Source organism: Selenomonadales bacterium (genome assembly GCA_018335585.1).
Lineage (GTDB): Bacteria > Bacillota > UBA994 > UBA994 > UBA994 > UBA994.
On record JAGXRZ010000044.1, the window covers coordinates 1 to 57,671 of the forward strand.

The 57,671-nt window shown below is 52.8% G+C and carries 59 protein-coding genes (1 of these 59 running past the window's edge); 6 read left to right on the top strand and 53 right to left on the bottom strand.

Annotated features, from left to right (window positions below):
* Positions 1-293: 293 nt before the first annotated feature.
* From KGZ66_08275 to KGZ66_08345, 15 genes are all read right to left on the bottom strand, one after another.
* A complete protein-coding gene (locus tag KGZ66_08275) occupies positions 294-1,136 on the bottom strand; it encodes a M23 family metallopeptidase (GenBank protein ID MBS3985589.1) in 843 nt (280 codons plus the stop codon).
* Positions 1,137-1,355: 219 nt separating this feature from the next.
* Positions 1,356-2,030 (bottom strand): SdpI family protein, encoded by a 675-nt coding sequence (locus tag KGZ66_08280; GenBank protein MBS3985590.1) that lies wholly within the window; start codon positions 2,028-2,030, stop codon positions 1,356-1,358.
* A gap of 191 nt (positions 2,031-2,221) precedes the next feature.
* The gene (locus tag KGZ66_08285) at positions 2,222-2,689 is read right to left on the bottom strand and encodes a hypothetical protein (GenBank protein MBS3985591.1); all 468 of its coding nucleotides are present in this window, start codon (positions 2,687-2,689) and stop codon (positions 2,222-2,224) included.
* 882 nt (positions 2,690-3,571) lie between these two features.
* On the bottom strand, positions 3,572-4,048 hold the full coding sequence (locus KGZ66_08290) for a hypothetical protein (GenBank protein MBS3985592.1): 477 nt from the start codon (positions 4,046-4,048) through the stop codon (positions 3,572-3,574).
* Positions 4,020-5,210 carry a DUF2974 domain-containing protein gene (locus tag KGZ66_08295; GenBank protein MBS3985593.1) on the bottom strand — a complete coding sequence of 397 codons (1,191 nt, stop codon included), beginning with the start codon at positions 5,208-5,210 and terminating at the stop codon, positions 4,020-4,022. Before KGZ66_08295 ends, KGZ66_08290 begins: the two co-directional genes overlap by 29 nt.
* Position 5,211: 1 nt before the next feature.
* Positions 5,212-6,141: a membrane protein insertase YidC gene (locus tag KGZ66_08300; GenBank protein ID MBS3985594.1), complete on the bottom strand. Its 930-nt coding sequence runs from the start codon at positions 6,139-6,141 to the stop codon at positions 5,212-5,214.
* A gap of 219 nt (positions 6,142-6,360) precedes the next feature.
* Positions 6,361-7,233 (bottom strand): DegV family protein, encoded by an 873-nt coding sequence (locus KGZ66_08305; GenBank protein MBS3985595.1) that lies wholly within the window; start codon positions 7,231-7,233, stop codon positions 6,361-6,363.
* 142 nt (positions 7,234-7,375) lie between these two features.
* On the bottom strand, positions 7,376-8,746 hold the full coding sequence (locus KGZ66_08310) for a radical SAM protein (GenBank protein ID MBS3985596.1): 1,371 nt from the start codon (positions 8,744-8,746) through the stop codon (positions 7,376-7,378).
* 280 nt (positions 8,747-9,026) lie between these two features.
* Positions 9,027-9,608, bottom strand: a complete 582-nt coding sequence (locus tag KGZ66_08315; protein ID MBS3985597.1) for a TetR/AcrR family transcriptional regulator — start codon at positions 9,606-9,608, stop codon at positions 9,027-9,029.
* A 329-nt stretch (positions 9,609-9,937) separates the two neighbouring features.
* Complete coding sequence (locus KGZ66_08320) at positions 9,938-11,515, bottom strand: recombinase family protein (GenBank protein ID MBS3985598.1); 1,578 nt, start codon at positions 11,513-11,515, stop codon at positions 9,938-9,940.
* 1 nt (position 11,516) lies between these two features.
* Positions 11,517-12,812 (bottom strand): recombinase family protein, encoded by a 1,296-nt coding sequence (locus KGZ66_08325; GenBank protein ID MBS3985599.1) that lies wholly within the window; start codon positions 12,810-12,812, stop codon positions 11,517-11,519.
* Positions 12,813-12,869: 57 nt separating this feature from the next.
* The gene (locus tag KGZ66_08330) at positions 12,870-13,025 is read right to left on the bottom strand and encodes a hypothetical protein (GenBank protein ID MBS3985600.1); all 156 of its coding nucleotides are present in this window, start codon (positions 13,023-13,025) and stop codon (positions 12,870-12,872) included.
* Positions 13,018-13,425 (bottom strand): RNA polymerase subunit sigma-70, encoded by a 408-nt coding sequence (locus KGZ66_08335; protein MBS3985601.1) that lies wholly within the window; start codon positions 13,423-13,425, stop codon positions 13,018-13,020. Before KGZ66_08335 ends, KGZ66_08330 begins: the two co-directional genes overlap by 8 nt.
* 150 nt (positions 13,426-13,575) lie before the next feature.
* A complete protein-coding gene (locus KGZ66_08340) occupies positions 13,576-14,496 on the bottom strand; it encodes an N-acetylmuramoyl-L-alanine amidase (protein ID MBS3985602.1) in 921 nt (306 codons plus the stop codon).
* Positions 14,493-14,903, bottom strand: coding sequence for a phage holin family protein (locus KGZ66_08345; GenBank protein MBS3985603.1), 411 nt, complete (start codon positions 14,901-14,903; stop codon positions 14,493-14,495). Before KGZ66_08345 ends, KGZ66_08340 begins: the two co-directional genes overlap by 4 nt.
* A gap of 192 nt (positions 14,904-15,095) precedes the next feature.
* Between KGZ66_08345 and KGZ66_08350 the strand changes: the two genes are divergently transcribed.
* Positions 15,096-15,590, top strand: a complete 495-nt coding sequence (locus tag KGZ66_08350) for a hypothetical protein (protein MBS3985604.1) — start codon at positions 15,096-15,098, stop codon at positions 15,588-15,590.
* 711 nt (positions 15,591-16,301) lie between these two features.
* Here the strand turns inward: KGZ66_08350 and KGZ66_08355 are convergent.
* The 38 genes from KGZ66_08355 to KGZ66_08540 form a co-directional block, all read right to left on the bottom strand.
* The gene (locus KGZ66_08355; protein MBS3985605.1) at positions 16,302-18,770 is read right to left on the bottom strand and encodes a hypothetical protein; all 2,469 of its coding nucleotides are present in this window, start codon (positions 18,768-18,770) and stop codon (positions 16,302-16,304) included.
* Positions 18,767-19,396 (bottom strand): hypothetical protein, encoded by a 630-nt coding sequence (locus KGZ66_08360; GenBank protein ID MBS3985606.1) that lies wholly within the window; start codon positions 19,394-19,396, stop codon positions 18,767-18,769. The genes KGZ66_08355 and KGZ66_08360 overlap by 4 nt, the downstream gene beginning before the upstream one ends.
* 1 nt (position 19,397) lies before the next feature.
* Positions 19,398-19,583 carry a hypothetical protein gene (locus KGZ66_08365; protein MBS3985607.1) on the bottom strand — a complete coding sequence of 62 codons (186 nt, stop codon included), beginning with the start codon at positions 19,581-19,583 and terminating at the stop codon, positions 19,398-19,400.
* A gap of 16 nt (positions 19,584-19,599) precedes the next feature.
* Positions 19,600-21,054, bottom strand: coding sequence for a phage tail protein (locus KGZ66_08370; protein ID MBS3985608.1), 1,455 nt, complete (start codon positions 21,052-21,054; stop codon positions 19,600-19,602).
* Between the two features lies 1 nt (position 21,055).
* A complete protein-coding gene (locus KGZ66_08375; GenBank protein MBS3985609.1) occupies positions 21,056-21,871 on the bottom strand; it encodes a hypothetical protein in 816 nt (271 codons plus the stop codon).
* 177 nt (positions 21,872-22,048) lie between these two features.
* Positions 22,049-22,810, bottom strand: coding sequence for a phage tail family protein (locus tag KGZ66_08380; protein ID MBS3985610.1), 762 nt, complete (start codon positions 22,808-22,810; stop codon positions 22,049-22,051).
* Between the two features lie 2 nt (positions 22,811-22,812).
* On the bottom strand, positions 22,813-24,795 hold the full coding sequence (locus KGZ66_08385) for a hypothetical protein (protein ID MBS3985611.1): 1,983 nt from the start codon (positions 24,793-24,795) through the stop codon (positions 22,813-22,815).
* A gap of 247 nt (positions 24,796-25,042) precedes the next feature.
* Positions 25,043-25,381, bottom strand: a complete 339-nt coding sequence (locus tag KGZ66_08390; GenBank protein ID MBS3985612.1) for a hypothetical protein — start codon at positions 25,379-25,381, stop codon at positions 25,043-25,045.
* Between the two features lie 11 nt (positions 25,382-25,392).
* A complete protein-coding gene (locus KGZ66_08395; protein ID MBS3985613.1) occupies positions 25,393-25,956 on the bottom strand; it encodes a phage tail protein in 564 nt (187 codons plus the stop codon).
* An 11-nt stretch (positions 25,957-25,967) separates the two neighbouring features.
* A complete protein-coding gene (locus KGZ66_08400) occupies positions 25,968-26,279 on the bottom strand; it encodes a hypothetical protein (protein MBS3985614.1) in 312 nt (103 codons plus the stop codon).
* Entirely contained in the window at positions 26,269-26,649 is a 381-nt protein-coding gene (locus KGZ66_08405) for an HK97 gp10 family phage protein (protein MBS3985615.1), read from the bottom strand. The genes KGZ66_08400 and KGZ66_08405 overlap by 11 nt, the downstream gene beginning before the upstream one ends.
* A 19-nt stretch (positions 26,650-26,668) precedes the next feature.
* Entirely contained in the window at positions 26,669-26,986 is a 318-nt protein-coding gene (locus KGZ66_08410; GenBank protein ID MBS3985616.1) for a phage head closure protein, read from the bottom strand.
* A gap of 5 nt (positions 26,987-26,991) precedes the next feature.
* Complete coding sequence (locus KGZ66_08415; protein MBS3985617.1) at positions 26,992-27,276, bottom strand: head-tail connector protein; 285 nt, start codon at positions 27,274-27,276, stop codon at positions 26,992-26,994.
* Between the two features lie 35 nt (positions 27,277-27,311).
* Entirely contained in the window at positions 27,312-28,505 is a 1,194-nt protein-coding gene (locus KGZ66_08420; protein MBS3985618.1) for a phage major capsid protein, read from the bottom strand.
* 21 nt (positions 28,506-28,526) lie between these two features.
* Positions 28,527-29,216 (bottom strand): Clp protease ClpP, encoded by a 690-nt coding sequence (locus KGZ66_08425; GenBank protein ID MBS3985619.1) that lies wholly within the window; start codon positions 29,214-29,216, stop codon positions 28,527-28,529.
* Positions 29,213-30,466, bottom strand: coding sequence for a phage portal protein (locus tag KGZ66_08430; protein MBS3985620.1), 1,254 nt, complete (start codon positions 30,464-30,466; stop codon positions 29,213-29,215). Before KGZ66_08430 ends, KGZ66_08425 begins: the two co-directional genes overlap by 4 nt.
* Before the next feature lie 69 nt (positions 30,467-30,535).
* Positions 30,536-30,964: a HEAT repeat domain-containing protein gene (locus tag KGZ66_08435; protein MBS3985621.1), complete on the bottom strand. Its 429-nt coding sequence runs from the start codon at positions 30,962-30,964 to the stop codon at positions 30,536-30,538.
* Positions 30,965-31,089: 125 nt separating this feature from the next.
* On the bottom strand, positions 31,090-32,691 hold the full coding sequence (locus KGZ66_08440; GenBank protein MBS3985622.1) for a terminase large subunit: 1,602 nt from the start codon (positions 32,689-32,691) through the stop codon (positions 31,090-31,092).
* An 82-nt stretch (positions 32,692-32,773) separates the two neighbouring features.
* Positions 32,774-32,968, bottom strand: a complete 195-nt coding sequence (locus KGZ66_08445) for a DUF5049 domain-containing protein (protein MBS3985623.1) — start codon at positions 32,966-32,968, stop codon at positions 32,774-32,776.
* Positions 32,955-33,419, bottom strand: coding sequence for a gamma-glutamylcyclotransferase (locus tag KGZ66_08450; protein MBS3985624.1), 465 nt, complete (start codon positions 33,417-33,419; stop codon positions 32,955-32,957). The genes KGZ66_08445 and KGZ66_08450 overlap by 14 nt, the downstream gene beginning before the upstream one ends.
* A gap of 42 nt (positions 33,420-33,461) precedes the next feature.
* Entirely contained in the window at positions 33,462-34,361 is a 900-nt protein-coding gene (locus KGZ66_08455) for an amidoligase family protein (protein ID MBS3985625.1), read from the bottom strand.
* Between the two features lie 125 nt (positions 34,362-34,486).
* Entirely contained in the window at positions 34,487-34,711 is a 225-nt protein-coding gene (locus KGZ66_08460) for a DUF4314 domain-containing protein (GenBank protein MBS3985626.1), read from the bottom strand.
* Positions 34,704-35,372 carry a virulence protein gene (locus KGZ66_08465; GenBank protein ID MBS3985627.1) on the bottom strand — a complete coding sequence of 223 codons (669 nt, stop codon included), beginning with the start codon at positions 35,370-35,372 and terminating at the stop codon, positions 34,704-34,706. Before KGZ66_08465 ends, KGZ66_08460 begins: the two co-directional genes overlap by 8 nt.
* Before the next feature lie 86 nt (positions 35,373-35,458).
* Positions 35,459-36,700, bottom strand: coding sequence for a site-specific DNA-methyltransferase (locus KGZ66_08470; GenBank protein MBS3985628.1), 1,242 nt, complete (start codon positions 36,698-36,700; stop codon positions 35,459-35,461).
* Positions 36,701-36,880: 180 nt separating this feature from the next.
* Entirely contained in the window at positions 36,881-37,456 is a 576-nt protein-coding gene (locus tag KGZ66_08475; protein ID MBS3985629.1) for a terminase, read from the bottom strand.
* Positions 37,457-37,561: 105 nt separating this feature from the next.
* On the bottom strand, positions 37,562-37,942 hold the full coding sequence (locus tag KGZ66_08480; GenBank protein ID MBS3985630.1) for an HNH endonuclease: 381 nt from the start codon (positions 37,940-37,942) through the stop codon (positions 37,562-37,564).
* A gap of 122 nt (positions 37,943-38,064) precedes the next feature.
* Positions 38,065-38,520 carry a hypothetical protein gene (locus tag KGZ66_08485; GenBank protein MBS3985631.1) on the bottom strand — a complete coding sequence of 152 codons (456 nt, stop codon included), beginning with the start codon at positions 38,518-38,520 and terminating at the stop codon, positions 38,065-38,067.
* Positions 38,517-39,875, bottom strand: coding sequence for a DEAD/DEAH box helicase (locus KGZ66_08490; GenBank protein MBS3985632.1), 1,359 nt, complete (start codon positions 39,873-39,875; stop codon positions 38,517-38,519). The genes KGZ66_08485 and KGZ66_08490 overlap by 4 nt, the downstream gene beginning before the upstream one ends.
* The gene (locus tag KGZ66_08495) at positions 39,856-40,137 is read right to left on the bottom strand and encodes a VRR-NUC domain-containing protein (GenBank protein MBS3985633.1); all 282 of its coding nucleotides are present in this window, start codon (positions 40,135-40,137) and stop codon (positions 39,856-39,858) included. The genes KGZ66_08490 and KGZ66_08495 overlap by 20 nt, the downstream gene beginning before the upstream one ends.
* Positions 40,138-40,361: 224 nt before the next feature.
* The gene (locus KGZ66_08500; GenBank protein ID MBS3985634.1) at positions 40,362-42,695 is read right to left on the bottom strand and encodes a hypothetical protein; all 2,334 of its coding nucleotides are present in this window, start codon (positions 42,693-42,695) and stop codon (positions 40,362-40,364) included.
* Complete coding sequence (locus KGZ66_08505; GenBank protein MBS3985635.1) at positions 42,676-43,116, bottom strand: DUF4406 domain-containing protein; 441 nt, start codon at positions 43,114-43,116, stop codon at positions 42,676-42,678. The genes KGZ66_08500 and KGZ66_08505 overlap by 20 nt, the downstream gene beginning before the upstream one ends.
* On the bottom strand, positions 43,103-43,885 hold the full coding sequence (locus KGZ66_08510) for a phage antirepressor KilAC domain-containing protein (protein ID MBS3985636.1): 783 nt from the start codon (positions 43,883-43,885) through the stop codon (positions 43,103-43,105). The genes KGZ66_08505 and KGZ66_08510 overlap by 14 nt, the downstream gene beginning before the upstream one ends.
* Positions 43,886-43,978: 93 nt before the next feature.
* Entirely contained in the window at positions 43,979-45,913 is a 1,935-nt protein-coding gene (locus KGZ66_08515; protein ID MBS3985637.1) for a DNA polymerase, read from the bottom strand.
* Positions 45,914-45,975: 62 nt separating this feature from the next.
* Positions 45,976-46,557 (bottom strand): DUF2815 family protein, encoded by a 582-nt coding sequence (locus KGZ66_08520; GenBank protein ID MBS3985638.1) that lies wholly within the window; start codon positions 46,555-46,557, stop codon positions 45,976-45,978.
* Positions 46,558-46,559: 2 nt separating this feature from the next.
* A complete protein-coding gene (locus KGZ66_08525) occupies positions 46,560-47,696 on the bottom strand; it encodes a DUF2800 domain-containing protein (GenBank protein ID MBS3985639.1) in 1,137 nt (378 codons plus the stop codon).
* Entirely contained in the window at positions 47,693-48,013 is a 321-nt protein-coding gene (locus KGZ66_08530) for an rRNA biogenesis protein rrp5 (protein ID MBS3985640.1), read from the bottom strand. The genes KGZ66_08525 and KGZ66_08530 overlap by 4 nt, the downstream gene beginning before the upstream one ends.
* Positions 48,000-48,200 carry a hypothetical protein gene (locus KGZ66_08535; protein MBS3985641.1) on the bottom strand — a complete coding sequence of 67 codons (201 nt, stop codon included), beginning with the start codon at positions 48,198-48,200 and terminating at the stop codon, positions 48,000-48,002. The genes KGZ66_08530 and KGZ66_08535 overlap by 14 nt, the downstream gene beginning before the upstream one ends.
* A gap of 78 nt (positions 48,201-48,278) precedes the next feature.
* Positions 48,279-48,671 (bottom strand): hypothetical protein, encoded by a 393-nt coding sequence (locus KGZ66_08540; GenBank protein ID MBS3985642.1) that lies wholly within the window; start codon positions 48,669-48,671, stop codon positions 48,279-48,281.
* Positions 48,672-49,326: 655 nt separating this feature from the next.
* Between KGZ66_08540 and KGZ66_08545 the strand changes: the two genes are divergently transcribed.
* From KGZ66_08545 to KGZ66_08565, 5 genes are all read left to right on the top strand, one after another.
* Positions 49,327-49,539 carry a helix-turn-helix transcriptional regulator gene (locus KGZ66_08545; GenBank protein ID MBS3985643.1) on the top strand — a complete coding sequence of 71 codons (213 nt, stop codon included), beginning with the start codon at positions 49,327-49,329 and terminating at the stop codon, positions 49,537-49,539.
* 34 nt (positions 49,540-49,573) lie between these two features.
* The gene (locus tag KGZ66_08550; protein ID MBS3985644.1) at positions 49,574-51,016 is read left to right on the top strand and encodes a hypothetical protein; all 1,443 of its coding nucleotides are present in this window, start codon (positions 49,574-49,576) and stop codon (positions 51,014-51,016) included.
* A gap of 194 nt (positions 51,017-51,210) precedes the next feature.
* Positions 51,211-52,890 carry a DUF2326 domain-containing protein gene (locus KGZ66_08555; protein ID MBS3985645.1) on the top strand — a complete coding sequence of 560 codons (1,680 nt, stop codon included), beginning with the start codon at positions 51,211-51,213 and terminating at the stop codon, positions 52,888-52,890.
* Between the two features lie 14 nt (positions 52,891-52,904).
* The gene (locus KGZ66_08560; GenBank protein ID MBS3985646.1) at positions 52,905-55,256 is read left to right on the top strand and encodes a site-specific DNA-methyltransferase; all 2,352 of its coding nucleotides are present in this window, start codon (positions 52,905-52,907) and stop codon (positions 55,254-55,256) included.
* Positions 55,253-57,671: the 5' portion of a DEAD/DEAH box helicase family protein gene (locus KGZ66_08565; protein MBS3985647.1), read on the top strand. 95 nt of this gene lie beyond the right edge of the window; the window shows 2,419 of its 2,514 coding nt (coding positions 1-2,419); its start codon is at positions 55,253-55,255; its stop codon lies off the right edge, out of view. Before KGZ66_08560 ends, KGZ66_08565 begins: the two co-directional genes overlap by 4 nt.

Genomic DNA, 57,671 nt, shown 5'->3' on the forward strand with positions numbered 1-57,671 from the left:
GGTGGAGCAGAATACTATGACGCCCAGGAGAAATCTACGATGCTTGATTTCCTGAAGACACTTCAGTGATTGACATTATCTAAACTTGAATCATAACATTCCCCTGTGCGCCGAGTCCCTTGCACTTCACTTTGCATAATGTAGGGCTTTTGATAAGCGGTAAACCTTGGGGGTTCGGGGGCAAAGCCCCCGATATGCCTAACTCTAGCAGTGGCCACCCGAACCAGTAGTTTCGGCCACGCTTCACGGCAATCCTCGGTCAACTTACGCCGTCTGCTGCGGGACAAATTGCGTTAGCAGTAACACTTTGTCATTGCATGAATGTGAATGTGTGGCTCAGTTGTTTGACCGCTATTACCTACTTTACCTAAAACGTCTCCCTGGCGCACTCGCTGTCCTGCATCAACAAGGATCGAATCTTGCTGTAGGTGTGCAATGACGATATGTACCCCTTCTGAAGTCTTAAGTACAATACAATTTCCTGCTGGATTTTGGGTATCCCTTACCCCCACATCCATGTCCGGCAGTCCACCTACTGTGGAAACAACTACCCCGTCTATAGGGGCAATGACTGCTGAACCCCATGATGGGTATGCACTAGGTGTGGCACCTTTCGCTTGCGCAGTCCAGTTGCTAGTGGGTAAACGTGTAAGATCAAGCCCAAATTGCTGCTCTATGACAGAACGGTGATGGTTGATAATGTTAAGAGGCCCTCCATGGGCAACATACCAAGTACCGTCGCTGACTGGGAGTGCCAGAGCTACGCCTGAAGGGATTGGCCACGAAACTATTGCGATACCCACAAGAAGGAGGCCCACCCCCAGCAAAGCAAACCCCCAAGTGACAGGGCGCAAAGGTATCAACTGTGTTAGAGAAGAAATACCTCGAAGAGCAGCATAGCTACTTAACAGCCCTGCAAGACCGATAACAAGAACAGTTATAACCCTTATCATCAAACCAGTTCGCCACCATGGGTAGGCCACATTGGAGACCAAACAGACCCCTAACAGATATAAGGCCTGCGCTGCAAGCGATGGGCGGTTTGATGGTGAACGGCGCATCACAACCTGTACTGCCCCAGCAAGGAAGAAAGCAGCAACTCCTAGCGGAACTGCCATAGCAATGAATGACCTCATTACGACCACCCCCTGTTCAACTGGTGATCCTAGACCCGAGTCCATCGTTTAAATAATGCATTCCTAGTCACAATTGTCTGGAGAAATTCTGCGCACAGTTTCAGACAATGTTGACTCCCTGTGTGTAAGGAGCTCCGGCTAATAATATGAGCGGGATTGAAAGACGACACGGCAAACGGAATGAGGCTTATGGAGTCCTGCCTAGTTATAGAGTGGGAGTCAGCCGTTGGGCTGTCTGTTTATGACCACCTGATACTTCTCGTACGACTTGCATAACAGGTACGCGAATAGAATGAGCGTCACTGAAAAGCTCAGGACCAGCCTGACAAGTTCAGGGATCGGAGGAATGGCGAGGATTAGATAATTGCAGCCGCCTACTATAAGGAATGGAAGCCTGGATAACCGGTGGGTGTAGACCCACACCTCTTCAGACTTTAGTGTCCAACTAGTTCTCAAGCCAACTAACCAGTTAGGTTTTGCCTTGTGAATAACCATGCCATACAGAGTAAATATTGGCACAAGTGTCCCCACTGCTCTCTTACCCAGATCCCACTCAAGAGCGTAGATATTCGTGGCGCCAGGCGTCACGTACATTATACCTAGCAGCATCAGTGCCCAATGGAGATATAGGAATAGCATTGCGGCACTGCTTATGATTGAGACTACGCCCCCAAATTTCTTGCCCGCAAACCAGGCAACCAGGGTTAGATATGAGAAAAGAAAACCTACGAACAGCCACCCGCCTCTAGACCCTCCCCATCTGTTTATGTTGCCCAGCAAATCCATATGTCCTGGGACTTGCGCGGGCATGAAATAGAGTAGAGACAAAACGAAAATTGTCGGCGCAAGGACAAAATACAGGTCAACAGAGTGTTGGCTAAAAAACTTCTTCATAACGTCCTCACCCCCTCCCCGTTGGCTTAGATTGGAAAGCACTGTAAACATGATAAACGTATTCGCCGTATTAATGTTTTTTCCTTCACCTCTATTCAGATTGCTTGGGAAACAGACCTGTAATACCGGCAGACAACATGACAGCACCCACAAGAATTCCGTAGCCATTCTTGTGGGTGCTTTTTTGTGCTTTAACCTTCAATCTCCGTGCCGTCTTTAAAGCTGAACATCAGCCTGCCATCTGGCATCACCCTTACCGTCTCGACCGCCACTGTCCACAGCTTCTCGTCGAATTCCTCCAAAACCAGCGGGCGCCTCTCTATCCCCTGGATAAAACCCTCAAGCACCAGGAACTTAGTCTGTCGCTCACGCCTCAGCCCCTCAAGCTCGGCAACCCGCTCCGTGGCCTTGCGGTGCCGCTCCAGATAGCTGTTGTTTCGTTCATTGAACTCATCCTGGTTGACCACTGAGCGGGCACTCTCGTAGATTGCCTTCCTGGCCAGTTCGGCGACCACCTCAATTTCCTGCCCCAGTTCCACAAGCTCAGCATCAATCTCCGAGCAGTCGCAAAGCAAGCTCTGAGCGAGTCGGCAGTTAGCGAGCAACTCCTCTCGGTCGCTCATCAGCGTGTTAAACGCATTGAGGAATCGCTGCTTCAACTCATCCTCTGACTTTCCTGTATCGCCCTTGTTACGCAAGGGATGGGTTATCTTCTGGTTACTTTCTTAAGCACTAATGCAATTCCAATAACGAGTAATATGAAACTCACATAATAGAAAGGAGTGTGTGTAAAGCGTAACCTAGCCCTGCCGAACTGCCCGTAAAGGATTGCAAAAGTCGAGTAAGCAATAAGAAGCCACCCTATATACTTCTTAATATTAGCTATACCTCCCTCCACCTTGCCTCTTATTTTTTTGGGACGGCCCGCTACTCCCGGCGGGGTACAACTGAGGTCGTTCACTCCTACTACTTTCTAGTAGGCGGAGGAAGTATAGCTTGTGGGTCGTTGTTGATGGTCATACCCGGGTTGTTCGCAGCGGTGTTTGCAGAGGTACTTACGGCTCATTAGGTCGCAAAGCGTGAATTACCGGGTTGCTAAGCTATGCAGAGTACTAGCAGTCAGCAAGAGCAGCTTCTACGCATGGATGAGTCGCCCAAAGAGCAAGCGTGAGCAGGCAACGAGAAGAAATTTCGAGGGAAATATACGTCTTCCGACTTCGGCGGATCCCATCGATCAACAATGGCGTCCTTCTCACAACTGACAGTCACTAGCCTATCTCTAACCAGACATATGGGCTGGTAGAGCAGCACCAGTGCCAACAGCAGAGTTGCCGTAATTCTCCTGAACACACTTCACACCTCTTATCCATTATCTTCCTACTTGTTCCCTCTAATTATAACTGATGGATTGGCGTGTCACAAGGACATTATAATAGCACGATGCTACTGGGGACGCCCCTTATACAAGTCGCAGGCAGCTTTCATCAGCTCAAGGGCCTCCTCGGGTCGGCTCTGCTGCTCTATCAATTCAGCACCAAAACTCAGTACATCGGCAGCGTCCCTGTAGCGGGCAAGCATGATGGAATGATTGTCTGCTGTGAACCCTTAGTAACCGCTCCAATCTTAAACTGAAACAGTAGCCTGCCGTCTGACATTATCTTTACCCTATCAACCGCCACTGCCCATAGCCTCTCGTCGAACTCCTCCAGAACCAGAGAGCGCGTCTCTATCCCCTGGATAAACCCTCCGCGCATTAGGATCTTACTCTGGTGTTCACGTCCCAGCCTCTCGATCTTGGCGACCCGCTCCGTGGCTTTGTGGTGCCTTTCCAGATAACTGCTGTTTCGTTCATTGCACTCATCCCGGCTCACTACTACGAACGCATTGTATTCTGTCGTGCTCTGTCCCCTTCTCCTTTCGTACTCATGCCATCCCTCGAGGTTTTTACCTAGTCTTGACCGCATACACAGCGGCTGCCACCAGCCGTTCTCATGTTCTTTTCTTAGCCACCCGAGCATGCTCCGTTCGGGCAGATAGTCTATTCCGTGAGGCAACCCTACGCAGCGAGTTGACTTCATTAATTATTGATTTGCCATATACTCTTCGGCTCTCTCTCCACAGCTTCATGACGATATCTGTAAGTCTCCGTCTTGTCTCGCGGTCAATGCCCAGATAGTAGCCCTTCATTGTGCTTATCGTGGCCGGGCCGTCCATCAACATGTCATCAAAGGCATCAGCACCTGTTGCCCTCATCATGCCAAAAAGCGCATCCACGAACTGCTTCCTTTCGTCCATTGATAGGCTATCAAGCCACCCTTCTAGGATGCTGTCCAGGTTACGACTATGCATGCTCAGCTTCCCAGCACGCACAAAACGGGTTCCAACAACCTCCCACATGAAGGCGTCGTGCTGCCAGATACCGAGTCCTTTGCTATCTACAATTACGGGACTCTCCCCGCACTCCAACAGCATCCCAACAAGAGCAGCTTTGGGAACTAGGGTGTGCATTCGGCTTGCCATGTCTTGATAACCTGTACTCTGGATGACGTTCATGTGGAATCCTGGCCCATCATTATTATAGACATTCATGATTCTTGCCCTGATCTTACTATCAGAATGTGTTGCGGCATAGACAGCGATGTTTCCGCCCTTGGAGTGACCGCCTAAGTGCAACCTCCCCTTGAGGTCAGCTGCAGTGTCATTTACATAAATCACAGCCTGCCTATGCGCTGGCACTTCTTCCTCAAAGCTCATCCGTAGGTTCTCTTCCCACCCTGCAACACTATTACCTGTACCTCTAAAAGCGATGTAGTGTTCATCACCAGTGAGCGAGAAAGTAACAGCAGAGAACTGGCTTGCAGGCTGGCGATCATGCGAACTGACGTATCCTAGCAGTTCAACATCGCGATAACGAGTTGTCTTCGCGGCACACATCAGCAGTTCGGCAACCTTTTCTGGGTAATAATAGCTTGCGTAGACCGACGGGGGTTCCTCGCTGGCAATGATTTGGCTTGCCAAATCGGACAGCGTCATCCCACTGCACATCTGTCCACGGGTAGCAACTCCGTCCAAGTTCAGATATGCGAGTTGAGACAGTATCAGATTATCGACTTCGTTGAAACAATCACACGAGAAGCTCATGTCTCCTCGCCACTTCAGATAATCAATTATGTTCGCCATATCAGTTCCTCTCTTGAGCCGATGTGCAAATCCGCTTCGTAGTTTTGCATTTTCGCTGCTTTTTTTTATCCGGAGCTCTTTTGGATACAAAAGCATTCAAGGTCATGTTTTGCAGCATTTGGGCCATGTTCCCAGCCGTCCAGTAGAGCCCGAGTCCGGCCGGGACACTAAAGGCCACCATCCCTGTTACCGCTGCTGCTATCAAACTCATCGTTCCTGGAGCGAATCCTTGAGTCGTGTCTTCCGTTGCCCCAGTGGTCTGTCTTAGAGGATATCTTACTGACACATAGGTTGTGACCACTGCTGCCAATGGTATCAATAATAGTAGCAGATTCTGCGTTCTCATCGGGGCTTCCATGAACTCCAGGTAGCGATATGTGGGGATGGCACCCAAGTTGACCCCAAAAAAATCCATGTTGATGAGATCTCCTGACCTAAGCAAGTCACCAGCTACGGCGACTCGGTCAGGGAACTTGCTGAAGTAACCTATAATGCTCAGATCTCTCATGTTTGCCACTCTGTTTGTGACTGGAATCATCTCATACAGTCGCAGGATATCATCCGGAGACTTGCCAACCATGTATTTCAGTGGCTGTGAGATCACATAATAAAGCGCGAAGAACATGGGCATCTGAATCAACATCGGGAAAAGACTCCCGGCCGGATTTACGTTATGTTCTTTGTACAGCTTCATGGTCTCAAGGCCAAGCTTCTCCTTGTCATGAGCATATGACTTCTGTATCTTCTTTAATCTGGGCTGGACTTCGCTTATTTTGGCTGAGGCATAGTACTGCTTCAGGGTCAGGGGCGTCAACAACAGCCTCAAGAATACTGTCAGCAATATAATGGCGACTCCATAATTCCCGAATGCCAGATGAGTGTAAATGAATCTCAGCATGTAACCAATTGGGAATGCAATAGCATCAAGCATTACTAAAGCCCCTCCCCCCTTACATCTTCTATCTACCAAATCGGCATATCACAAACCGACATGGGAGTTTCCTGCAACCCTAGATAAGGCGCTTCTGCCATGACGATTTAATCTCGCACATTTGGCTGGCACGTGACGGAAACCTCTCTGCTCTTTCCGTTCATCTCAGGCTGCGATCATTGATACTAGCGGACCCAGAACGAAACTGGGGCCATTGGCCTATAGCCCTCTTTCTCTTCCCATGAATGCAAGGCAGAGCAATCCCGGTCCTGTGTGTGCGCCAATCACGGGTCCTAGGTAGCTTATCAATACTTCCTTCACTCTCAACTCACCCATGACCAGGCTCTTCAGACGCTCAGCATCTTCAAGGCAGTCTCCGTGGGAGATAAGAATAGTCTGTTCTTCCGGGTTGACTATTCTGTCCTTGAGTTCCGTCATCAAACCACAGATTGCTTTCTGTCGGCCACGAACTTTCGTTGCTAAAGCGAGTCTGCCCCCTTTGTCAATAGTCAGAATGGGTTTAATGCTCAAAACCGCACCCAGAGACGCGCTTGTTGCCGACAGCCTGCCTCCTCTTCTTAGGTGCTCTAAGCTGTCAACCGTGAACCATGTGTTGATTCTTTGCTTGTTGGCTTCTATCCAAGCAACTATATCTTCCTTTGATCTGCCTTGCTCTAACATTTCACAAGCATAGCGAACCAGAAGACCTTGCCCAACCGTTGCGCTCTTCGTATCTAGAACTGAAATGTCAGCCCCAGGGTGATCCCGTAGTATCTCGTTTCGTGCCAAGACCGCGCCGCCGTATGACCCGCTCAATGCTGAAGAAAAGCCGACGTATATTATGGAGTGCCCTTCTGCTATGTATCTCCGGAAGTAATCCTCATACACGAAGGGGGTGACTTGGGCGGTCGTGGCCATCGCCCCCTTGCGCAACTCATCATAGAACTTCTGATAAGGAAGTGCTCGGCCACAATCGTCTGTGTATTCTTGTCCCTTGAGCGTAAAATGGAATGGGATTGTGGGCACCCTGTTCCGCCTCAGGTATTCTGATGCAAGGTCACAAGTCGAGTCCGTAATTATTATGGGTTTCATTGGTCTTGCCTCCTCAATATTGCTTTGGGACTAAGTCCGTTTACTGCAGTGAATGAGCCGGTGTCGTCACAACACAATCGCGAATTACTGTGACTCCACCTGCAGCAGAGACGGGTTCATAACGGTCTGGCCTACCTATAATCTAATCTGTGCGTTTGGGTCTCTGACTTGACGATTCAACCCATAGTCTCTCCGCCGCCACTGCCCAAGCGACAGACGCAGGCCTGCACTTCTCGCAGAGATGACCGACATCTTCAGGATGTAAGGTTTCAGTTGACCTTGCTCCTGAGGCAGTCACCATGTCTCGGAGCCTGTCTGGATTATCCAGCAGTGGACATGGTCTCAGCATGTTCCCATTGAAGGGCTGATTCTCTTTGTACTGCATGAACAAGGGATTTCTCAGTGCTGTAACCAGGGCTGTGTCGTGAATGTTGGAATCAGAGTAGTGTATGAATGCGCATGGTTCAATGTCGCCATTTGCATTTATATGTAGATATCTCCGTCCGCCCCCGATGCATCCATCAGCATATTCGCCGTCGTTCCAGAAGTCCATCGTGAAGATCGCTTTGCTCTTTCGGAACCTGCGGACTTGTTGGTACATGAACTCTCGCTGCTCGGCATTTGCCATTAGTTCTGGTGATGCATCCATGCCCACTGGCATATATGTGAAGAACCAAGCGAACTTCGCGCCATTAGAGATCATCTTGTCAAAGAACGCCTCACTCCCAACCTTATCTGTGTTATTACTTGTGTAGCAGCATGATATCCCAAAGGGCAGCTTCTTGATCTTTAGAACTTCCATAGCATTTTCGACTGCCAAATAGGTGCCTTCCCCGCGGCGAGAATCCGTCTCATACTCAAAGCCCTCGACGCTAATCGCAGGAACAAAATTCTTAACCCTCAGCATTTCATCTGCAAATGTCTCATCGATCAGCGTTCCGTTAGTGAACGCAAGGAACACGCAGTCACTATGTCTTTCACACAACCTCACGATGTCGTCTTTGCGGAGCAGGGGCTCACCCCCAGAATATATGTACATGTAAATGCCCAGAGCCTTTCCTTGCTGAATCACACTGTCCAGTGTATGATAACTCAAGCTCATATCAGGCCCATATTCTGCGGCCCAACATCCACTGCATCTCATGTTGCACGCCGAGGTCGGGTCCATTAGTATCGCCCAAGGGACGTTGCATCCATGCTCTTCGCGGGCCTTTTCCTGCCTATTGCCACCGATGATGACTGCGTTCACAATGAAGTTTTCAAAGAGCCTCTTCCTCACATCAGTATCGATATCTGTCCACAGGCTTTTGGTCAACAGAGACCAGTTGCTACCCTCATCAGAGAGTACCTCCCTCACAACTGACACTTTGCCTTTCAGTACCCCCTCCTTGTCGAACCTGTCAACCCAGTTCAAAACCCTAGGAATGTTCTTGTTAGGCTCCGACCCTAAGTGCGATAGTACTCTCTTAAGTCCATAACCTTTTGCGCTCTCGATAAAACCCTTCGTGCCCATCCTCTTCACTCTCCCCAAACATTCTGTCTCAACGCGAATGTGACCAAGCAAACCCCTTGCATCCAAGCAATATTCTAGGAGCTTCTCCTTGCTCAGGCATTTGTGACTGCAGCAAACGGTAGCATTGCTTGACGCCTATCTCATATTCATGCCTCTCATAGTCGTTATGCCGACACTCGAGACTCCCTAATCTACCTGCATGCGATTTCAATCGGTCGTCCGTCCGATTATAGAGTGCTCCCCCCTCCATACGCACGCATGGTGTTGTAGCACCACCCTTCTAGGCTATGATTAGTTCCATAGGACGCAGAACCTCTGGTAGCGACGGGCCATCCGGGTCGGTCATCGCCAACATAGCCGCGCCAAGTATTGATCCCAACAGCATTCTCGCTACCGATTTCGGATCGTAGAACCCCAGCCTGCTGCCTTCAGAGACGTCGCGGAGAACGTGTCTCTCCACCAAGGATGCCAAATCCTCTGTTAGATTGCGAAGCTGATTCTCGATCGGTGCCGACCACAGCGACAGACTCGTAAAGTCAAAGAAGAGCTTGATCAGCCCTGGGGTGTCTGCGAGCAGGCGATCGAAATATAAGATGACCCCAGACAGTCTGTCTTGAGGAGTTGCCCCCCTCTCCAATTGTGCCTCTATCTCCACGAGATACTCCGTCATCATACGTTTAATCACTGCGGAGAGCAATCCTTCTTTGCTCTTGTAGTGATAGGTGATCTGACTAAGAGCAACCCCAGCTTCATCGGCAATATCCCGCATGGATACATTCGCGTAACCCCGTGAGGCGATGCACCCGTATGCAGACTGGAGTATTTGTTCGAGCTGGTTAGACTTTCGCGGAGCATGACTCATGAAACACATCTCCCTTCCATGTTCGTACGGTCGTACGTTCTGTTCGTATTTTACTCTTTGTTTCATGCACTGTCAAGGACTCTGGCGGTCTTCTCCATGCCCTCTTCACGCCTAGCGCCTCTCCATATACGAGCGCTTTCGAAGCAGTAATTGGGTTACTGGACCTCACTCAGCATGTGGGAGCTCAGGGGTCTTCTTTCTAAGAGAGTCCTTGTAGGCTGTTTCGCCATTGAGTGCTTGGGTCTGCTGTGGAGTATTGCCTCGCCGATGCGCGATATCGCTGCCCACAGGCAATCTCATAGGACGCAGCTTCTGTCTACGGTCCTTGGTTAGCTCTCGACTTTCGTTCCGCCCTTAAAGCTATAGACCAGTTTCCCTTCGATTGATGCAGTCACCACCTCGACCGCCACGGCCCATAGCTTCTCGTCGAATTCCTCCAGAACCAGCGGGCGTGTTTCTAGCCCCTTAATAAAACCTTCAAGCATCATGAACTTACTCTGTCGCTCACGTCTCAGCGCCTCAAGTTCGGCCACTCGCTCCGTGGCCTTGCGGTGCCTTTCCAGATAGCTGTTGTTTCGTTCATTAAACTCCTCTTGGCTAACTACTACACGAGCATTCTCATAGATTGCCTTCTTGGCCAGTTCGGTTACCACCTCAATTTCCTGACTCAGTTCCGCAAGCTCAGCATCAATTTCTGAGCAGTCGCAAAGGTAGTGTTGGGCAAGTCGGCAGCTAGCGAGCAGCTCCTCTCGGTCGCTCATCAGAGTGTTAAACGCATTCAGGAATCGCTGCTTTACCTCGTCTTCGGTGACGTGTGGAGTTTTACACCTTTTTTCGCCCTTGTACTTCTCATTGCAGCGCCAGATTGTGCGGCGGTACTTTGTATTGGAGCCCCAGACCTTTGAGCCGAAAAAGCCGCCACAATCGCCGCAGACGATCCTCGCAGAGAAAGGGCTGTGGCAGCTAGTGGGCCTGCCAAGCTTCTTACGACGCTCTATTTCTAGCTGAACCGCGTCGAACTCTTCTGGCTCAATAATGGCTTGGTGGCTGTTCTTTACATAGTACTGCGGCACCTCGCCCTCGTTGACCTTCCTCTTTTTCGTCAGAAAATCTACAGTGAAGCCCTTCTGTAAGAGGGCCTCACCCTTATATTTCTCATTGGACAGGATGCTCTTTACCGTGGCCACTTGCCATGTCTCTTTCCCTGCCGGTGAGGGGATACCCTGGCTGGCAAGCTCCTTGGCAATCGCTGAGGGCGTTTTTCCCTCAATAAATAGCCGGAAAATCATTCGCACAACTTCAGCTTCAGACTCTACAATCCTCGGTAGACCGTCCTCTCCCTTCTCGTAACCGAGGAACTGGCCGTATGGAACACTGATCTTCCCGTCCGCCATGCGCTTACGCTGCCCCCAAGTGACGTTCTCGGATATGGAGCGGCTCTCTTCCTGAGCGAGGCTAGACATGATCGTTATCAGAAGCTCACCTTTGCTGTCCAGAGTATAGATGTTCTCCTTTTCAAAATAGACCTCCACGCCCTTTTCCTTAAGCTTTCGTACAGTGACCAGGCTGTCTACGGTGTTCCGAGCAAAGCGGCTGACGGACTTGGTGATGATTAAGTCAATCTGTCCAGCCAAGGCATCGGCGACCATCTGCTTAAAGCCCTCGCGTTTGTTAGTGTTGGTCGCGCTGATTCCCTCGTCAGTGTAGACCCTGACAAACTGCCAATCCTCACGTTCCTTGATGTACTTAGTGTAGTAATCCACCTGTGCTTCGTAACTGGTCAACTGCTCTTCACTGCCTGTAGAAACCCTGGCATAAGCAGCAATCCTGCGCTTGGCTGACGGTGAGCCATCATGTAGAGAGCGCTGGCCAATGGTGGCCGGTATAACCCTTACGCTTGATGCCATCTTACTCCCTCCCTTTAGCTCTAGCGCGAGCCTCATGGCGCATCTCATTTGTCCAGCTCTCGCGCCGCGACCTATCCTGCCAGACCTTTTCACTGATTCTACCGTCACGGAAAGCAAAGACCAGCTGGTTGAATATAGGCACGCGGATTTCTGCGACTTCCTCTCCAAAAGCATCTCCGTCAAAGCTTTCAAGGCCTAGAGCCTCTGCAGCAGCTGCCCGTAGTACGGCTTCCGGTATCTGTTTGGTGTGACAGGCTGCCTTGCCCATTAGCAAGAATGTAGAGCACTGCCAGACTGGGTTTCCCTTATTGACTCTCCGTTTGTACTTCTTCCCGCAGTTTCCGCACAGGATGATGCTACTGAAGGGATAGCTCTTGCCAGTGGAATCATTCGCACCGGAAACTCTACGCCGCTGCTCCCTGACCACCTGCGCCGCCTCGAAGGTCTCTGAATCAATGATGGCCGGATGTGTGTCGTCCGCCTGATACATCGGCAGGGCGCCTTTGTTCCAAACCAGCTTTTTCGTCAGATGATCTGCTACATACTTTTTCTGCAGCAGTGCGCTTCCGGTATACTTTTCGTTTCTGAGGATTTCCATCACCCGCTGGCTTTTCCATTTACCACTGCGTACTTTGGGAACATTCATGGTTCTTAGTTTTCGTGCTATGGCGCTGCCTCCCATGCCTCTCAGATAGTCCTCAAAAATCAGGCGCACGGCGGCCGCTTCCTCTGGGTTAATCTCCACCTTCCCCCTGACGATGTGGTAGCCAAACAGAAACCGCAGGTTGGCTAGTTCTCCATTTTCGAACCGTTTTCGGATGCGCCATTTGCAGTTTTCACTGGCCGAAAGGCTCTCTTCCTGTGCGTATGATGCCAGGATGGTGAGCATTAGTTCGCCGTCTCCGCTGAGCGAGTGGATGTTCTGCTCCTCGAAATACACATCCACTCCCAGCAGTCTCAACTCCCGCACAGTCTCAAGAAGTGTAACGGTATTCCTGGCAAAGCGTGAAATAGACTTCGTAATAATCATGTCAACTTGACCTTTTCTACAGTCTGCAAGCATGCGCTGGAACTCGACCCGGCTGTCCTTCGTCCCCGTCACCGCTTCGTCCGCATAGACTCCGGCGTACTCCCAGTCAGGTCGCCGCTGAATCAGTTCGCTGTAATAGCTGACCTGAGCGGCGAGGGACTGAAGCATGGCTTCCTTTCCGCTAGATACCCGCGCATATGCGGCGACTCTCTGCTTCTGGGGAAACAAGGGGGAACTATGCGGCTTTCGTATTATTATCCTCTCCATGAGCGACCTCCTTTCGCTATCACATATTCGCTCTAAACCACTGTGTTATCAAGCACTTTAGCGATATATGCTAGAGGAAGAAAGGCCATATTTCTGGGCTACTACCGCATCTATGCTTGCCAGTTCAGCTTCGGAGATAATACCCTCAGCAAGCCATTGCCTGAGTACCACTACCGCTGTCTTGTAGTGAATGATAGCCTCTTCCCTACTCATGGCGCACCGCCTTGGATTTGCCGTAGCAGGCCCGGGAGCAGTACTTGCGTTTCTTGTTTCCGTAGCTTACAGACGCGACACCGCAATAATCACACGTGAAGGGATAGAACGCTTTCCGCGAGACCGCTTCCGGGTGGGCATTCCACCAAATCATACGGCATTTGTCGGAGCAGAAGCGCTTTTGCTTCGCTCCGGCGGTGTGGATGAGCAGCGCTTTGCACTGGCGACAGAGGGTGCCTGGAGTTTGACTGGCAAGTTCCCTGCCAACACCTCCGAGGTTGTTGCGGCGACAGAACGATTTCACCGTGTTCTCAGCTATGCCAAGTGCCGTGGCTATCTTTGCATAGCTATGGCCCATGCTGCGCAGCTGTGTGATTGTCTCTTTCTGCTGGTTTGTCATTTGGTTACCCCCTTCAGGACAGGCCCATAGGTGCCTTCGCCTTAAGCCACCGCAGGAGGTAAAATCGGACGGTTTGGGTGCATCAAAAAGATAGGCCCCACAGTACAGACTATGAATCCGTACTATGGGGCCTATCTATAATTCAACCGGCTACTTTGGAATCCTCAGCTTCTGCCCGGGTACGATGATATCCGAGGTCAAAGCATTTAGCTCCTTTATTTCGGGGTACCGCGCCCCGTTACCTAACTTGATCGCCGCTATTCTCCACAGCGAGTCGCCCTTTACCACTGAGTAGATCTCGTATTCGGTGACGCCGGTGCCACCATAGACCATACTCCCTGTGTTGTCGTAAACGGCGTAGCCGGGATTAGTGTCAACTAAGCGCTTGGCATTGTCTAGCACCCTGAACGCTCCTATTTGGGAGCTAACATCATCCCAACTTTTGCGAACCCGGTAAAGCGCGTCGATCGGAGCGGGAATGGGAGCGTCAGTTGCGCCTGCTGCCAACGCGGTCTTTACGGCAGCGCGGAAAGAGTCCATGTTTTCACCGTGGCGCGGGAACCAGTGCATTACGTCGGCATGATTACTGGCGATGCCCAGACGGTGGCCTTCTGAATGGCTTATGATGTCCTGCTCTGAGAGACCATACTGCCTGCAGAGATACACGCATAGCTCCACCGCCTCGCTATAGACCTTGCGGAAGTAAACGGCGTCGTCTAGGCCGTCCTCGCAAATCTCAAAGGAGATATGCGTGTCGTTGCCGGTTCCGTTCACACCTCGCCCGCAGTGCCAGCCGCGATGGTTCCAAGGCAACGTCTGATATGTAGCTATGGAGCCATCCGCCAGTTTGCCGATAAAGGCGTGGACGCAGACCTGCCTGCCATCCGGCCTGTCCTGATTCCAATGGTTGTTGTACCGGTTCCTCCCCAGCAGACCGTCGTCCGGCCCCACGTAGCGCCTGAGCCACGGGTTGTTGGCCCCCGTGGAGTGAACCATAATACCCTGCGGAGCGATGTTTCTGCCCGCCTTGAAGCAAGCGTTGTTTATGAATAAGAGCTGGCGCAGGTTCAACTGGTGCCCCCTTTAGACTCGTGCAACCGCGCCAGGACATCTTTTAGCTTGTCGGGCACAGGAAGACCGATAGCGGCTGCGTTCTCCAGAATAGAAATACCTTCGTTGCTCAGGTAAAAGAAGATCACCGCAGTCCTTATCGCCTGGGCCTGCCCGAGCACCTGTCTATCGATGATATGCCCAAGGCCCACCAGCGTGAAGATGAGTACCTTTTTGACGATGCCTTTCGCACCAATTTTACTGGACAGAGTTTTGTCCGTAACCGCACACATCACACCGGTCAGATAGTCGACGACAACAAAGGCGATGAGGGCGTAGAGAAAGCCGTCCAACCCGCCCAAATACCAGCCCAGAAAACCGCCTATGGCGGCAAACGTAGCTTTCGCCAATTCTATGGTAGATTTCAATGACAACTCCTCCGTTTAACTTCGATTTATGCGCATGCCAGGGATATGCCTTCGACCCCTCCGAGTTCCAAAAACCAAAGGTATCCTGCACTGTCCAACTCCCAGATATTTACTTGTGCTCTTTCATAGGGTATAATAGGTCGTAAGTCACACCATGAGGCGGAGATAGCCAGTCAGGGAAGGAAGGTCGATATGGGCAAGAGGAGACGACTACTCTGGGTGTTAGCGACAGCGGTAGCACTTACGGTCCTTGTTTCTATAGTGGTCAGAATCACTTCGGCAAGGGACTATACGGGCGTTGCTGTGGACAATCTGCCCGTTGAAGAGCAGATTAAGGTGGCACGCAGTGTCAGCCTTTCTGCCGTCGTTAACTGGGGAGAGGGAGGAAACATGTACTCTCGGGAGGTCGCTGAGGCCTTTTTGCTTGGTCACCCTTATCCTGATTACCTTGACGCCAGGTATGGCAAGCCGGAGTTATTCGGCAGATCAAAAGAGCGAAACGAGATTGCATTTCTTGTACAGACCACCATTGACCATGACAGAGACCGCGCTTCTGGCATCCCCGTTTCGCAGGATGTGGTTTATCAGCGGATGATTGAGATTTACACCGGATCCGGCATCTACACCATAGTGCTGAATGTCGACCAACGTGGGCGCATCTTAGATTCATGGAGCAGCTTTAGATAAGCAAAGGCAGAGGCCAGACAAATGTCTGACCTCTGCCTTCGTCGTTATGCCAGTGATGTGCGAATCGTGCTGGTGTTTGGCCTGTTAAACGGCAGCCCTGTGTCGACAAAGCCCCAGGTACTGCCAGCCTGGTCAGCCCATTGCCACTGCCCTGACCGTAAGACTGCAGTAACTTGCCAATACGTGCACCAACTCTGTCCCATTGAAGTTGCGACACCGGCTCGGACTGCTATGGTGGAGCCAATAGGGAGGGTCTCAATGATGCCCCCACTCCTGTTCCTTAACACCGCCCCGCGATTTTGAATGGTGTAAGTCCTTAACGTCATTCCATTCCACGCTTGTTCGGACAGAAAGAACTGGTCCTCAACTGGGACAAAGCCTGCTGGCCACTGAGATGCACTGTTGACAAAGCCCCACTGGAGGACACCGGAGGAGTTGCGTACCAACACACAAAAATCGTAGGGCCAGTTTGGGTCCCAGGTGTTTGGGCGCAACCAAGACCACTGCAGCCTGAAGTAGTCGTTAGTCCCAAGTGTCCCAATCTGCACATTATCGAGTTGACCGAAGGATCCCGACCACACTGGGACAGCGGCACCTCTATTTACGCAGAATCGATTGATAACATGGCCGTCTAAGGGTAAACCTGGAGTTGCTCCTGCTGGACAAGACATTTGTTCATTCCTCCTCATTTTTATTGGGTCGCTAGATCGCTCAAACAACATCGAACACTCTTGGGTCCTGTAACCCCAACGCCCAGAATGCCACCCCCTTTAAGCCCCAGCGATGCTTCGCCAGATTCTTAAGCACCGCGAAGTGTTCCGCATCAGAGTAGTGCGCCACACTGAAACCAAGCGCATCCCCCAGATACACGTCCGTCAGCCAGACCCCTCGGTCACGGAGTTTAATCGTTACTGACCTGTCGTCTTCAAATGCAGCGAACGGTGACGTGTGGAAGTAGTCACAATCAAGAGGGATACTCGTTGTCCGAGTATCCCTCTCTTCGTTTGGCCCGGTATATTCGAAATATCCCCATGGATCAAGCCAGGTCACGCCAGTGCGCGCTATACGTCCATGGGTAACGGTCTGCCCATCTGGCAGTGTTACATCTATCGCCTCCTGCGGCACGTAGACATAAGGGCTACCTGCGTCCAGCAGGCTGCACTCGCAAGCGGCATTGCTGGTGCGTATACCAAACCCACCGCTGGCAGGTAAGGACAAGGAGACGCTGAAAACCATAGTGGAGCCCACCCAACACCGCAACTCGCTGCCGCGCGTTCTAATCTGCAGGGTATATAGTGCATGCAGGGCGACACTTTGCGCCACGTCAGGCTGGAGCCTTGCCCATGTCCCGCCAGTCCTTTGCCACAGCTCCGCCGTATGCGTGCTGCGACGTAAAAGGAACAGATAGAGGTCGTTTACTCCCTGAGCTTTGAACACGATGCCCATGGTGCCGTTCCCCTGGGTCATGCGCAGCCTAACCCTGATGTTTAGGTCACCAAACCCGTAATAGGTCAGGTGTGCCTGAGCGTCTGGGGATAGGGCGTCAGATTGGACCATCACCCGGCGCTTTGGGTCCTGATCTATACTCCAAACACCGCCGTTCTGGACATAATACCCCCCGGTATCGGCGCGGAAGTCGTCATACCAGACCCAGGCATGCTCCGGGGTATGGCGCAAAACCTCCGGTGTCAGAATGAAGTTCGCTGGCAAGACCCAGTTGCCGCTGACATCTTTGAACCGGCGTGGTGTGAGCGTGTACGTTCCGCCGCCCCCGTCCATGCGCATAGTGAAACTGCTGCAGATACGAAAACCCCAGAACTGCGTACCCCTTTGACTGCCCGAGCCGTGGACTTCTAAAACATTCTCCCCTGGTTGCATAGCGTGATTGCCCAGGCTAATCCAGTGAGTTCGTCTGTGCAACGGGTACCAGTCGGGGAAAGGGCCAACCTGCAAGGCGACGCCGTTTAGCGCAAGCTGCAGTTGCTGACTGTTGAACCAAGGCGCGTTCACCCTGACCACAAGCTCATAGGTTCCCCCTGCTGGGACTTCAAACGCATAGGTGGCCAGCCCCTCCGCCTCTAAAACTGGTGGAGTGCCCACAAGCCGTGGCGCCCTCGGTGAAATCCACGGGGCGCCGATGGACATCGCCCCAGAGATTTCGTCGTAGCTCACTCCATCGCGGTCAACGATCACCCCTGAGAAGTCATAAACGGGGGACTTCTCGTAGGCTACGAGATAGTTCCGCTTCGTGTTTCCCACGGCCCCCGCGACCCTCACAGCTGGGGACAGGGTGTTCGTCGTGTCAGCGCCCTCTAACTTATCGTAGACATGGAGGAGCAAATATGGACTCTGACTCTCTTGATCATGGTAGCCCGCAAACGGTATCAACGGCTGCGCGGCGTGATGATTAAAGTGCCCCTGCTGCCAGCCAAGGAAAGCCAAGAATGTACCACTGGCCCCGCGGTATCCTGTGGGCGCCCGGTCGATTCGCCAGTTGAAGCCAAAGCCCACGATGCCAAAATAGATCTTCTCCCGCGGAATCCTGGTCACCGCGTAGTCATACACCTGCTCCAGCCACCACATCGGGCTGATTGGTCCGGGAGCGCTACCTGCCCACGCAAAGGCATAGCTCATGATGGCGCAGGAATCAAAGTACGGCTCCATGCGGCGATAATCGCACCACCGTTCCCAGAACGGGACTCCGTCCCCCGTCATGGGTGGCAGGTCCCAGTGGACAAAGCGCTGCGCAGGCCTCGACTTGATGCTCTCATAGATACGCTTGGCCAGGGAGACTACCCCGTCGAGGTTATCGTTGGGGCCAACTTCTAGATCAATATCTACCCCCGCGGCGTAAGGGTGAGCGTCCAAGATGCGGTGCAGTTCGCTGATGAACTTGTCCTGCGCCCCGTTTGCGTTGTTTACTATGGCCCTGAAGCGGGAAAGGATGCCGTCATTGCGAACGGTCAGCAGGTATCTCGTGTTGGGCCATCGTGTTACCCTATCTAAATCCGCGTGTGGCACGGTTCCGACGATGCGCCCTGTGTCATCGGGGATAAGAAAATCGAACAGGCCCATTTGGGTAAACTTATCGCCGTAGTCAAGCCACTCTTGCATGGCACGTGCTGTTTTCAGGAAGGTCCAGGACATGAAACCATTTCCCTGTTGTCTTAAATTAATCACAGCCGCTTCCCCCCGCCTGCCAGTTCCCATTCTTGCATTTCTATCAGGACTCTTGCTGCTGGCTGGGGTCTGTCTGGCGCTCCTTCAGTTAACAGATCAACGTTGAAGCGTGAATTGCCTGCAGCGATTTGGTGATGAACCCCGGCGTAGTGTCTGGTCGGTACACCGTTATGGGTGACCCTGTGTCTACTCGCCAAGAACTCGACCACATCCCCTCTGGCCAAGGCATTGTCATACACAAGCTGCCTGGTTCGGTAGCCGTGTGAAAGCCCCATCCCAGCAGGGATAGAAGTCCTGGCCATTACGGTGAAATCTATGGCCGTGGTCACCACTGGGGTCCCCATCGGCACACTCCAATAAGCACCTCTATTAGGGATGATCAGGGTTTGTCGGCCGCGGATTAGGGCGTTAAAGTGCTTAGGTGCTGCTGGTTGCCCATCCTCGCGGAGCTTCATCAGCATTTCCCGCGTGGCCGGAACGTGGCCTGTAAGCTGCGCACCGTCCTGCAGCATCAAATCCGTGAGGGTCACAGTGCCAGTTGCGTTTTGCACTACCGCCCGGACATCAATTCTCGTTACGCTCTTTTCTTTTTCCTGCGGCGCGATGACCTTGAAGACTCTCTCCATGCTACTGCTCAAAGGAGAAACGTATTTCTGAAGCATGACCGCTCCATAGAGTGGGCAGGACTCCACCTTGGAGCATTACGTCAGTCATATGGACTACGCCTAGAGCATCTTCCATGCACAGCCGCACGTCTATTCTGGCCACTCTCTTGCTCGCCGGGATTGGCAATACTACGTCTTGCCAGGACACGTTTACCACCCCCAAACTAGACTAGTGATATGAAATGCGTTTCGCTGGTTCCGTCTGTGTAATGCAGTACAACCTCGACCCCCACCTTGCCTCCCCCACCTAAGAGGATGTTTTCTGTCTGCGCCCGCAAACTGACCACATAATTCTCCCTGTGTGCTGGCCAGACAGTCTGTGCCAGGGTCTTAGATACACCAAGGGCGCCCACCGCCCGGAAAGAGGCTGGCCCAGAGAAACCTTGGGTATTGTCCACTGTCCAGCCATCGTTGACCCAATAGGCGAACCCATCATCCGCACGCGAGTTTAGCAGGTGGTTAAAGACCATGAGCTGGGCGATGTCTCGTGCCTGGACGCTTTCCTCTGCTTCAAAAACATCCAGTGCGCGGGCCACCTGGCTGAGAGCCTGCGAGAGATCTGCCCGAACCGTCGACAGTTCAATGTCGCTCTCCCACGGCTTCTCTACACTGTAACGCATCCGCACCACGCGGGTCTTAATAGATATCCCCGCGGTTTCATCATGAACCGTTACAACATCCCCTACACGAACTCGGTCTTCCTCATAGCCCGGGAGCATGGATAAGTCCACGATCCCGCAGATGTAACTGGTCTGAGGCGTGTTCAGTGTGGCAAAGACTGCTTCTGCATACTCCTTGAGCTGATGCGGGTCAGTAAATGATTCGGCAAGTAAAACGGCCGACGGCGGTGGGTTATGCGGGCTTGGCACCTCCAGATAGGGGACACCGCCATTCACCAGGGCAATGGTCAGTCCCCGGTGTCCGCGGGGGTACAGCCTATGCACAGTCTCAACAATGCTTATCTCCGATTCAGCCGTGCGCAGGTTTTTGCCTCTCAGGAAGAATACGCCCGTATCTGCACCACCTGCCGCTACCACTGATACGGTACGACGCACTGTATCCCAGACAATCTCTGCATTAAAGGTGCGTTCCAGCTCGCGCAAACACTCCAGGCGGTTACTGCCGCCATTCCAGCGTAAGCTTCGCCGTGCTGTGACCGACACCGTGCCTACCGTCCAGCCTGAACCGGGCAGCAGCCAGGCCAGGATATCTGAGGCCAGCACATTCACCCATTCCTGCGCCGGGAGCGTGGGGAGCTTGCTCAGGTCGTACCAGAGCGCCCACGCTTCAACCTCGACATACCGGTGCCCCTCTGCATACTCCCTGTGGTTCAATATCATGGCCCGATAAATCTTACCCGCCAAATCCAAGGTGGCGTCGACAACAAACTCCTCCGGCACCGGATGGGGCAGAACAAACGTCAGCCTATCTTCCCCCGCCAACGTCTCATGGAGAAAGATATCGTGGGCCTTAGAGAGCAAAGCTACAGGGCGTAATTGGCCGTCGACCACCACAGGCAGGGCGTGCCCCACGTGGGTGAACCACGCTGGGGCCTGCCATGGTATGGGCAGCATGTTATACCGCTCACCAGCGTTGTAGCCTCTGCCTGTGTTGTACATCTTACACACTCCTCAGAAACACAGCTGGCCTGGAACCGGTGATGTATGGTGCTCCGGTGGGGAATGGACTGGGGAACCCATCTCCGTAAGGCCTGGCCAGCCGATATCCCGTGCAGGCCGAGATCCCTAAATCCTCGCTTCCCAGCGCAAGCATACCTGCAGGAGATAGGCCCTGCAGGCCCGGTGCCGCATCTTGCAGACGAGCCAGCCAGTATAAACCCGGCACGAGCATCAGGTTAATTGTCAGTGCCCGGATACCGACGGTGCCCGTTGTCACAACCCCCGCATCGAGTATAAGCTCTCCCGGATACACCGCGCCGGTATCCGCATAGATACCAAGCCTCGCGTTTCCTGCGGATAAGGACGTGACATTAATGGCGATGCGATCAAAGGCCTGGGCCACCGGCACATAAAACGGCAGCATGTCCTGATTGTTGGCGGAGGTGGCAAGCCCTGCGAGCGATGATGCGGTGATGCCCGCATGGTACAGCCCCGCCCGCCGATAACGCAACAGATCAAGTGCATCAAGGCTCAGCTTGTCGGCCGCAGACATGAAGCCAGCTGCTTCCGGGGTCGCCAACGCGTGGACGGCGCCACCCGCACCTGCGTGTTCCAACAACGGCGAGCTCGCTATCGTGTAGGTGAAGTCAGCCGTTATGACCGCATCACTGGCCTGCTGCAGAGAAAACACTACCATCCCCTGTGCCGCATAGAGGACATATTCCGCAAGCGGCACGATATCGCCGCCGCGCCTGACAACCGGTGCCGGGGTCTCCAGCCAGTTCCTCAGTGTCCCTTCATAGATCCGACGGTGCATGGCAGGTTCCGCCTGATCGGACACGGCCTGTAACTCATGGTCGGTGGCCGCCGATGTATGCATGCTAAGCACCGTCTCAACCTTGTTTATAGCGTCCTGAATGCCGGATATATCCGCACTGTAAATCTCACGACTGGGTATCTTTTTAAAGGGCGTTACCGCCATAAGAACACCTCCTTACAGCCATCTGTTGCGGCAGTGCACTTCCAGCCTGGACCACGAGGCACCCCCTGTTGCGGCCACAACGAGCGAATTGAATCCGGGTGCCAATTGCGGGAAGATGGGCTTCTCGAGCAGATGCAGGACACGAGTCCGCGTCTGCCCGGACACTCGCACAGCAGTTTTAGCCGCACAGTCAATTTCCAACCAGTCACCTGTGGCCAATGCACCCATGTAACTTACTGTTTGGGTGCCAACTTGCATAGTCAGCCGCTGTGTGCCGCCAAGGGATGTGCCCTGCAATCTGAATAACGGCTCAGCCGGGGCAGAGCCGCGTTGGTTGTGAGCATAGGATGACGTAGTTACCGTTACTATGTCGGGGACAACGGCGTAGGAGAACGGGTCAGCACACACCAAGTCCAGAGCAATGGTCCCTTGCTGAGAAACTATCTCCGCAGCCATACCCCAACCAGCGTAAGCGGCCATGTAATACTTCTCTGGTACGCTGTCCAGAATCAGCTGCTGCTCACCCCGCAGCGGATTTAGCCAGGCGCGCACACGCTCCGCGCGCTCGTGCAGCTCTGTTATACTCTCGGCCTCCAGCCAGCATTCGAGGCTCAGGTGGCGCTCTCCTAAATCAGGCAGCATCCGCAGCGCACCGTGGCGACCCGACAGGGTGATTATTTTATCCCGCGTGCCTGGCAGGATCGATAGCGGCGATTTAAGCAGTCGGACATGGTACGTGGAGGAGTGTTCTCCGGCGAAAGTAAAACCGCCCATGTTTACTTTCCTCCCCTGGCCCTGGTGTTGGTCTGGATATGGCGATGCAGCTGACGGCTAATGGCGTCGATATCTGTGTCACTACGGACGGTCATGTTCTGTACATTTACCAGCGGGGCATTGTAGATTGACGGCCCCGCGCCAGTTGCTGCCCCCGCAGCCATAGCTGCGCCTGCCATGACCGGCTGGGCACCTCCGATTGAGGGTGCGCGAATCTGTAAATCTTCGAGCTTGCCATACTCGTCCTGGATAACCTTAACCCCCGCCCTGATGTTGTCGACCAGAGACGGGCTCTGCCTGGCAAAGGGATTCAGTTTGTTAAGCGTACCCCGAATGCCATCCACAATGCCCGTGACCGTTTCGCGGGCGCGGCGAATCGGCCCGGCTATAGCTTCCACAATACCGCCCATCATCTCACGGACTCGCGCTACCATGTCCTCCAGCCGCCCTATCGTATTGTCTCGTATCGCCTGGATTACTTCACCGGCGCGATCTCTGGCCCAGGCCAGTCGCTCCCGGATTCCCTCAGCGATGCCGGAAAATATGGTTCTAACACTCTGTCCAAAGGCCGTTATCCGTGCCCCCGCGTCAGCGACAAATCCTGCCACAGCCGCCTTCACATCGTCAAAGTTACGGATCAGCCACACAATGCCCGCTACCAACGCAGCGATGATGGCAATGACGGCAATAACCTTGGCTAAAAGCAGAACCTTCATGGCGATGAATGCGCCGACGGACACTTTCGCCAGAGCCGCGGCTGCAGTCAAGGCACCGAGTGCGGTGGTAATGGCACCGATGGCGCCAATCACCTTGCCTATGATAATTAAAAGCGGCGCCAGGGCTGCTACCGCGGCCAGAACCGTGATAATAATCTTGGCGGTGCCTTCGTCTAGTCCCCGAAACCAGGCAGCAAGTTCTTCCACTCGTTTGGCCAGGTCTTGGATCATGGGCAATAACACCTTGCCGAACGTCACTCCGACTACTGCCCCGGTCATGGCCAGCTGTGCCTTGGCTGTGTCTAACACGTCGTTAAATTCGTTTAAACCGTCCAGCGTATCTTGGCTGAGAATCAACCCCGCCGCAGCCGCTTCATCGCCAAGCTTTTTAAGCGAATCCGCACCGCCGAGGATCAGCGGGTTGAGGTCTTGGGCGGATTTTCCCATCAGGGCCATGGCCATTATGTTTCGTTCTGTTTCGTTCTCCACGCCTCCGAGAGCGGCAATCACGTCATGGAATACCGCTTCGTTGTCGCGCAGCTTGCCAGTCTCATCAGTGATAGCCACGCCCAACCGCTCGAACGTGGCAATTGCTTGCTTGTTCCCATCTTGTGCCGCGCCCATGGTACGCGTTAACTTAGTCAGGCTGCCTGTGAGTGTTTCTAGCGGCACATCGATGAGGTCAGAGGCGTAGCGGAATCTTTGCAGGGTGTCAGTCGTTAGCCCAGTTTGTTTGGCCAGGGTGTTAAAATCATCTGCGGCAGCCGCCGATTTTACGGTTAACCCGACGAGACCGGTAAGGGCGGCAGCGGCAGCGCCGCTGACGGGCGCGAGCTTCTTACCCAGGGCTTCCGTGTCCTTCCCGAACTTACTGATGCCCTCTCCCGCTTGCTTGAAGCGGTTGTTTACCTCTATCAGCTGTTTCTCTAGCCCTTTCAGTTCGGCTTGCGCCGCTATGACTTCCCGTGTTATAGCCCTGTACTGGTCTTCGCCAATCTTGCCCTCGCGAAAGGCCTGCTCGGCCTGCCGCTGCGCCTCCCGGAGGGTGTCCAAACGTTCAGCAGAGGTTTTGACAGCGTCTGCCAGCAGTTTCTTTCTTTGCGTCAGGAGTTCGACGTTGCGGGGGTCAAGCTTTAAGAGTCTTTCGACCTGGCGCAGTTCAGAAGAAATGTCCTTCGCGCTTTTATCTACGCCTTTGAGGGCCTCGCCAAGCTTAGTCGTGTCCCCGCCAATTTCGATGGTGATTCCACGTATTCGTTTGCTTGTCACAGATTCACCCCCCGCTCCTAAAATCTATCAAAATCCTGCTGGCTGGCTGGCCGCGCTCTGACCGGATCCGCGTGCCTGGAACTCGCTTGTGGCACATTCGCGTCATTATAGGTCCCGATGTAATCAATGAGCATCCCCACAGTGAGCGTCTCAAAGTCCTGCAGAGTCAATCCTCGCTGCAGCGCCCCCACCATGATGGTTTCCGTGGTAAGCGCAGGTGTAGCTCCGGCCTCGTGGCTCCCGCCCTCTACTTTTTTTTTGTCCCCATAAGGCTGGCTGCCAAGAGGTCGACTGTCTCGCGCAGGACTTCGTCCAGCGGGAACTCGCTAAACTGGTCAAGCCATATTTCAGGCTCCGGGATAGACGGGTCCGCAGTTTTGGCCATCACCCAGACCAGGTTATAGAACAACTCGAGGTCGAGCGCGTCGTAATTTTCCAGTTCACCCGTCGTGACGTTGATCGCTTTCTCCAGCTTGAGCAGATCTTTCAACGCATCGCGCTGGAACTGGGCCTTGTAGCGCAGCAAATAAGCGGCGGTGCTCTTAAAACGCACCGCCCGCCCGTCAATTATGATTGTTTTCTCCATGCTGATTACCCCTATGGTGTCGGGGGCACGAAGGTATACACATCAGTGAAGAAGTCGCTATAGCCAGTTTTGCCAGCTTCCAGTTTGGCTTTAACAAAGCCGGTGCCCGGCGCGGGGCTGGCAATCAGGTTCAGCGTTTCGGTCCCAACTTCCACCGCGGCTGCTGTCGTTGTACTCGTCAGCGCAGGCCGACGTACGTGCACATAGTACAATACGTGCCGGGTTGCGTTAACATCGCCGTTAAACTCGAACAGCAGAGCGATCTGCTTGGGACGGGCGTTAACATCCTCAAACAGACCCTCGTTCTGGTCGAGCCTGTCACCCAGCACGGCAATGCGGAAGGCGTCTGGCATTAGCGCCATTTCCAGCGAGCCTTCATAGCCCTGATTGGACTCGACACTAAAGTACAGACCGTCGTCCGCGTAAAATTCCGCCTTCTCACCTTTAGGCTCAAGCGTAATACTAACACCGCCAGGTACGGGCACGGGGGTCGCATACGTGAGTGTCCCGCCAGTTTCGGTTGCCACGGCGTAGTGTACATTCTTCAAGCCGTACTTCACTTTGTTGGCCGACATGAGGCACCTCCCTAGATCTGAATTTCATAAACAACTTGGTAGAGCTTTTCGCTGGGTATCCACGTCTCCCGCTTGTCGTAGAATATTTCATTCGCGGTCAAAGCCGCTTCAACCAAAGCTTCCCTTGCGACGTCTTTGCGCAGGGAGTACAGCTCCACCTGGTAATTAGTGCGGGGATAATAGACCCTATTGTCCGCCGCGAAGTTGTCGCTACCTTCAGCAAAATATGTGAGATAGGGCAACTCAGGCGGGGCTGCCCCAAAGTGTGAATACGCCACCGGCAAGCCGGTGGCACTGAGGATTTCGTATAGTCTAGCCGCCACGCCTGATCACCTCCTCTACCGCGGCAAAGTAATCAGCCGCTACCTTATCTCCAACAGGGTCGATGTGCGGCTGTGCCTGTGTCCTGCCGCCGTCCCTGGTGGCGTGGCCGTGCTCTAACAGGTGGGTGAGCCGAGGGCGTGCCTTGTTGTGCAAAATAAACCGCATCGGGCCTCTGTAAGTTTGCTCTACTCTCACGCTCCAGCCGCGCCTATATCTGCCTGTGCGCTTTGGGCTTGCGCTGAGGAGCTCGGCTGCACCTTCACGCGCGACGCGTTCGCCAGCAGTGTTCATACCCTCCACGATGTCGGCGGTGTATGTGGCTAGTCGAGCCATGATCTCCTTGCTCAACTGGTCGACCTTGATTGTCAATTGACTTCCCCCTCACCCTCTACACGCGTTCTACACACATCAATGTTAGCTCCCGCTTTCTGCCGTCCACATCAAGTACTGAATGGATATCAAACGTCCTGGCACCTTCCAGCAAGCGCATGGCTGGGACAATACCTGGGCGGTGGCGAATGCGGACGCGGTGTGTCACCTCGGCGTTGACCTTGGCCGCATCGAAAAACTCCCGGCCGGAAATGGCCTCAATTTGCGCGTAGACTGTAGCGGTATCGCTCCATGTTTCGCTCACTACGCCGAGGCTGTCCTGGGTCAAAGTCGGGGTTTGCAGTGTGATCCGATGCCTCAGCTTACCTATGGCCATAAGCCTCACCAGCTTTCTTTCCGGTAAGCAAAGAGCAGCCTCTTGATGGTATCTACAAGTACCGGAGTCAGAAGGGCCTCGCGCTGCTCGTAGAACTGGGCGGTGGCATAAAGGATTGCCTGCCGGACAACCTCCGGCACTTCCGCAAAGTCGGACAGCGGCTGGCGGAGGATACCTGCGACGATATCCTCCGCTGCAGCCATAAAGCTGCCGATGAGCGCGTCCTCAGTCTCACCGTCCACCCTGAGCCACGTTTTTGCCTCTTCTAGTGTGACGACCACTGCGCTCATCTCCCTTCCCTCTAACTGCCCACCTTGAGGACAAACTACGCCTTCTGCTGCAATATCTTGATGGACTCGGGGAGCACCAGTTTGCCGTCCACGCGCTGGGTAGCGATAAAGCCTACTTGTCCCGTGGCTGCATACAACTCGTTCAGCCGTTTGAACACCCGACCCTGGCGGTCGGCTACCCAGTAGTAGCTGAAATCGCCGAACACTATACTCTTTGCACCCGCCTCGATAACCGGCATATAGGCCGAGGTGTAAAGGGGACGGTTGATGATGGTGTCGGGCGTTGCTTCTTTGATGGAGGGTTGCCATAGATACTGGCCATTGTTGTCCTTGAGCTTGCGGATGGCCTTTACCGTCGAGTCGTTCATGATAAAGGCGGCTTTCTTGCGGTAAGGGGACTTGAGGCTGTAGAACACGTCAAGGATTTCGTCGAGGGTAATGGCTGCGGCGGCGGCCGTGGTCACGCCGACTTGTCCGCCGCCCGTGGCGGCAAGGATGCCGGTGGGTTTTCCAGCGCCATCGCCCACGAAGAATGCTTCCTCTTCCTTGGCACCAATGCGGCGGGCGAACTCCCTGGCAATATAGGTTTCCAGATTGAATACACTGTCGTTTAGCAGTTCCTCACTGACCTTGATCATGGTGGCCAGCTTGAAAGCGCCGATGGACACCTGTCCGAAAGTGTCATCGCTCTCGGGGATGGCACCCTCTTCATCAACCCAGGATGCGGTGCCTTTAGACGCCACCACGGGAATCTTGCGGTCACCGCTGGAAGTGGTAATGACATTGGCCAGCCGCCTAAAAATGTTTTCTTCCTCGAGGGCTTTAATCAGGGTGCGCTCAAACTCGTCGGGCACCAGGTAGCCGCCTTCGGTATCTTCTCCTACGCGCAGCGAGTTCTGAATATCGCCGCTGCGCTTACCGCGCATGGCACTCCAAAAGGCCCTCTGATACTCGGCTGTGGCCCGGCCGTTCTTTGCCTCGCCGTAAGAGGACGGTCGGCTGGTGATGGGTGCGTTGGTGGGATGGGATAGCTCTGCGTCAAGGACAGCCTGGCGCTCCAAACGGTCAATTTCTCTACCCAGGGCTACCACGTCAGCTTCCATCTTCTCGTAAGTTGATGTGTCCTCAGCAGACAGCAGCCCGTCGCCTCCCCGTTTGGTGTCAAGGAAGGCCTTTGTTGCTTCCCATGCCTTTGCACGTTTTTCGCGCAGTTCTAGAATTTTGCTCATTCTCATTTCCTCCTTGATATTTTAGTGGGGAATTAAAGAGAGCCGCTTATCCAGCGACTCAATGGGGGTGCCCGTTTTTGGTTTTGCTTTGGGGATTTTCCCAAGCAGGGAGTTGGCCACAGCCATGCGACTGAAGATCAGGCTTTCTTCTGAATCCGGGGCCTCCTCATCTGTTGTGAACAGGATTTTGTCGGCAAAGCCAAGCTCCACAGCCTTCTTGGCGTTCATCCAGGTTTCTGCATCCATGAGCTGCGAAAGTTTCACTCGTGACAGCCCGGATTTCAGCTCATAGGCGTTGATGATACTCTCCTTGACCTCATCGAGTAGCGCCTTGGCGCGAAGCATCTCTTCGCTGTCGCCGATGGCGATGGTTGAGGGGTTGTGGATCATGAGCATGGACACGGGAGACATGTGCACCTCGCTTCCGGCCATAGCGATGACCGAGGCGGCGCTGGCGGCGATGCCATCAATCCTGACGGTGACCTGTCCGGCATAGTCCATGAGCATGTTGTAGATCTGCGCCGCCGCAAAAACATCGCCACCGGGAGAGTTAATCCACACCGTGATGTTGCCCGAACCTGACATTAGTTCACCCTTGAACAACTTGGGCGTAACCTCGTCGCCCCACCAGGATTCCTCGGCGATAGGTCCGTTGAGATAGAGGGTGCGCCCCTCCGCTGAGTTAAGCACCCAGTTCCAGAATTTCCTCATGTACTGACCTCCTTCGGTTGATGAGTGGCAAAGACACCCGCATCAGCCAGCTTTGTCATGTTGCCGTTGACCAGATATAGGTCTCCGCCATCCTCGTTGGGAATGCGATTCATGTCCTCAAGTTCGCGGATATCGTTCGCCGACAGCCACCCGTTCTGCCGCCCCGTGGCGTAACCGTTCATGCGTCCCTGATAGTCTCCTCGCAACAGCCCGTCCACATTAAACCTGATAAAGTACCTGAGCTTTTCCGAAGGCAAGAGAAGCGCCTGCTGCAAAGCCTGTTCCCACCGCATTACCCACGGATTGAGGGTGTACTTGACGAACTCCAGCGACTGCTGCTCAATGTTCGAGAAGCTGGACTTCTCCAGATCTCCGACCATGTGAGGCGGTACGCGGAAGATGCGGGCAATCTCATTAAGTTGGAACTTCCGCGTCTCCAGAAACTGCGCCTGTTCCGGTGGAATGCCGATGGACTGAAACTTCATCCCTTCTTCCAGTACCGCGATGCGGTGGGCATTGCCGCTACCCTGGTAGACTGCGTTCCAGCTTTCCCGCACTCTTTTGGGGTCCTTGACCACGCCGGGATGCTCCAGCACTCCACCGGGATTAGCCCCGTTAGAGAAAAAGGATGCTCCGTATTCCTCTGTTGCCATAGCCAGCCCGATAGCATTTTTGGCAATGCCGATGGGCGAGTAGCCGATCAGTCCGTCAAAGCCAAGACCCGGGATATGCAGTACCTCGTCCCTGCGCAGAACTACCGTTCCACTGTCTGGATTTGTCCGGCTTTCCTCGGCATCGCGGCGGTAGGTATAGGTCAGTTCGCCGCTTGCAGACCGCGACACATCCATCTTGTTCGGGAGCAAAGGGTAGAGGGCCAATACCTGCCCACGCCCGTCCCGAATGATTTGTGCGTAGGCGTTACCCCAAAGCAAAAGATGACTCATCAGTGTTTCTCTGAACACAAATGATGTCATCTCCGGGTTTGGTTCGTTATGGATTAGGTAGTATAGCCGATGCTCGACCGCTTTCTCCTTGCCGCCATCGGTCCTGTAGCGGTAAACCCGCAGCGGCAGCCCGGCGATGGCCTCAGACAGTATCCTTACGCAGGCATACACAGCCGTAGCCTGCATGGCGGTTCGCTCGTTGACTGTTTTACCCGCTGTGGTGCCGCCGAACAGAAACGAAAAGGCACTGCTCATGCGGTTTTGCGGCTTATCCCTTGAGCGGAATAGCCGAGAAAATATGCTCATTTACCTTTCACCTCCGAAAAAGGGCATGAAAAAGGCACCGCCGGAGCGATGCTCAGTAATGTTACTGTATTACTTTTTCTTTGGCAAAGAAGGAATTACATTAGATAACCACTTGTCCAGTTGATCCCCTTTGTCTCCCTCATATGTATCGTAAATTTCAGGGTACATCTCGGAGAACTTCCGTTTGAAGTCCTCAAGTGTAAAGCCTTCTTCGAGCTTGTCCCTAACAATTACCAGCTTCTTGTTAATCTCCTTAACCAAGTTACCCTTTGGTTTTTTCCCAAGATAAATTGGCTTTCCGGCATATGTGATTTTGCGGGCCTGGGCGGCTCTAAAGGCAGCCTCCTTAACTTTGAAGACAGGGTCGTGTATCGCTAGACGAGCTAAGATGTCTTTAGACGGTTGGTCATCCATTACGGCAAGTCCTTCAACAGCCTGCAATCTCTCACGCCAGTTGCTTTTGTTATTGGCCATCCTTTTGAGTCTTTCAATATCCACCTAAATCCCCCCTGTTCACCCGCATGGGTGCTTTTGCTAAATTATAGCACGTAGATGTGGATTGCAGTGGGAGAAATCCCTCTCCAAAAACTCTCTCGTGATTATTGCTCCACGCCGTATATGCTTTAAATGATCAAAAGTCCACGCTCATTGTAGACAGAGCCTCCCGAACCTCCACCGCAGCGGATGGCACGGTCGAGGGCCATGATGGTCGCCACCGCGCCATCTATTTTTTCTGTGCTCTTTTCTTTGTCGGGCTTCAAGTTGCCAGCGGGGTCAGTCTTGATGAAGATATTGTCCATCATCCACCGTAGCACCGGATGGCCGCCGTGGGCGATTTTCTCCTCCAGCGTCAGCTTCATCAGTTCCTTCGTCGGCGGAGACATATCCTTAAAGCCCTGACCAAAGGGAACAACAGTGAATCCCATCCCCTCAAGGTTCTGCACCATCTGCACAGCACCCCAACGGTCAAAGGCAATTTCTCGAATGTTGTACTTCTCTGCAAGTTCTTCAATGAACTTCTCGATATAGCCGTAATGTACGACATTCCCCTCGGTGGTCAGCAGATGCCCCTGCTTCTCCCAGAGATCGTACTGCACATGGTCCCGTCGCACGCGCAGGTCAATGTTTCCCTCGGGCATCCAGAAGTATGGGAGAACAACGTACTTGTCATTCTCGTCTTCCGGTGGGAACACCAGAACAAACGCCGTGACGTCCGTCGTGCTCGACAGATCCAACCCGCCGTAGCAGACACGACCTTCAAGGGACGTGGTATCTATCGGGAATGCGCAAGCATCCCACTTGGCCATCGGCATCCAGCGGACGGCCTGCTTCACCCACTGATTCAGCCGCAGTTGTCGGAAGCTGTTCTCCTCTGCGGGGTTCTGCTTCGCGCTCTCACAGGCGGCCTTTACTTTATCTATACTGACCGTAATACCGAGGGATGGGTTCGCCTTCTTCCACACCTTTGGGTCAGTCCAGTCATCATCATCCTTCGCGCCGTATATGACGGGATAAAATGTGGGATCACACTTCCTGCCCTCAAGGATATCCACCGCCTTCTGGTGGGTCTCATAACATATGCTCTGGGTGTCGTTGCCTGCGGTGGTTATGAGGAAGTAAAGTGGCTGCGTCCGCGCATCTCCTGAACCTTTGGTCATCACGTCAAATAGCTTCCGGTTGGGCTGGGTGTGTAGTTCATCAAAAACCACCCCATGGATGTTAAAGCCGTGCTTGGAGTATGCTTCTGCGCTCAGCACCTGGTAGAAGCTGTTGGTCGGCAGGTAGATTAGCCTCTTGGTCGAGGCCAGTAGCTTAACCCGCCGGGATAGAGCCGGGCACATCCGCACCATATCGGCGGCCACCTCAAATACGATGGACGCCTGCTGGCGGTCAGCTGCACAGCCGTACACTTCAGCGCGCTCCTCCCGGTCGCCGCAGGTGAGCAGCAAGGCAATTGCTGCTGCCAGCTCGCTCTTGCCCATCTTCTTGGGTATCTCTACATACGCGGTGTTGAACTGCCGATGCCCGCTCGGCTTGAGGACGCCGAACAAGTCGCGGACAATCTGCTCCTGCCAGTCGATTAGTTCAAAGGGCTTGCCCGCCCAGGAACCTTTGGTATGAGAGAGGGCTTCTATAAAGGACACGGCATAATCTGCAGCACCCTTGTCGTAGCGAGAACCCTCTGCCATGAAGGCGGTAGGCCTGTACTTCTTCAGCTTTCGCATATCTGCCGCCTCCTCGAGACTAGCGGAATACAAGAACAGAGCCTCCGAAGAAGCTCTGTTTCGCCAGCGCTGACTGATTGGTCTATTCCTGTTTGGTATACTCGCCCGTCATAATAAATCGGCTGTATTCTGCCTTGTTGCTGTTAAGGTACCCCAGCAGCTCATGAAAGCCGTGGACATAAGCCTCGTACTGAACGCGGGGCACGTCAAACATGTTGGTTACGCCGCTGGCCCTGATGGCGAGGATCTGCTTCCTGACTTCGTCAGTCACACGCATTCCCCCCTGTCTCTACGGACTCTATGGTGGCCCTGCGCAGGATTTCGATGTCAAAGCCCGCGCTCTTGTAACCTTCCAGAATGGTGCTGTAGTAATAGCAGCTTGGCTGCCCAAACAGCCTGCCATCGTTCAGAATGTAGACCATCGCCTCGACGCTCTTACCGTCGAGCTCTACTGAAACTACTTCCTTCCGGTAAAGGAATGGCCAGCCCTCGTAGCGGTCCAGCGCCGCTTCATCGGCAGGCGTTATTTCCCAGACCAGCACCGGCACGCTGCCGCCTTCAAATGGCTCGACCGTGGCCACTGCGCCAGCGTGTGCGCCCCTGAACAAGAGTCGCCAGCCTGTCATTACGCTGCTTCCCAGTACCGTTGCTGTGGGGCACCTGTCCGCCATCTGCGCTAGGTTTAGGTTGGAGCCGTAAGCGAGATACAGCTTTTTGCTTTGCTTCATAGACTTTGTCCTCCTTTGTCTTTATGAGGGGTTTCAGGCGGCTCAGGCCGCCCGAAACCTCCAGGCCGCCGAGCCGCGCAGGTGGGCTGTCAGGTGCTCGCGGCAGTTAGCAAACTCGTCGCCGATGAAGCCGATGCGGTTGAGGTAAGTCCGCATGGCGAACTTCTGGTTGTCTGTTTGCGGCTTCTTTGCCGATGCGCATTTTTGCGTCAAGGCTTGGTGGTTGAGCGCCAGGGCGAGAACTATGTAGCTTCTGACCTTGCCCGCGTGGAGTTCGCTGTTGAAGCCCCTCAGTTCTACCGTGCGGTTGCCAGTGAAGAAGCTGTGCAGGTTGAGAAAATGGTAGCGGCTCTGGTGGTAGTGCTGGCCGCGGCTCTCGCTGTAGCCCTCGTACCAGATTTCCTCAAGCATCTCCATGGTCTTGGGCTTTCTGAGGTTCATCTTCTCAACTAGCAGGCTGTCCATCTTCTTGCAGTAGTTCATGCGCTGAGGCGCAATCTGGAGCGCGTCATAGAAAAGGTCATTCTTGCTGGCGATGATGTTCACGAAGTTGCGGATGCTTCTGGGCGTGTGGCTGGCTCCATCCAGATGGATGTGTATGCCGCAGGTGGTGTTAGCAAAGGCCCCGGCCTGGCGAAGCTTGCGCACTAGCTCCTGCAGAGTGTCAATGTCCTCCCGGTAGGTGAGGATGGGACTAACCAGCTCCACACTGTAGTCGCGGGAGGCGGAAACCTTCCGCTTGCCCTGCCTCGTCTGGCAGGCAATGCTGCCGTCACTCATGAACTTCCAGACCCTACCGTCCGGTGCAGTGACCCTCTTGGTGTCGTAGTAGTCGCCTGCGCCGGTTACCGTGCCACCCAAGTGTTCCGCGGCGATCCTGGCTGCCTCGCTTCTGGTGATGCCTGTGAACTCGATCTCGATCCCAAACTTGCTCTTAAACATCTGGTTCAGCCTCCTTCAGAGTGTTGGTGTACCTTTGGGTATGTACATATATCACTCTGAACGGCTGTAATAGCAAGCTATTTCTGTAAAGAAAACACACTAATACGGGGGCCTTGGAGACATGCCTATAGCCTCTTAACGACGTCCTCACCGTAGACGATGCCGAGGGTGGAGCCGCTGTCCCAGCTGCAGAAAATGGTTCCGGTGTCGTCGATGAAGTCCACGGTCCCCTGGTCACGGGGCTTCAGCGTGGAGTACGGGTCGTTCATTCTGACCAGTTCCACGCGAGTTCCGCGGGGATATGTCTTACGCAGTTGTAGCACAGTCTCCTTGGCGGGGAAGCTATTCACCCGGTGTCACCTCGGCTTTGGGCGCCCCACTTTTGAAGGCACTGTTGCCAGAAAGGTTCTTCAGCAGGACTCTACGCGCAACCTTGTACTCGTCACCCACGAAGCCCAATCTGATGAGGAACACCCGGAAAGCAAACTTCTCATTGTCTACTTCCTTCTCCTTGGCCGTGACCCGCTTTTGCTCCTTGGCCGCTGCGCAGAGTGCACCGATGAAGCGAGAGTACGCTAAGACTTCATCGCTCTCCGCCGGGAGCTTGACCCAGGGGAATACCAGGGTGTTTTCGGTCCGTTCGATGACTAGTGAATCGGCATTAAGGGCCTTCTTGATGAGGTTGGCCTTGCTGGCGATAAGTTTTTTAAGGTTGGAGATGCTTTCCTCGGTGAATCCGTCCAGCGGCATCTCGATGGCCAGCCGGTTCTGAGCGTCAGACTCCTCAAAGTCAAAGCCTCTTTCCGAAAGTCCAGTCATGACCTTCTGGGCGAGATCACTGTCCAGTTCGATCGGGTAGCTGAGGGTGCCTTCTTTGTCGATAGAAAACCGCCCGACCTCGTAGGCGAATGTGGGTGCACCTTTGTAGCTAATGGGTTCACCCACCAGATCGCTAATGGCAGACACCATCTCTTTTCGCCTTGCACCTGTTACGTTGTATCTTAGTTCCATACTCGTGAGCCTCCTTTGCTTCTTTGGTGAGTACATATATCCCTCTGAAGCTGTGGAAAAGCAAGTTCTATCTGACGACAGAGGCTTTACTGAAGGTGCTCGGGCACCTTCACTTCGTTGAAGTGTACCTTTTCCCCGCCCCGAATGAGATAGACATCCTTGGCTGATACCTGCTCAATATACCTTTTTACAATGACATCGCAGTACTTTTCATCGAGCTCTACGGTAAAGCACATTCTGTCCGTCTGCTCACTGGCAATAAGCGTAGAGCCGCTTCCACCGAAGGGATCGAGAACTATGCAGCCAGTCATAGAACTATTTACGATGGGATAGGCGATGAGCGGTACCGGTTTCATGGTAGGATGCTCGCCATTCTTCTTGGACTTCTCAAACTCCCATATCGTGGTCTGCTTCCGGTCGGAGTACCAGGCGTGCTTGCCGGTCTTCTTCCAACCAAAAAGAATCGGCTCGTGCTGCCACTGGTAGGGAGAGCGCCCAAGGACCAGCGACTGCTTCTTCCAGATGCAAGTCCCGGAAAGATAGAATCCCGCGTCAGAAAAGGCCCTGCGGAAGTTCAGACCTTCTGTGTCAGCATGGAACACGTAGATGCTTGCATCCTTGGCCATCGCTTTTTCGGTGTGGGTAAAGGCCGCAAGCAGGAACTGATAGAACTTGTCGCCCGCCATATTGTCGTTCTTGATTTTCCCGGCGCGACCTTCGTAGTTGACATTGTAGGGTGGGTCCGTCACCGTCAGGTTGGCCTGCTTCCCATCCATGAGGAGCTCAAAGGTTTCAGCCTTAGTGCTATCGCCGCAGACCAGGCGGTGCTTGCCCAGCAGCCACAAATCTCCCAACTGGGTGATGGCGGGCTTTTGAAGCTCGGCATCCACGTCAAAGTCATCGTCTTTGACATCATCCATTCCACCCAGCAGCTTATTGAGCTCGGCATCGTCAAAGCCAAGGAGCGAAATGTCAAAGTCCGCGCCTTGCAGGTCCGCAAGTTCCACAGACAGCATTTCCGCATCCCAGCCAGCATTCAGCGCAAGCCGGTTATCTGCGATGATGTAGGCGCGCTTCTGAGCCTCAGATAGATGCTCGGCAAATACACAGGGCACCTCGGCTATGCCTTCTTCCTTGGCGGCCAGGATGCGGCCGTGGCCAGCAATCACGTTGAGATCTTTGTCGACGATGACCGGGTTTACGAAGCCAAACTCCCGTAAGGAAGCCCGCAGCTGCAGGATCTGCTCCTTACTATGGGTGCGGGCGTTTCTGGCATACGGCACTAGCCGGTCGATATTCACTTTCTCAAAGCGCTCGGTTGTCTTCATGCCGTAAAACCATCCTTTCAAGTCCCCTTTGTGCACCAGACAAGTCGCCTGACAGGGCTTGGCCACGTAATGTCTTGATCTGCTGCCTGTTCAGTCCCGATTGCTTTAGGCTTCGCATGAAATGTGCAAGCCCCGGCTGATGCTTTGATTGCGGCTCTTTCATCACCGAAAACGGTCTCATTATTTTCTCCTCCCCGATAATAGGGCCTCCATAATGTCGTCCTGCGGGTTGCTCACAAAGGCTGTGGTGCAGTTCTGCTTCACGATGTCGAAAATCTCATACCAGAGCAGGTTAGCCTGTTTCTGAAATGACTGGCTCATCTGAACGAAGGGGCTGGCGATCGCCCCACCGGTTGTCGGGTGTTTGCCTAGAAGGCCGTACAGACTAATGGCCTCTTCGCATTGAATGTAGCGGGTGAAAGCTTGCGCATAGGCCTCGATAAGCCTCGGGTTTACAAACTTTTCGCACCCACGTTCTTTGAGCCATTTCCACGTTTCAATAAAGAGAGCATCAGCACCCAGCGACTTGCCGTCCTTTTGCCTAGAGCGAAGAAAGTCGCTGGGAGTTGGCATGTCCTCTCCATGTAGATCTGCTGCTCCCTCAAGGTCCTCAGCTTCAAGCAGGGATTCAGGTTTGAGGTCCGGGACCTCCAATATCTTTGCTGCCTTGCCTTTTGTGATTTTGTCCGCCAAAGCATGGGGCTTATCTCCGGCGCGAATGCGCCTGCCCCCTCTGTTAGTGCCGTCCTTTGCCACGCGCCGCCACCTCCTTTTGCAGCGGAGGGGGTTAATCCCCCGTTTGAACCGTGATTTTTGCGCGCGTGCCCCTGCGCCCGTTCCCCGCCTCAAAGGCTACAGAGATTAAGACCGCCCCTGGGGGCAGTCCCTTCGCCTCCAGCGGCTACCGTCTCGAGCAGTAATCTCAGAATGGCATGGTGTGCATAGGGACATCAGGTTTGTGAATTCATTGGTGCCGTCTTGCGATAACGGCTTTATGTGGTGTACCTCATCGGCTAGCACGCTCTTACCACGCGCCAGGCATTGCTCACACAATGGATGGGAAGCGATGTAACGGTCGCGGATGCGCTTCCACGTCCTGCCGTAGCGTTTCTTCACTGCCGGGTCGCGCTGGTAGCGTTCATAGCGCCTGGCTTCCTGTTTCGCATGCGCTACACAGAACCGGGAGTCAGTCAGCTCCGGGCAGCCGGGATGTGAACAAGGCCGCTTTGGTTTGTATGGCATCTGCTCACCTCGTTTTTTGGCATAAGAAAAGCCCCCGCGGTTTTCCGCGAAGGCTCTGCCCAGTAATCCACAATACTATTGTAAGCTGCTATTCTGCAAAAATCGTCCACTGTTTGTCCACTCTAAAGACCGTAGAGAAGAAGCGTCAATTGGCGCAAGGCCTCTTCCTTTCTCTTGTACACCCAGGAACGCTCGATATGGAGCTTCTCGCTGATGTTCAGAACAGCCTCTGTCTTAGTAATGTCTCTGACGAAGAATTCATGCAGGATAAAACGCGAGGCATCATCAAGCATCTCCCAAGCTGGTTTGAACCATTCCATGTACTCCAGCGCCTGCCGGTAACGTTCCTTAAGAACATCAATCTCATCAATACAGGCAGCCAGTCGATCTTCTGCGGCTTTGGGATTATACGCCTTGGGCATCAGTGTTGGCAGAGACCTCCTTGGCGACTCTGCCTTTGCATAGATGGCAGCTATGCTCTCATCGGTGTTCTCAATAATGAATTCCATGTTGCTGTAATCCTTAAGGGCATTAACAGCCGCTGTTTTCTTGTCTAAGTAATGCCAAACGATGTTCACTGTGCCAAACCTCCTTTAACAGCCGCCTTGACCGCATCGATAAGCGCGGCTTGGGTATTGTTCTTATCCTTTAGAGCTTTCATGACCTGTTCGTCAATGGTATCCCTGGCTATGATATGGTGAATCACAACCGTGTCCTTTTGCCCTTGCCGCCAGAGACGAGCGTTGGTTTGCTGGTAAAGCTCCAGACTCCAGGTAAGGCCAAACCATACCAGCGTAGAACCCCCCGCCTGTAGATTTAGTCCGTGACCAGCAGAAGCCGGGTGAATGACTCCCAGCTGGATTTCTCCTTTGTTCCATCGCCTGATGCTCTCTGCTGAATCCAATTTTTCAGCCGCAAAACGCTCCAATATCCGCTCCAGATCGTGCCTGAACCAATAGGCAACCAGCACCGACTTGCCGTTAGCAGCTTCGATAATATCCTCCAAAGCATCTAGCTTGCGGTCATGAAGCTTAACCACGCCACCGTCACCATCGTAGACTGCTCCGTTAGCCATCTGAAGCAGCTTGCCGGAGAGGGCTGCAGCATTTGCGGCGTCAATTTCCCTGTGCTTGAAGGACAGCACCATCTCAGCCTTCATGGTCTGGTAGTGTTGCGCTTCAGGCTCGGACATCCGGACGGGAACTTCATTCATCACGAGCTCGGGCAGTTTCAGGTAGTCGCTGCCCTTCATGCTGATGGTGATGTCTGAAATGAGGCGGTAGATGGCTTCCTCTGCCCCGGGTTTCGGTTTATAGCTAAAGATGACCTGGCCATTGCGCTTATCCGGCGTGAAGAAGGCTTCACGGTAATTGCCAATAAAGCGCCCCAGGCGCCGCCCCATGTCAAGGAGGCGAAACTCCGCCCATAAGTCGATTAGCCCATTGCTGGACGGTGTGCCCGTCAGACCCACTATCCGCTTAACCAGGGGCCTCACTTTGATCAGGCTTCTGAACCGCTTGGCTTGATGAGACTTGAAGGAGGACAGCTCATCGACTACTACCATATCGTAGTCAAAGGGGAGCCCGCTCTTGGTGACCAACCACTCCACGTTCTCCCGATTGATAAGGTAGACCTGTACTCTTTGCAACAGAGCCGCTTTCCGCTGGGACTCATTGCCGATTGCAACTGTATAGGTCAGGTCGCGCAGATGATCCCACTTCTCAATCTCCGCGGGCCAGGTATCCCGTGCCACTCTGAGAGGGGCGATGACCAGCACCTTGCGAATCAGAAAGCTGTCCAGGGTGAGGTCAAAGATGGCGGTCAGGGTGATCACCGACTTACCAAGACCCATATCCAGCAGGATCGCCGCAATGGGATGCTGGAGGATATACTCCGTGGCATATACCTGGTATTCATGTGGTTCGTATTTCATCGAGTATCCCTCCAATCTGTGTTTCACTGTCTAACACATACACCAGAAATCCTAGCCGCCTGAGCATCCCATGCCTTATAGCCTGCAGGGGTCTGGGTTTCCTACCATGCGCCTTCACTTCCACAAAAGCCATCCTACTGCCAGGTAGAAGCACGAGACGGTCCGGCATGCCATCGTAACCAGGCGAGACAAACTTCACGGCAATTCCACCAGCTGCTTTGACTGCTCGGACAAGTTTCTGTTCTATCAGTTTCTCACGCATAAGAACCTCGTGTGCCGATACATGTGCCCAAGCACTTCAAACTCTTACGCGCGAGTACACGCTCATTCGTGCCCATTACTCCTTTATTACCTATAACTACATCATTTAGAGAGTGAATTATTGGCACAATGGGAACAGGCAAGGCAAGGAGCGTGGTATATAAGGGGCTTGCGACTGTGCCGACAGGCTGCTGTATTGGCACGACTGGAACAATGGGCATGTGCCTAAGCCTCCTCGCCGGAACGGATGAACACTCGTTGCGGACCATATAGCGGCAGGTTCTTCTTACCGGTTTTGTTGCCGGTGAACTTCACCCAGCCCCCGATTTTATTGAGAATCTCCTCGATCTCGTAAGAATCGCCCTTCTTGAGAGCTTCGCGGTTCTTGCCGAAGCACTCGCACCAGATCTCCATAATACAGACCTGCTCCCGGCGCAGAGTCCCCGTGCGGCTTTCACCACCGAACTCGCTGCCGTCAAGAAAGTTGCGGCGGGCATATAAGTCCAGCTTGTCCCACCCGTCGGGCAAGAGGGTGTCGAGATATTCGGCCACCAGGCCTTCCCGGTCATCTCCCTCCATAGCGTCGCGCTGTTGTGTAATGGCTTCCTCCGCGAGGCTGCCTTTGAGAAACAGTTCCTCTCCCTCGTTGTAGCGCTCGATCGCTTCAGCCCATACTTGGTCAACCTCTGTCAGCTCCCATGCCTGGTATTTGCCCTGACCTACAACTCGCACTGGCCAGAACCGGCGGTTTCCCGTGATATCGCGCAGGAAGCCGCCGTCGCTGTTGGTGGTGCCAACAATGATGCAGGAGCGGGGGTGGCTCTCCACAACAACACCGTAGGACTGCCGGTACTTGTCATCGGTACGCGTTATGAAGGATTTCACCGTCTCCACGTCTACCTTTTTGATGCCTGCCAGTTCGCCAAGCTCCAGTATCCAATACCCCTGCAGCTTCTCCGGCGCGGTCTTGTCTTTCATGTCCGAGATGGCGAGGGAGTCAGAATACCACTGGCCGCCCAGCCGGGCAAAGAGTGTGGACTTGCCGATGCCCTGGGCACCGTTTAGCACGAGGATGGAGTCAAACTTCACTCCCGGCTGGTAGATACGCGCCACCGCCGCCACCAGTGTCTTGCGGGTAACAGCCCGCACATAAGGTGTATCTTCAGCGCCAAGATAGTCGATGAGTAGAGTATCTAGTCGTTCTATACCATCCCATGACAGCCCGCCGAGGTACTCCTTAACCGGGTGGTAGAGGCGCTCGACAGAAACAACCCCAAGCAACGCATCTTTGAACTTGGTCGGCGACCAGATGCCATAGGTGCGCTCGAAGTATAGCTTCGCGCAGGCCAGGTCAGTATCGCTCCAGCCGGGCTTAACCTGTGGCCAGGGGAGCTCCCCGATAACATCGATCATGTTCTTAAACTGGTTAAAGACGATAGGCTGCAGATTTGGGTCAAAGCGCATGATGGTGGAGATATTGGTGAGTGTGTCTTTCACCTCACCTGTCTTGTCTAGCTCAAGCTGACTCTGCCAGTTGTCCTCATTGGTGAAGTCCGCTTCAGCCTGCGCCCGGCGTTCCTCGGCTAGTTTCGCCCTGACCTGCTCATCTTTAACTGCAAAGTCCGACATGGCTTTGAATGACGCCTTCTCGTCGAGGTCACTGAACTTATGCAGGCGCACTAGGTCAAAAGCGTTGAGCAGCTTGCCACAGACCGGGTCGGTGGCGTGATGGCTATAGGCAAACTTGCCGTCGTAGATAACTACACCTGCGGAACTGTCGGCGGGGATGTAATCGTAGCGGCCTGCCATAGCGGAAGGTTCGTACACTCCTGAGAGAAAAGCTTCAATGGCCGCCTCAATGGAGTAGGCCTTGCAGAACGCTCCCACAACACCATCTTTAGCAAGGGGGTCCTGTTGCTGTTTTAGTCGGCGCTCCAGTACCTCAGACTGCCGTTTTGATGTGGGCCACATGGCTGTATCCCGCCAGTCTGCATATTTGGAGAGGTACACGTCGGGGTCGAGCAGCTCGCCGTCTTTCTCGTGGAACACGTACTCTCCGTCAGAGGAGGTGGATGGCCAGTACATCAGCCGCGAGGGCTCATACGTTGTGTCATCGAACAGGTCAATGCCTATTTCCTTGGCCACCATTCGTCCCAGAGCTGGGTACTCATCCTCGCTTACCTCACGGGCCAGGGGGACAACCAACCGCAGGCGCGGCGCTTCCGGCGTGCTTTTGTGGGTGGAATAGGCGCAGCAGGTCCAGTCGTAGAGAGCCTCTATCTGCTCCCAAATGTCAGGGGTGGCATAGTCCATGTCCAATGTAAGCATGGACCGGCAAAGGACATACCCATTGCCCCGCTTGCCCTCCCGCAGTGCACCCCCCACAAAGCCGCCGATGTCCTTAATACTGTCCTGCTGCGCTTTGCTCATTTTGCGATACTCGGACACTGTCTCAGTGGTACGCTTCGTCGTGCGAACGGCGTTCTTGAAATCTGCCCAGGAAATGTCCTTGTTCTTCCACCGCTTGTCCATGCGGCTGTTACCGACGGCTATCTTCATCCCGCGCAACCTCCTTGCATCTCTCAGTGAAGTACCGGACCGGAATCCCCAGGCTCTCGGCCTTGGAGATCTCCTGCGCCATCCCAGATGAAATCTTGCCGCCAAACACCCACAGAGCGTCGCACTTTGTCAGGAGAACCAGCGCACAGGATAACCCGAGTTCACGGCTCTCTTTATCTTCCTCGTCCAGAAACTGTGGGAAGTGGAGGTGCGGTGCGAGGGGAACGCACCCCTCGCTGATCGCAAACCGGCAGTAACCGCGGGCACGGCTAATGTTATAGTCAGTGTCGCCAGCAAAAGGCGAGCAAATGTAGACCAGCGAGCGACGCTCTTTTGCTTTAGCCTTTTCCTCAGATACCACTCTTGCTAGAGCTTTTGCGGCAGTGGGCTCGGGGTAGCCTTTGCTGTTACGCCAGTCCATGGCCGTTCTTCTTTGCGCCCAGAAAGTAGTTGATAAAGTACTGCTGCCCTTTGCCCGTCACCTTTGTCGTCTTAGAAATGGTGACATGACCATCGGAATGAGTAATGGCCGTTTCCTTGACCTTAAACAGCCCAAGCTCCATAGCCTTCTGTGTCGGGGCATTGTAATCGGTACCCTTCCGCTTAATTAAAAAGCCGTCCTGTCGGAGCCTTTCAAACAAGCGGTTCTGACCGATGTCGACACCGTTGCCCTTGAGGATTTTGGCCAGCTCACCGATGAGGATGGTCCCTTCAGAAACCGATACGGCATCAGCAAAGATTACCTTTGGTTTGTTCTCTGCTGCCTGAACCTGGAGCTGCTCTTTTGCCTGGCGTTCCGCCTTGAGAGTGGTTAAGAGCATAATCCAGGAGTCGGGGTCATTCATGATTTCTTCCAGTTTGGAGGTTGTGACGTAAGCACCATGCTTTCGGATTTGCGGCAGAACTTCGTGGGTGACCCAGCGTTTGAACTTCTTGGCTTCGGGCTTGCGGGAGAGCAGGATAACATTATAGAGCCCGCTCTCGCTAATCACTGTCAGTTCCTGTTTGCCGCCAAGGGTGTCAACAATACTTACATCCTTCTCGTCCTCGTCCAAGCGGTCAGCTACCATGCGACTGTTACTGAGTTCCAGCACATCACATACATCCTTTAACACCCACCAGGGCTCGCCGTTCCTCTGAATAGTTCTGATCTCGTTCCCCTCGTAGGAGAATGCCTGTAGTTCGTTCATGTGGCTCGTCCTTTCCGAAGGCTCAGTTTGCTGTGGCCTTCACTATACAGCCAGGGGGAAGGACGCATTCGGACGGTCTGAAGAAAAAAGTCCTCAATCTTTTTTATAAAATGGGCACACGAAGCCTTCGGCACGAAGCAGCAGCCCCTCCGCCCAAGACGGGGTTTCGGCCATATGGCGGCAGACATCGTCTGGAGACACCTCCGGAGGCGCTTCTATAACCACCTCATCGTGAACGCTCATGACGATGGAAAACCCCGCTGCGTCAAGTCGCCGCATGGCATGGCAAAGGATATCCCGGGAAATTGCCTGCACAATGTTCTCCACGAACTTGGGGCCATAGCTTTCGATGCGCTCCCACTTCTTGCTGATGCCTACTCCCTCATAGGTAACCGCCTCACCGCCAAAGCGGTTCTGCCCGATCTTCGGTTTCACATAGGCCAGCCGCCTGCCGGAGGGCAGCACAATAAAGAGCATGCCGCTTCTGTACTCAAACCGGATGCCGTGGGTTTGTGTGTTGGTTCGCTCATTGACCGCGGTCATCGCCGCCTTGTCAACATCCCACCAGAGCCTCACGATTTTGGGATTGGCGCTTCTCCACGCATTCACCAGCGGTTGCAGCTCATGCTCGGCTAACCCCATCTCCAGGGCGCCCATAGCTTTCAGAGCTCCGACTGAGCCGCCATAGCCAAGCGCCAACTCCGCGATTTTACCTTTTTGCCTGAGCGGGCTTCCCTTGGTTATTTCCTCAATAGGGACTTGGAACATCTGGCTTGCCGACGCCTCATAAATCTTGCCGTGAGTGGCAAACACCTCGTTACGCCATGTCTCGCCCGCCAGCCATGCGATAACGCGGGCTTCAATGGCAGAGAAGTCGGCTACGATGAACTTATAGCCTGGCCGGGGCACAAATGCTGTCCGTATAAGCTCCGACAGAACAAGGGGAACGGAATCATAGAGCGCATCTAGCATCTCGAAACTGCCGCTTTTTACAAGGTTTCGAGCCTCGGCCAAATCCGGCAGATGGTTCTGGGGCAGGTTTTGCACTTGAATCAGCCTGCCAGCCCAGCGCCCGGTTCGGTTCGCGCCATAGAACTGCAAGAGCCCCCTGGCCCGGCCATCGTTACCGACAACGTTGCCCATTGTCGTGTATTTCTTCACACTGCTCTTAGCGAGTGACTGCCGCAGCTCCAACACTTGCTTGAGGTCATGTGGCGCAGATTTGAGCATCTCCTTGACTGCCGCTTTGTCCAGGGTATCGGTTTCCATCCCGTGCTCCGCAAGCCATGCCTTCATCTGAGCAATCGAGTTGGGGTTGTCCAGCGTAGTTAGCTTCATCATCTGCTTGGTTAGCTCAGCCCGCGACCGCTCATCAAAGCGGATTGCTTGTGCGACCAGATCCAAGTCCAGCTGGATGCCCCGGTCGTTGATATACTGGTCGAGAATGTAGGTTAGCCACTCGTCCTCCGGTACGGGGAACTTATGGAGCCGTGCCTGAATTGCCTGTTCTGTCTCCACGTCGCGGACGTTGTAAGCTCTAAACTGCTCCCATTTGTCCGGCGCATCGGAGGGAAGGTTGCGTGTCCGGCCACCGTTTGCCTTCGTGGGTTTACAGGGGACGGAGAAATATCTGATGAGGTCTTTACCTTCCTTGAGCTTCTGCTTCTCCAGCCCCAGCACTGCGCCCGTACCCTCCAAAGATAGCGGAAGGCCCAGATACGCCGCCCACACCATGGTGCAGCGCCATGATTCGGGCCTGAGCCAGTGGCCTAAATATCTTGACAGGCAGACCCGCTCAAACTGCGCGTTAAAGGCCCACTTAGTTACGCTTTCATCTACCAGAGCCTTCTCTATTTCACGGGGCAGTTTTTCTCCGCCCACTATGTCGACTACATGCACATTGCCTCCATCAGCGGAGTAGCTGAACAGCAGAATCTCAAAATTGGGGGATTCGGCGTACTTGTAGACGCCGCACTTCGACAGGTCACGGTCGCTAAATGTTTCAATATCCACACTGAGATGTTTCATAAACCCTCCATATCTGAGCAGGGCGGCAAGTTTTCTCGCCGCCCTGCTCACCGTATATGTCATTAGCCGAGGAAGTCGTCTCCATCGCTGTCAGTTGTGAAGTCATCCGCTGCGCTGGCCCGGCCGCCCAACGGCTCACCGTCACGGACTTTCTGGATGTTACCCAGTCCGCAGGCAACACCGCGGTTGCCGTTAGAGTTAAACGCATAGAAGTTCACGCTTACTCTCGCATAGACCCCGGAGTAGACCTCAGAACGGCTCATGATGGGGTTCAGGGACTTGTCCACGATCTCTGGCGCAGAGTTGCTGTTGGCGTTCACGAAGTAGCTGTCGGCATAGGCCTCATCGTCCGGGCGGTCAATATCGCCGTCCCGCAGCGGCAGTTTCAAGGCGGACTTGCTCGGGATCTTGCCCCCAAACTTGCCGCGCCCTTCCTCGATGGCGGCGTCTACAGCGGCGTTGATGGCCGCGAGGGTCTTGGTGTCGCTCTTGGGGATGATTAGGCTGACGCTGTACTTGGGCGTTCCGCCGTTGATGCTCTTGGGTTCGTGGACATTGGCATAACTGAGGCGGACGACCCCGGTGACCACCTTTGTGGGATTCTTGGCGGGACTCGGATTAATACGGGTTGCGTTGTTTGACATGGTTACTTCTCCTCCTTAAATTCATCTATAGCAGATGTGTTGATTGCTTGACGCTTGTCCGATAGCGGGACCAGAGTTGGCTTACCAGGCGGCTTTTCAATTAGGCCGCCGAGTAAAGCCTGAAAGTTGTCTCTGCCCATAAGCCGCTCCATCTCGGTGAGTGTGATCAGGCTCTGGCGGTAGATATCACGGTAGCCTGCACCTCTTGCGGCTTCGGCCACTGCTTCCTCGTTAGCGTATTTGCGGTTGGAGCGTCCCTCCACCAGCTTGAAACCCGGCCACTCCTTGCCGTGCCTGACCGCTGCCTCCAGAGCATATGCCTTGATGTCGCTCGCCCAGGATATAAGGTCATCCAGTTTGGCGAGGATTTCTTCAATCTCTCCGTCCGAGAGTAGCGGTGGCAGTGCAAACTCAAACCGGGCAAGGCTAAGGTTGTCCTCCGCCCGCGCGCGGCACTTCACCGCCGCACGGCAGAACCGGCACCACTCGCCGGGGACGCACTCTCCCGAGCCTTCGAAGGCAAGGCTGGCAATGGGCTTGAGGACCTCGTCGGCCCACTGATAGAGGGACTCCTTGTCCATGGTAAAGGTACTGACATTCTCACGCCGTGGCTGATAGATGGTCATAGACACTGAGGTGATATCGTAGATGCCGTCGAAGAGCTCGAGGGCACCAAGGGCATATAGCATCATCTGCGGGTTGCTCTCTGCGCTGACCAAAATACCCTGACCATACTTGAAGTCCACGATGTGAAGCGTCCTATCGGAAATAATTACACAGTCGCCCGTGCCAAATCCGTCAGGTACGTACTTTGAGAAGTCCAGGCGTTGCTCTATAAGCACTACTGGGTCAGCGCAGTCCTGCTTTATCAGGGCGATCAGTTCCTGGATAAACTCCACATAGCCATCTGTGTAAACGTCCATCTCGTCGGAATCGTACTTGGAGACGGGCTTTCTTGAGCGCCGTTTGAGGGCCTTACGCAGCTTGTGTTCTGCCAGTGCATGAGCGGATGTGCCTTCGGCGGCAGCTTCTCCGCTGTTGTCCTCAAACTCCCGCTCCAGCCGCGCTGACGGTGGACAGTTCATCCAGCGATGGGCACCTGAAGCCGAGAGCAGTGCATGCTGCTTCTCCGCACTCATTTCAGGGCCTCTGCATCGGCCAGCAGCGCCGCGTAGTTTGCCGGATCAATCTGACTAAGTTTCGGCGCACCGTACTTTTCTAACAGTGACCTTACGTTTGCCGTGAACCCTAGCTGGCTCTTTTCGGCCAGTGCTGCCCGCACCTGCTCCAGCGTTACCGGCTTTGTCGCAGGCTTTGCTACCTGTGCCGTGGCTGTTTCCGGCAGGGCGCTTTCAACAGGCTCGTTTGCCGCCATTGCATCCGCAACCGCCTGTACACTATCTGCAAGGGAGCGCAGATTATTGACTACATCATGCAGCAGCTTAATCTTGCTCAAGCTTTTCACCCCCTTCCTCAACAATGGACAGCTCTTTCACGCTGTTGCCGGGGATAATCACCGTCAATCTGCGCTGCTCGCCTAATAGAAGGCGCAGCAGCCTTTCCCGCAAGGTGACGTTGCGACAGCCGACAATCCCTCCGTCCTGGGGCTCCTTCGAAACACTGATTTTAAGCATGTGCTTCATGTGAGCCACCTTACCTTTCTGAAGGCTGATTTTGTGTGCCTTCACCCTATAGCACCTGCGGAGGGGAAAACGGACGGTCTATAGGAGAGATTTTCTAAGTCTGGCTATGGCACGGTTCACTGCATGGCGGATGGCCGATTCATCTTTCCCCTCAAGGGCGGCGAGGTCAGTATAGGACCAGCCTTCTAACACGCGTTTACGAATTAGATCTTGCTGGCGTTCGGTCAGCTGCGACATGGCATGGCCGATTGTCTCGGAACTTATTAGTTCAGCAGGTAAGTCCGTACCATCAGAGAAGAAACGCGCGTCCTCGTAATTGAAGGTGCTGAGTTGCGTGTGTCGGTCGGGTCGGCTGTTGCGCCGGTCGTTGCTCTTTTCCGCTTTCACGGACTCCAGATAGAAGACTCCGACCTCCTCGGATACTTCCAGTTCGATGATTTTGCCGTCTGCGTCTCGGTAGCTAATTCTCATGCTTTTTGACTCCTTTGGTTTTCAAATTTTGGCTTTGAAATCCGCAGGAGCCGCTTTTCATCCGCGAAAAGAAAAACGACAGGGCGATACCCTATAACGGGTATCCGCACTGTCGTCTAGCGCTCTCGCGGATTTCTATTCGATTTTTGGGAGAGGTCTTAGTTAAACAGCAGATTTGATACGTTCATGGGTGATGTTCAATGTACCGTTAGGATTTGATGTGATTCGGGTTATACAGTCTTTCTTTCGTATTTCAATTGTTCTCGCGTCTGCACTCATGTCACACACTCGCTTTTTGTCAAGGTTTTGGACTTCATGCATACTGGCATCCTCCATCCACGGGAGTACAAGATGTCGTAACCTCCATACCCATTGCTACTTCCTCCTTTTTTTACCGTATTTAAGTTATTCCAAGTCCATAAAAAGAGCTGCTATTGGTTTCCCAATAACAGCATACAGACTTTTGGAATACCCCTGGAGGAGCGGGAGTAGCTAACTCATAGTGTGTGAGTAGCGAATTATCATCAACTTTTGCAACATCGGCCATGAATATATTTGTATCAAGGAAAAATACGCGTTATTAGATGTAACCTTTAAGTTTAGTAGCAATGTGCTATACTTATTACGTGAAAGTAATTCCATTGGAGGCGGTAATATGGCGTTCAGTTACAACAAGCTATGGAAGTTGCTGATCGACAAAAAAATGATGAAGAAGGATTTGATGGCAGCGACTGATTTAACTACTACGACTATGGCGAAATTAGGCAAAGATCTTCCGGTTAGCATGGATGTTCTGGCACGTATATGCAAGGCACTTAAGTGCAATATCGGCGACATCGTCGATTACGTCGACGAGGACACCAAATAGACTAAAGTTTTGATTTGAGATGGAGGGGTTCGGTATGAGGTTATGCTTTGGCTCATACTTGGCTGTCCTTGTTTCATGCAAGGCAGTCAACGTTGATAACAAGCAGTTGTGCGAAACACTGCTTCATTCTGTTGCCCCCAATTTTGAATTTACATTTGCCGGACAGGAAAATCCGGATAGGGTTAGAGAGGATGCTTCATCAAAGTTGTTGCGGTGCGAACAAAACCTTCCTAAAGATGTCACCGGCCCAGCCCGAAAAGCTAACCCGCAAGAAGTAGTTGTCTATTTCCGGGATAATGTCCTCAGTCTGCTGGACAGAAATCTATCAAAGCAGATAATCCTTTCTCTCAAGGACATCATCGCTAACGACCATCCTGTAAAGGTCGGCAAGAAAATGCTGGGCATCGATGATGATACGAAAGTCGAATTGGTCAGTGGAACGTCAAAGAAAGAGTTGGCGTCACAAACCGAATTCTGCTTTCATTCGTTCTTGGCGGGTGTTTTTCTATATACCGCCACCAACACTACGAACCGGAGCGGCAAGGCTACGATAAAGTCAATCAACCGCGAGTATGTACTATCGTTCACGCCCCGTATAGGAGAGATAAAACTGCTTGAAGATGCCGAGGTAAAACGAGTTGCCTTGGTTTCTGCTGTAAAGGAAAGTACAAAATACGGAGAAGAATTTGCAGAAAATGTAGCGGAGTTTGTGGTTGACAGAATAAACCAGCTAACTCCGCCTTCGAAACAGAATGATTCCTTGCTTGTGACGCTGTTATCCGAAGCAAACGGGAACTGCCTAGAATGTGGCAAGAAACTGGGTATTCCAAAGCGTGGAAAGGTTCCGATTGGGAACTGTGAAATTGTTTATTTGAAGCAATCACCAAATGAGTCGGAGTCTTACGAAAATGCAGTAGTTCTATGTACGGATGGATGTGCGCAGCTTGTTCCTGTGATGTCGGAGACTGAAATAGAGGAGTTGCTCGAAAACAAACGTCGCTGCGCTGACATGCAGGCGTTTCTTGACAGAATATCCGGTATTAGGTTTCAAGATGAAATTGAAGCTGTGCTGCGTGAAGTACATAAAATTAAAAATGTGCAAGGACTAGAGCCAACAGACATTAAGGATTTGGTGGAGATTGAGCGTAAGATTCAAGAGCCTTTTCTTAAAGACAAAATTAATGCGAGCATGGCTCGCCTGTATAAAACCGTAAAGAGTATATGCGCTCACCTCGAACAGGAAATTGGATTTGATACGAATATGTTCGGGGAGCTAATGAAATCCGCTTCTATGCTTCTCGAAAATGGCGTACGCCAAAAGACAGATATAACCGACCCGCAGGAGTATATTTCCAACCTGTTGGTCGAGAATTTATACTCACAAGTTGGTCAGAGGCATAAAGACGCCTGTGAGATTATTGTTGGATATTTAGTGAAAAGGTGTGATTTGTTCAATGAGAATGCCAAGCAAAGTTAATTCTTTCTCCGATAGTGTCATTGCCCTTTTCACGCCTATCTTGGAGAAATTAGAAGAGCGGGATATGACCCCGCATGAATTGCTCGAGGCAACACGGACGAAGGTGTCGGAGATAAGTATCTTCCTTGATGCCCTCGATTGTTTGTACATACTTGGGCGAATAGAAATACCTGACGGAACGGAGGTGCTCCATTATGTTAAAGCGGATAACGTGTGATAAGTTCAAAACCCAGCCGGAAGACTTCCGCACCGGCCTTAACGTCGTCCTTGGCAGTTCAGGCGGTAGCAATGCCATTGGCAAGTCTACCTTCCTATTGATATTGGAATTTGCGTTCGGCGGGGACAACTACTCAAAATCTGCCAAGGACGTTATCACCCATATCGGGCATCACACCATAAACTTCGTCTTTGAGTTTGACGGCCTACCATACTTCTTTTCCCGAAGTACAAGCCGCCCCTCTGTAGTGAACCGTTGTGACAGCAAATTTCACGTTATCGAGGAAATACCCATACCTAAGTACCGCGAGTTTCTGTTTCACGAGTATAAGATATGCCTACGTGATATTACCTTCGGTGAGATTGTTGAGCGATTCTTCCGTATCTACGGACGTGGAAACCACAATGAACATAAGCCTCTACAGGGCGAGCGCGAATCGATGGCGACGGCTGTCGAGTACCTTATGAAACTTTTAGATAGGTTTGAGGACATCCAGAACCTTAAAACCGCCGAGGATAGCTACGGTATTAAGCTGAGTAAACAAGCCGAGCGCTCCGTCTCAGACATCACAGCTAAGATTTCTGAGAACCTCGAAAAGATAGAAAGCTTGGAAGGTCGTAGAGAGAAACTGTGCAAACAGAATGAGGAAGCCAATCTGCGTGCTTTGGGCATAGACCCGCAACAAGCGGAACGTCTCGCGGAAATCAAAGGAGAATTGGGCAAATTAAACCGGCGAAAGAGCCGTCTGATATCACAGCTTAATGCCATCCGCAACAATATGCCCGACAGCAACGGGGTACTGAATAAAGACTTCTCGGCTCTGCTCCGTTTTTTCCCTTACGCCAAAATCGATGCCTTTATTGACGTTGAAACGTTCCATGCAAAGATTAACGGCTTCCTCCGTAAGGACATTGAAGAGGAAATTTCGCGGTTGACCCCGCAGATTGAATACATAGACGCTGATATTGCATCATACGAAAAACAGATTACCGACTCAGGAATAGCTAAGTCGCTCTCACAATCTATTCTCACGCAATACGCCCGCGTGTCCCGAGAAATAGACAATCTGGTGGAAGAGAATGAAGCCCTGCGTAATGAAATGGCTCAGATAGAAAAGCGCAAGGAAATTGAGTATTTGTTAACGAGTCTTCGCAAGCGTCAAGAAGATGCTCTTGCTAACGCACAGGCTGACGTGAACGCGGAGATGAAACGGATTAACGACATCATCACAGGTGGTCATAGAGCAGCACCCGAATTGACGCTTAGACCGGATAAGACTTTTGAGTTTGAGACCCCAGACGATAAGAGCGAGGGCACGGCATTTAAGGGCCTAGTTGTTTTCGATCTGAGTATGCTTGCCTTAACTCCTCTTCCTGCGTTAATTCACGATTCGAGCATTGTTAAACGCATAGAGGATGCCGACTTTGAGCAGATACTCGGCTTGTACCAAGAAAGCAGTAAACAGGGCAAGCAGGTGTTCATCGCGTTTGATAAAGCGGATTCCTACACACCAAAAACCTTCCGCACGCTTGAGGAAGCGGCTGTTCTGCGCTTGTCTGTTGGCAATGAACTGTTCGGTACTTCTTGGAGTCGGCAGACTGCTGAACCTGAGTCCAAGGAAAAAGCGGAAACTAAACAGCAAACTGACGAAGAATAAGGAGATGGAACCCTATGTCGGCTATTAGAAATCTATTACAACAAATCACCGACCCGACGCTCCGCGAGCGGCTTACGGAGGAAGTGAACCGTATAAGTAAGAATAAGAAGTTTGGCCTGGTGTTCGAGGAACATGTCCCCGAATGCACCCCCCTTTACAACGTTCCCATTAAGCTCGGCTCAACCGTTGCCCGCAAGACAGGCAAGATGGACAAAATATACACCATTAGGAAAATTGATGGTAAAGATGCCGTGTGTGAAAATAAAACCACACTTGAGACGGCAGCTATCCCACTGTGTGAACTTGTTTCCGTGGCACAGTTCGGCGAACCGATTTTCCCTTCACTTGAACCTATCGACAAGGTGGAAAACGCACCCGGCGACAGCCTGTGGCATACCATTATCGAAGCTGACAACTATCATGCCCTCCAACTTTTGGAGTACCTTTATGAGGGACAGGTGGATTGCATATACATTGACCCACCGTATAATACCGGGGCAAGGGATTGGAAATACAACAACGATTATGTGGATTCTAACGATGCCTATAGACATAGCAAGTGGCTGTCAATGATGAAGAAACGGCTGCTGATTGCAAAGCACCTACTAAAAGAAACAGGGATATTCATTGTCACTATTGATGATAATGAGTTATCCCATTTAGACTGTGTCTTGCTGGAGATCTTCCCAGAGTACGACAGGTTTATCGTAACTATCGAACATAGCAAGCGCGGCAGACGCGGTAAAAATATGGCAAAGTCAAACGAGTATGCGCTTTTCTTGGTGAGGCATGGACTGGATGTTATTTGCGAAGAAACAACCATCGGCCTTGGTGGTGAAACTCGCAATCTGAGGCGTACTGGCTCCGGCTCACTTCGCGCACAACGACACAAGAAATTCTATCCAATATACGTTGACACCACCGAACAACGTGTGATTGAGATAGGAGAATATCTCCCACTTGACGAGGAACCATCCTATGATGTTCCCGATGATGTCAAGGAGAGGCACCCCGATAATTCTTTAAGTGTTATCTGGCCCATTGATGAGGATGGCACACAAAAGAACTGGCATTATGCGGCACCGAGAGCAAAAAGCGAAATGGAGTTAGGAAAACTCTCTGTGCGCGAGCAGAAATACGGCTGGCAAGTATACTACCAACTTAGAGAGAGGGATTCAAAAAAATACAAAACAGTGTGGACGGGTTCCCATCTCGATGCAAGTACGCATGGCACAGAACTGCTTACCACAATATTGGGTCGGGGTCAGGCGTTTGACTTTCCCAAATCCCTATATGCTGTCTTGCAATGTCTGTATGCTTCTGTGAAGGATAACCCCAATGCCCTGGTCGTCGACTTTTTCGCTGGCAGCGGTACGACGCTCCACGCAGTTAACCTGCTGAACGCCGAAGACGGCGGCAAACGTCGTTGCATTCTTGTCACAAATAACGAGGTGTCCGAAGCTGAGGCTCGGGAATTGAAAGAGGCGGGGTACCAGCCTGGCGACCCTGAATGGGAAAGCCGTGGAATCTGTCGCTCGGTGACTTGGCCGCGCACAGAATATAGCATCCTCGGCAAACGTGCCGATGGCATAAAGCTGACAGGTGAGTATTACACAAGTCAGACAACCAGTAAGGAAATCAACCGATCGTTTTATCAGCTTGGGTTTGTGGAAAACCCCGCCGCACTTACTCATGCTGCAAAGAAGCAGATCGTCGCCCTCATCGGCAAAGATAAGTTGCCTCAGTCGCTTGTAAATACCGACAGTCGATTCGTTGTATCAGAGAAACATAACGCCTCCGTGCTTTTTGATCCCGAAGCCGCGAATGAGTGGCTTGTCGCCCTTGAGGAGCAGGAGCATATAACTGATTTGTACATAGTGGCAAGTGAAAAAAGGACTTTCAACGAAATAAAAGCAAAAGTGGTTGAACTGCTTGGCACGCTAACAATAACTGAGCCGTTGAAACGTCCAATGAGCGATGGCTTCTCTGCCAATGTAGAATACTTCAAACTCGGCTTTTTAGATAAGAACAGTGTGTCGCTCGGCCAACAGTTCTGTGAGATACTGCCTCTCCTATGGTTAAAAGCAGGAGCAATCGGCGAGCGCCCAGAACTGGACGGCGTGGATATCCCGGATATGCTGATTCTGACTCAGAATTCTTTCGCAGTTCTATTGGACGAGGACTGCTATGGAAAATTTGCTGATGCTTTGCTTGAGGCGGGCAACATTAGCACGGTTTACTTCGTCACGAACTCTGAGGAGGCGTTCAGGGAGATGTCGAATGGCATAGGAATAAAGCGAACCTATCAGTTGTATCGAGACTATATTGATAATTTCGTTATCGGAAGCAGGAGGAACAACCTATGAGAGCAACACTATTTCCTTTCCAAGAAAGGGCACTTGCCGACTTGCACGAGAAGATACAGAAAGCACATACTCTATGGAGCGAGAGAGACCCGCAGGTCATCTCGTTTACCGCTCCCACAGGTGCGGGCAAGACCATCATTATGACTGCTCTGTTCGAGGACATCATATTTGGTCATGCCTATGGCGTGGCAGAACCAGATTCTGTTTTTGTCTGGCTTTCGGATATGCCGGAACTGAATGAGCAGACCCGTCTGAAAATTGAGAGCAAGTCCGATAAGTTCCGAACTAGAGACATCCATGTCATTGACTCGAGCTTTGATGCGGAGTATTTCGCAGGCGGAGGGATTTACTTCCTGAACACGCAGAAACTCGGCTCTGACAAACTGCTGACGCAGAAGTCAGACCTGCGCCAGTACACAATTTGGGAGACCCTCGCCAACACAGCAGCGCGTCAGCCAAAGTCCTTCTATGTCGTGATTGACGAAGCCCACAGGGGTACGTTCACGTCCATCCAGGCAGAAAATAAGGCGCAGTCAATCATGCAGAAATTCATCAAAGGGAGCAAAGAGGATGGGCTCCCGATAATGCCGCTCGTTATCGGTGTGACTGCCACACCGCAGCGTTTTCAGAAGCTCGTTGCGGATACTACTTCCACCATCCAGAAGGTAATCGTGCCACCGGAGGATGTGCGGGAGTCCGGCTTGCTTAAAGACAGGATTATCATCCATTTCCCCGACATCGCTATCAACGCGGATATGACGATGTTCAAAGAGGCGGTCGTAAACTGGAGACAAAAGTGCACACGCTGGTCGGCTTATTGTGAGCATGAGGAAATCAAGGACCCCGTAAGACCAATCCTTGTTGTCCAGGTAGAGGACGGAAATGGGCAGGAAATCACGCAGACAGACTTAGGTGCATGTATAGATGTTCTTGAAGAATCCCTTGGCCACAAACTTCAACCGGGTGAAGTTGTACATACATTCAACGACCGTGAAACCATAAAGGTACGGGATTTGAACATCTACCGTATAGACGCCTCTCACATTGAGGAGAATAAAACGGTAATGGTCGTCTTCTTTAAGATGAACCTTTCCACAGGCTGGGATTGTCCGCGTGCTGAAACGATGATGTCCTTCCGCCATGCAAGCGATTATACCTATATCGCCCAGCTGCTTGGGCGTATGATTCGCACACCACTTGCCCGCAGAATTGAGTCGGATGCCGAACTTAACAATGTCAGTCTGTTTCTGCCGTTCTTCGATACGGAAACGGTGAAGATGGTTGAGCAAGCCCTTCATGACAGCGAAGCAGTTGTTCCTGCCGAAACCGGCACACATAAGGAACTTATAACGCTCAGAAGAAATCCTGCTTTTGCTGACATCTTTAAAGATATGGATTTGGTTACTTACCGCATAGATTCAGCGAGGAAACAGCCTGCTCTTCGGAGGCTTATCGCCCTTGCCCGTGCGCTTACGCAGGATATGATTGCGCCTGAAGCACGGAAGAATACTCTAAAGAAGATTCTCCAGGAGTTTGAAAAAGAGATAGCTGCGCTAAAAGAAAGCGGCAAGTTCGCTGAAATTGAGAAAGCCGTGACAAGCTTTGCCCTTCGCACACTTACCATTGATTACGACAACAATACACCGTATCAAGCAGCGGATATGGCTGAAACTATTGCACTGTCTGAGCTAGACCTGACAAACCTGTTCGAGAGAGCGGGAAAAATACTCGGCGAAGGTTTGCACAAAGAATACTGGGTTCGCCACAGCAGACGCAATGCGGATGAAGTCAAGACAGAAATTATCGTTCTTGTAAGCGACAATGGGGCTATGGAGCGGCTTGAAAGCTTCGCTAGTAAGCAATTCAACGATCTGTATGATATGTTTCAGACTGCATTCCGCAAACTCAGAGAGGAACGGAAGGACACATATAAGAAGCTGGCACTGTCCTCCACTACACCAATTGCCCTTGATTGGGATTTGCCCCAGTCCATAGATTTTTCTCTTGGAAAGAACACAGAAACATTCGATGCCCATTTGTATATCCCCTTGGAAGGCGGTGATTTCAGAGCAAGCTTGAACGACTGGGAAAGCGGCCTTATAAAAGAGGAGCTGAAAAATGGTGCTGTTGCTTGGCTTCGCAATCTCGACCGTAAAAAGTGGTCTTTAGAAATTCCGTATGATGTCGGTGGTGTAACCACTTCTATGTTCCCTGACTTGCTTGTCGTCCGCGCCGAAGCGCATGGATATGTGTTTGATGTGCTTGAGCCGCACGATCCAAGTAGAAAGGACAACTATCCCAAGGCGGTAGGACTTGCGAAGTTTGCTGAGAAGCACGGCGAACATTTCGGACGCATTCAGCTTATCCGCAAGTCGAAAGGTGCTGACAGACGTGACCACTTCTATCGTTTGGATA

Coding starts and splice junctions, on each gene's coding strand:
- KGZ66_08480 (MBS3985630.1), bottom strand. CDS start 37,942: ATGCCATACAAACCAAAGCGGCCTTGTTCACATCCCGGCTGCCCGGAG.
- KGZ66_08390 (MBS3985612.1), bottom strand. CDS start 25,381: ATGGAGAAAACAATCATAATTGACGGGCGGGCGGTGCGTTTTAAGAGC.
- KGZ66_08515 (MBS3985637.1), bottom strand. CDS start 45,913: ATGAAACATCTCAGTGTGGATATTGAAACATTTAGCGACCGTGACCTG.
- KGZ66_08535 (MBS3985641.1), bottom strand. CDS start 48,200: ATGAAGCACATGCTTAAAATCAGTGTTTCGAAGGAGCCCCAGGACGGA.
- KGZ66_08555 (MBS3985645.1), top strand. CDS start 51,211: ATGTTAAAGCGGATAACGTGTGATAAGTTCAAAACCCAGCCGGAAGAC.
- KGZ66_08350 (MBS3985604.1), top strand. CDS start 15,096: ATGGGCAAGAGGAGACGACTACTCTGGGTGTTAGCGACAGCGGTAGCA.
- KGZ66_08370 (MBS3985608.1), bottom strand. CDS start 21,054: ATGTACAACACAGGCAGAGGCTACAACGCTGGTGAGCGGTATAACATG.
- KGZ66_08510 (MBS3985636.1), bottom strand. CDS start 43,885: ATGAACGAACTACAGGCATTCTCCTACGAGGGGAACGAGATCAGAACT.
- KGZ66_08440 (MBS3985622.1), bottom strand. CDS start 32,691: ATGCGAAAGCTGAAGAAGTACAGGCCTACCGCCTTCATGGCAGAGGGT.
- KGZ66_08315 (MBS3985597.1), bottom strand. CDS start 9,608: ATGAGTCATGCTCCGCGAAAGTCTAACCAGCTCGAACAAATACTCCAG.
- KGZ66_08545 (MBS3985643.1), top strand. CDS start 49,327: ATGGCGTTCAGTTACAACAAGCTATGGAAGTTGCTGATCGACAAAAAA.
- KGZ66_08395 (MBS3985613.1), bottom strand. CDS start 25,956: ATGTCGGCCAACAAAGTGAAGTACGGCTTGAAGAATGTACACTACGCC.
- KGZ66_08505 (MBS3985635.1), bottom strand. CDS start 43,116: ATGGACTGGCGTAACAGCAAAGGCTACCCCGAGCCCACTGCCGCAAAA.
- KGZ66_08310 (MBS3985596.1), bottom strand. CDS start 8,746: ATGGGCACGAAGGGTTTTATCGAGAGCGCAAAAGGTTATGGACTTAAG.
- KGZ66_08290 (MBS3985592.1), bottom strand. CDS start 4,048: ATGCTCGGGTGGCTAAGAAAAGAACATGAGAACGGCTGGTGGCAGCCG.
- KGZ66_08335 (MBS3985601.1), bottom strand. CDS start 13,425: ATGACAAACCAGCAGAAAGAGACAATCACACAGCTGCGCAGCATGGGC.
- KGZ66_08275 (MBS3985589.1), bottom strand. CDS start 1,136: ATGAGGTCATTCATTGCTATGGCAGTTCCGCTAGGAGTTGCTGCTTTC.
- KGZ66_08550 (MBS3985644.1), top strand. CDS start 49,574: ATGAGGTTATGCTTTGGCTCATACTTGGCTGTCCTTGTTTCATGCAAG.
- KGZ66_08410 (MBS3985616.1), bottom strand. CDS start 26,986: ATGGCCATAGGTAAGCTGAGGCATCGGATCACACTGCAAACCCCGACT.
- KGZ66_08380 (MBS3985610.1), bottom strand. CDS start 22,810: ATGGGCGGTTTTACTTTCGCCGGAGAACACTCCTCCACGTACCATGTC.
- KGZ66_08520 (MBS3985638.1), bottom strand. CDS start 46,557: ATGTCAAACAACGCAACCCGTATTAATCCGAGTCCCGCCAAGAATCCC.
- KGZ66_08375 (MBS3985609.1), bottom strand. CDS start 21,871: ATGCACCGTCGGATCTATGAAGGGACACTGAGGAACTGGCTGGAGACC.
- KGZ66_08450 (MBS3985624.1), bottom strand. CDS start 33,419: ATGAAGCAAAGCAAAAAGCTGTATCTCGCTTACGGCTCCAACCTAAAC.
- KGZ66_08455 (MBS3985625.1), bottom strand. CDS start 34,361: ATGTTTAAGAGCAAGTTTGGGATCGAGATCGAGTTCACAGGCATCACC.
- KGZ66_08360 (MBS3985606.1), bottom strand. CDS start 19,396: ATGGAGAGAGTCTTCAAGGTCATCGCGCCGCAGGAAAAAGAAAAGAGC.
- KGZ66_08425 (MBS3985619.1), bottom strand. CDS start 29,216: ATGAGGAAATTCTGGAACTGGGTGCTTAACTCAGCGGAGGGGCGCACC.
- KGZ66_08295 (MBS3985593.1), bottom strand. CDS start 5,210: ATGGCGAACATAATTGATTATCTGAAGTGGCGAGGAGACATGAGCTTC.
- KGZ66_08560 (MBS3985646.1), top strand. CDS start 52,905: ATGTCGGCTATTAGAAATCTATTACAACAAATCACCGACCCGACGCTC.
- KGZ66_08540 (MBS3985642.1), bottom strand. CDS start 48,671: ATGAGAATTAGCTACCGAGACGCAGACGGCAAAATCATCGAACTGGAA.
- KGZ66_08470 (MBS3985628.1), bottom strand. CDS start 36,700: ATGAAGACAACCGAGCGCTTTGAGAAAGTGAATATCGACCGGCTAGTG.
- KGZ66_08525 (MBS3985639.1), bottom strand. CDS start 47,696: ATGAGTGCGGAGAAGCAGCATGCACTGCTCTCGGCTTCAGGTGCCCAT.
- KGZ66_08500 (MBS3985634.1), bottom strand. CDS start 42,695: ATGAAGATAGCCGTCGGTAACAGCCGCATGGACAAGCGGTGGAAGAAC.
- KGZ66_08300 (MBS3985594.1), bottom strand. CDS start 6,141: ATGCTTGATGCTATTGCATTCCCAATTGGTTACATGCTGAGATTCATT.
- KGZ66_08280 (MBS3985590.1), bottom strand. CDS start 2,030: ATGAAGAAGTTTTTTAGCCAACACTCTGTTGACCTGTATTTTGTCCTT.
- KGZ66_08430 (MBS3985620.1), bottom strand. CDS start 30,466: ATGAGCATATTTTCTCGGCTATTCCGCTCAAGGGATAAGCCGCAAAAC.
- KGZ66_08415 (MBS3985617.1), bottom strand. CDS start 27,276: ATGAGCGCAGTGGTCGTCACACTAGAAGAGGCAAAAACGTGGCTCAGG.
- KGZ66_08445 (MBS3985623.1), bottom strand. CDS start 32,968: ATGCGTGTGACTGACGAAGTCAGGAAGCAGATCCTCGCCATCAGGGCC.
- KGZ66_08330 (MBS3985600.1), bottom strand. CDS start 13,025: ATGAGTAGGGAAGAGGCTATCATTCACTACAAGACAGCGGTAGTGGTA.
- KGZ66_08495 (MBS3985633.1), bottom strand. CDS start 40,137: ATGCGTGAGAAACTGATAGAACAGAAACTTGTCCGAGCAGTCAAAGCA.
- KGZ66_08305 (MBS3985595.1), bottom strand. CDS start 7,233: ATGAAACCCATAATAATTACGGACTCGACTTGTGACCTTGCATCAGAA.
- KGZ66_08490 (MBS3985632.1), bottom strand. CDS start 39,875: ATGAAATACGAACCACATGAATACCAGGTATATGCCACGGAGTATATC.
- KGZ66_08420 (MBS3985618.1), bottom strand. CDS start 28,505: ATGAGCAAAATTCTAGAACTGCGCGAAAAACGTGCAAAGGCATGGGAA.
- KGZ66_08465 (MBS3985627.1), bottom strand. CDS start 35,372: ATGGAACTAAGATACAACGTAACAGGTGCAAGGCGAAAAGAGATGGTG.
- KGZ66_08320 (MBS3985598.1), bottom strand. CDS start 11,515: ATGGCATCAAGCGTAAGGGTTATACCGGCCACCATTGGCCAGCGCTCT.
- KGZ66_08325 (MBS3985599.1), bottom strand. CDS start 12,812: ATGGAGAGGATAATAATACGAAAGCCGCATAGTTCCCCCTTGTTTCCC.